The following is a 55,680-nucleotide window of genomic DNA, read 5'->3' as shown; positions in this document are numbered from 1 at the left end:
ATAAGCGCCGAGAGGCCGACGAGTTTGATGTCGCGCTCCTTGACGGTCTTGAGTACTTCCTGCGGATCGACGTCGCGACCCAGGTCAAAGACGGTGTAGCCGTAGTTGTCGAGCAGCATTTTGACGATGTTCTTGCCAATATCGTGGATGTCGCCCTTGACGGTGGCCACGCAGATTTTGCCCTTGTCGGCAATCTCGCCGGCGGGCATCAGGCGCTTGATGGTGTCGAAGCCCACGCGCGCGGCCTCGGCCGAGGCCATGAGCTGCGGCAAGAAGAACTTGCCCTGGTCAAAGAGGACGCCAACTTCGTCGAGGGCGGGGATAAAGTGATTGTTGATGAGGTCCATGGCGTCGTGGTCGGCCAGCAGGCGCTCGGTCTCGGCAGCGATCTCGCCTTTGCGGCCCGAGACGACCATGCGACGAATCGGGTCGTCGTTGCCGTCGGTGCCGGCGGTGCCAGCAGCGGGCACAGCATCGGTCGATACGGCCTGAGCTGCTGCCGGGTTTGCGGCGATCTTATACGGATCGGTCCAGCCGGCGTAGCGCTCGATGTATCCGGTCGAGCCCTCGTCCTCAACGCTCAGGACGCGATAGCTGTAGACGGTGTCCATAAAGCGCTTGGAACCCGGGTTCATGATGGGGGCGTCCAGGCCCGCGCCAAAGGCGGCGGCCAAAAAGACCGAACCCAGCAGCGGGCGAGCGGGCAGGCCAAAGCTGATGTTCGACACGCCGAGCGCGCATTTGACGCCCAGACGCTCCTTGCACAGGGACATGGCGCGCAGGATCTGCTCGGCCTGGCGTTGATTGGTCGAGGCGGTCATGACCAGGCAGTCGATGAGGATACGGTCTGGGCCGATGCCGTAACGGGCGGCTTCGGCCACGATGCGCTCGGCGATGGCGAAGCGAGCCTCGGCGGTATCGGGGATGCCGCCTTCGTCGAGCGTGAGGCCGACGACGTTGGCGCCGTAGTGGGCGACCAGCGGGAAGATCTCGTCCATGATCTGCTGCTTGCCGTTGACCGAGTTGATGATGGGCTTGCCGGCGTAGCGGCGCACGGCGGCCTCGACGGCGGCGGGGTCGGTGGAGTCGATCTGCAGCGGCAGCAGCGTGGAGCCCTGGAGCTGTTCGGTCGCCTGTTGGATGATCTTGACCTCGTCGATCTCGGGCAGGCCCACGTTAACGTCCAGGATGTCGGCGCCCTGTTCCTGCTGGCTGATGCCCTGGCTCACGACGTAGTCCAGGTCGCCGTCGCGCAGGGCCTGCTGCAGGCGCTTTTTGCCGGTGGGGTTGATGCGCTCGCCGACGACGGCGATTTTGTGGCCATCGCAGGGAAGGTCCACCACGGTCTGGGCGCTCGTGACCGACATGCTGGGCTTGCGGCGGCGCGGGCTGGGCGTGTGGTTGTCGATAAGCGTGCGCAAGGCCGCCATGTGCGCCGGCGTGGTGCCGCAGCAACCGCCCACGACGCTCACGCCGTCCTCGATCATGCCGGCGACGGCCTCGGCGTATTCGGGGGCTTGGATATCAAAGACGGTGTTACCGTTGTCGTCCACATGGGGCAGTCCCGCATTGGCCTGCACCATAACGGGCTTATCGGAAACGGTGAGCATACGTGCGGCGAGTCCTCGGAGCTCGGCCGGTCCCTGGCTGCAGTTGATGCCCAAAACGTCGGCGCCGATGGCGTCGAGCGTGATGGCGGCGACCTCGGGGCTCGTTCCCAGGAAGGTGCGACCGTCCTCCTCAAAGGTCATGGTGGCAAAGACGGGCAGGTCGGAGTTTTCGCGGCAGGCGAGGACGGCCGCCTTGATCTCGGCAAGGTCGGTCATGGTTTCGATAATAAAGAGGTCCACACCCGCATCGACGCCGGCGCGCACTTCCTCGGCAAAGAGGTCATAGGCTTCGTCAAAGCTGAGGGTGCCTAAGGGACGAAGCAGCGCGCCGATGGGGCCGATGTCGCCGGCGACGTAGCGGGCGCCGGCCTCGCGGGCGCAGGTGACGGCCGCGGCAAAGACGTCTGCCACGGTGGCGGCGCCGTCGAGCTTGTGGGCGTTGGCGCCAAAGGTGTTGGCGGTAATCACGTCGCAGCCGGCCTCGACATATTGACGTTGGATATCAGTGATAACCTGGGGTTCCTCAAAGTTGAGCAGCTCGGGCAGGGCGCCGGCCTTCATACCGGCGGCCTGCAGCATGGTGCCCATGCCGCCGTCGAACAGCAGGTGTCCTGTGCCCTCGATGGCGGCGCGCAGGCGATCGTCCTTAATGCGCAGATCGTCGATCGTGCGCGTCTTGTACGTGGTACCGTTGCGACGTGCGGCATCAACGGGTGCCGCCAATGCAGTGCCGTCAGAATCATGAGTGATAAGCGGAGTAAACATCGAGGGCTCCTAATGGCTGGAATAGCAGGTGGTGTGGGCGGCGCGGAAGCGGCAGTGCTCGCGCATGCGGCAGATATTGCAGGTGGGGCGGCTCTGGGCGTCGTGGACCTCGCCGTCGAATAGGCCGATCAGCGCGGTCACGCTTTTGGTGGGCATGAGCAGGCTGGTGGGTGTGACGGTAAGCCCGATGAGCCGCGTGGCGTTGAGCGCATTGACGATCGAGCGCTGGGCCGAGAGCGGGCAGTCGCCGTAGCCGGGACTAAAGCGCCAGTTGCCGGCGAGTCCGTGTGCGGCGGCCGCAGCCTTGACCTGCTGGTCCATTTGCTCAACGGCGGCTTCCACGTAAGCGGAGCACGCGGCGTCGAGCACGGCGCCCTCCAGGGGATGTTGGGCTCCCGTGGTGCGCAGGCGACGCTCGGCGTCCATGCCGAGGGTACATGCCATGAGCGCAGCAAAGCGGGCATCTTTGAGATGTCGATAGATATCGCGACCTCGCAGCTCAACGTTGGTGCCGACCAAGCGAATGCAAGGCTCACTTTGTTCGTCCACGCCCGTGGCATCGACGGCAAACACGCGGCGCACGCCACGAGGCTCAATGTCCAGTTCCAGACGCTCGACCACAAGCTCAATACGTCGTGACAGCTCGGGCTCAATCTGCTGGCCGCCGTAACCCAGATACCGCAGCATCTCGGCACGGTCGACACGGGGATGGTGCGCAGCATCGACACGGTAAAGCGCCGGCGACGCAAGGTCGGCCGGCACTTCGACAGCGGTTGTATCGATGTGCGGTTTTTCCATTACCCCAGGCGCTCCATAATGGTCGCGGCGATCGCAGGACGGTTCATAGTGTACAGGTGCAGGCCGTCGGCGCCGTGCTCCTTGAGGTCGCAAAGCTGGCGGGCGGCATAATCTACACCGGCTGCCTGCAGGCTCTCGGGGTCATTCTCGTACTTGGCGAGAATCTTGATGACGGGGGAGGGCAGCGACGCGCCGCACATAAAGACCATGCGGCTGATCTGCGACTTGCCCATAAACGGCATGATGCCCGCGGTAATGGGCACGGTGATACCGGCCTTGTCGGCAAGTTCGCGGAAGCGATAGAAGCACTCGTTATCAAAGAAGAGCTGCGTCACAAAGAAGCTCGCGCCGGCGTCCTGTTTTTGCTTGAGGTGTTCGACCGAGAGGTTGAGATCCTCACAGGCAATGTGGCCCTCGGGGTAGGCTGCGGCGCCCACGCAAAAGCCGGCGTCGACGAGCTCGGGGATGAGGTCGCGGGCGTAGGCGTAGTCGGAGGCGGGCTTGTCGTCCTCGGTTGCGCCGGCAGGGAGATCGCCACGCAGGGCCAGAATGTTTTCAACGCCGGCGGTGCGATACTCGTCGATCTTGGCGGCGATGTCGGCGTGGGTGCGGTCCACGCAGGTGAGGTGTGCCACCGAGGGCGTGTCGAATTCGCTCGAAATCATATGCGCGATGGGGGCGGTGGTGGCACCGTTGCCCGAGCCGCCGGCCGAGCAGGTGACCGAGACAAAGCTCGGCGAAAGCTTGCACAGATTGCCTGCCACTTCGCGAGCCGAGTCGAGGGTGAGCTCGCCCTTGGGCGGGAACATCTCAAACGAAACAGGCGCGGTGCCCTGGGATGCTGCCTGCTTAAAAACCTCGTCGACGCGCATATCGTGCTCCTCTAGATACGTAATAGTGTGATGTGTTGTAAGGATTCTACAGCACCACTGTGTCACGGTGGAGTTTCACTCGTTATTCGGGGATACCAATCAAAGATGCCTTGCTATCGGCATTCCCTATAACAGGGCGGTCAATCTAGGATGGGGCTATAAAGACTGGTATCCGATGTGAAATACCAGTTAATAGAGCCCCATCTCAAATTGACTACCCTTAAACCATGGGGAAAGGTCTGCAATTTATACAGTTGATTGGCTGTTGAGGGTGGCAACGCCGCCGCGATGCGGTAACCTCATTGATTGGTTTCGCGACAGCAACATAACGGTAATGTTGCGGAAACACGGCGAGTCTAAGCTATGACTCGTTCGTTAGTAATCAACACCGCTTCTCACGCGGTGCCGATACGAAGGGAGTTCCGTATGGCCGAACTTACTGACCGCTTCGGGACCATGGTGTTCTCTGAGGAAGTCATGAAGGACTACCTCCCCAAGGACATTTGGAAGCGCCTTGCTGCAACCCTCGAGGGCGGTGAGCCGCTCGACCTGGATGTGGCCAACGCCGTTGCCCATGCCATGAAGGTCTGGGCCATCTCCAAGGGCGCGACGCACTACGCGCACTGGTTCCAGCCTCTTTCGGGCATTACTTCCGAGAAGCACGACAGCTTCTTGGAGCCCAACCACGACGGCACCGCCATTACCAAGTTTACGGGCAAGAACCTCATCCAGGGCGAGCCGGACGCCTCCAGCTTCCCCAACGGCGGCCTGCGTGCCACCTTCGAGGCCCGTGGCTACACCGCTTGGGATCCCACCAGCCCCGCCTTTATCAAGGACGATGTCCTGTGCATCCCCACGGCTTTCTGCTCCTACACGGGCGAGGCCCTGGACAAGAAGACCCCGCTGCTGCGCTCCATGACCGCGCTCTCGCGTGAGTCTAAGCGCGTTTTGGCGCTGTTTGGCAAGACCCCCAAGAAGGTCGTTCCTTCCGTGGGCGACGAGCAGGAGTACTTCCTGATCAAGAAGGACGCCTATCGCAAGCGCAAGGACCTGGTCATCACCGGTCGCACCCTCTTTGGTGCTGCTCCCTGCAAGGGCCAGGAGCTCGAGGAGCACTACTTTGGCGCTATCCGTCCCACCGTCTCGGCCTATATGAAGGACCTGGACGATGAACTGTGGGCGCTTGGCATTCCCGCCAAGACCAAGCACAACGAGGTTGCTCCCTGCCAGCATGAGCTCGCCCCCGTCTATGGCGAGGTCAACGAGGCCATCGACCAGAATCTGGTCATGATGGAGAAGATGAAGCTCATCGCCTCCCGCCACGACTTGGTCTGCCTGCTGCACGAGAAGCCCTTCGAGGGCATCAACGGTTCGGGCAAGCACAACAACTGGTCGCTTGGCACCGAGTCCGAGAACCTGCTCGACCCGGGCGACACCCCGCTCGACAACCTGCAGTTCATCGTCTTCCTCACCGCGGTGATCGAGGCCGTTGATAACTATCAGGAGCTCCTGCGTGCCTCCGTTGCCTCGGCCGGCAACGATCATCGTCTGGGCGCCAACGAGGCTCCTCCAGCGATTATGTCCATCTTCCTGGGCGACCAGCTTACCGAGGTCGTTGAGAAGATCATCGATGGCAAGGCTTCCGTCCATGCCACGCGCGGCGTGCTTGACCTGGGTGCCGATACCCTGCCCAAGCTGATGCAGGACAACACCGACCGCAACCGCACCTCCCCGTTTGCCTTCACCGGCAACAAGTTCGAGTTCCGTGCCTGCGGCTCCGAGCAGAACGTCTCCGACTCCAACCTGGTGCTCGATGCTGCCGTGGCCAAGTCGCTCAAGTCCTTCGCCGACGCGCTTGAGGGTGCGCCCGAGGATGAGTTCCAGGACGCCGCGCTCGAGTACTGCAAGAAGGTGCTGACCGATCACCAGCGCATCCTGTTCTCCGGCGATGGCTACTCCGATGAGTGGCCCATCGAGGCCGAGAAGCGCGGCCTTGCCAACAATAAGACCACGGCTGACGCCCTGCCCGCCTTTGTTTCCGATAAGGCTATCGCGCTCTTTGAGGAGACGGGCGTCCTGACCAAGGCCGAGGCTCAGTGCCGTTACGACTGCAAGCTCGAGAAGTACAACAAGCTCATGAACATCGAGGCTACCACGATGGTTCGCGAGGCGCGTCGTACCTATCGCCCGGTCATTACCGCCTACGCCACCAAGGTCGCTAAAGGCCTTGAGACTATTCGTGCCGCCGGCGCCGAGGCCGCCATGCAGTGCGAGCAGAACACGCTCAACAAGCTCTGCAACGGCATCACCGCCATCAACGACTCTATCAAGGCGCTCGACGCCGTGCATCAGAAGGCCGAGGCCCTCGATGGTCAGGAGCAGGCCAATGTGTATGCACACGAGGTCGTTCCCGCTATGGATACACTGCGCGCCGCCGTGGATGCCATGGAAGAGATCGTGGCCGCCGACTACTGGCCGGTTCCGACCTACGACGACATCCTGTTCTACGTGTAGGACTGGGATAACATACCGTCACGGTTGAAAGCCGGGGTCCGCATTACGCGGGCCCCGGCTTTTTGTTTGCGAAGGACGCTTTGAAGCCCGTTTTGCCGCCGATTTGCCTAGGTATAAAGGGCTATGGGCAAAAAACGTCAAATATGAGTACTGTCACAAGTCCTGTAACATTATTTATTTGCAAAATATGTAGTGTTACGCAACATATGTCCAAGTACTTAGCCGATAAACGTCTGCAATTTTTCCGCCGTAGGACGCCTGACGGCTAAATCGCCTTCTGAAGGCATGAAATCGCTGTAACTAAAATGGTAACAGTACTCATATTTGCCATTTTTTGACCACAGGCCTTGCGATGGTGTCGGGATCCGCACCCTGCCGGGTTCGAATCCCGGCACATGGGTAGCAAAAAGCCCGTCACCGAATTAGTAACGGGCTTCTCAGTTTAAATGGTGCCCCCAGCGGGATGTCCGCATGCGGCTGGCGCCGCCCGCTTTCGCTGCGTCGCTCCGCTCCTTGCGTGCTGCGCTGGAAAACGCTTCGCGTTTCCTCAGCTCCGCACCCTGTCGGGTTCGAATCCCGGCATATCGGTAGCAAAAAGCCCGCTACCGAATTGGTAACGGGCTTCTCAGATTCTGTGGTGCCCCCAGCGGGATTCGAACCCGCGATATCCACCTTGAAAGGGTGGCGTCCTTGGCCGCTAGACGATGGGGACAGCGGGAAAGAGTATAGCAGACTTTTTTAGCCGTTCACATATCGTTGGCAAACTGAAAAACCACCACAAAGGTGCCTGTCCCCTTTGTGGTGGTTGGGGCGTTAGGGGAGGAGCTTCATGGCGGCGTCGTGGGCGGCGTGCTCGTAGGTGTCGTCGAGGGTTTTGAGCGGCAGCAGGGCCGTGGCCTGCGCATCGCCGCGGCGCTCGAGGGCATGGGCGATCAGCCAGTCGGCGAGTTCGGGGTTTTTGGGCAGCGCCGGCCCGTGCAGGTACGTGCCGATGACGCCCTTGTAGATGAGGCCCTCAAGGCCATCATCGCCGTTGTTGCCGGTACCCGTGACGACGGACGTTCCGAGCGGCGTGGCCTTTGCATCGAGCAGGGTGCGGCCGCCGTGGTTCTCGAATCCCACAAAGGGCTCGGGTGCCAGGTCGGTCCTGACGGCGACGTTGCCGATCAGGCGATCGGAGCCACGTACGGTTTCGGCGGCAATGACGCCCAGGCCCTCGATGCGATCCTCACCCATATAGTACGAACGGCCGAGCAGCTGATAGCTGCCACAGATGGCAAGCAGCGAGCCGCCATCCTCAACATAGGCCGCGACCTTGTCTTTTTGGGCGAGCAGCTCGTGTGCCACGGCTAGCTGGTCGCGGTCGGAGCCACCGCCCATCATGACGATGTCGGCGTCGGTGAGATCGAGCGACTCGCCCATACGGACCTCGTCCACGCGCACGGGGATGCCACGCCAGGCGCAGCGGCGCTCGAGGGCAATGACGTTGCCGCCGTCGCCATAGAGGTTGAGGGCATCGGGGTACAGGTAGACGATGCGCAGCGGGCGCGATAGCTCGACTGGTGCGATGCCGACAGGAAGAGCGCTGCCGTCGGCACGGGCTACGGCGCGCCCGGCAACAGCGTCGGAAGTGGTGCCTTTCAGTCCGTCGAGCTCCTTGACCAGCGGCGGGAAGGCCGTGTAGTTGGCGACGGTGTAGAAGGTGTCATTGGCGGCCTCGTCTGCCACGGCGCCAATTGCCTGCGTGACGTCCGAGATAATCGCGGCATCGATGCCGGCGTACTTGAGGCGTACTTGCATGTCGTGTGCACGCGTGCCTCCGGCAAAGGCGACAAGACCCGGCGTGTCGGCGATGCGCTCAAAGTCGACGTCGTAGATCCACGATACATCGTGGCCGTCGGCATCGTTGTCGTTGAGGAAGAAAGCGCAGAGCCTGCCGCCTGCCGTCTTGATGGACTGGATTTGTCGATCGAAGCCTACGGGATTCTTAGCCAGGTTGGCCTCGACGGTGCGGCCGGCGATATCCCAGCGCCCCATACGACCACCGGCGGGCACATAGGCATCGAGCGTAGGCTGTAGAAGCGCCGTGTCCACGCCCAACTCGTGCGCGGCAAAGAAGGCGGCGGCAACGTTGTAGACCATATATAAGCCGTTGTAGCGCGTGGCGATGTGCGCGGCTAGCGCGCTGGAATCAGATCCAAACACAAGGTCAAAGCCGTAGCCGTCGCAGCCGAGCTCCACGCCCGTCACGCGGCGGACCAGTGCGGGGCGTGCCCAACCGCACGAGGGGCAATGGTAGGCGCCGAGTTGACCATACTGTACGTAGTCGTACTCCAACGGCGCGTTGCACTGCGAGCAAAAGCGCGAGTCGCTAATGCGGTCAGACTCGGTGTTGGTGGCGCCATCGATGCCAAAGGCAATACTCGCGTTGGGAACGCGCGCGGCAATCGAGGCGCACAGCGGGTCGTCGGCGTTGTAGATGAGCGTTGTCATCGGAGAGAGCTCCAACGCATGGGCGATGACGTCTTGGGTGTGATCGATCTCGCCATAGCGATCCAGCTGGTCGCGGAACAGGTTGAGCAGCACAAAGTACGTCGGCTTGAGCTTGGGCAGAACGCGTACGGTGTAGAGCTCATCGCATTCAAAAACGCCCACGCGCTTGCCGCTGTCAGTGTGCTTAAGGCCACTGCGGGCCTCGAGCAGAGCACCCACCACACCGGGCTCCATATTGTTGCCGGCACGGTTGCACACCACGGTAGCGCCGCTGGCGGCAACGGCGTCGGCGATGAGGTTGGAGGTGGTGGTCTTGCCATTAGTACCGGTGATCACCACGCTGCGGTCGACAAGGCCGGCGAGGTCGCTCAGCAGCTCGGGGTCGATCTTCATGGCGATGCGGCCGGGGAGTACGCCGCCCTGGCGCTTAAGGACGGAGCGCAGCCCCCAGCGGGCGATATCGCTCGAGGTGCAGGCAAGAGATGAGCGGAGGTTCATGAAACCGTTCCTAACGTAAACGACATGGTCGGGTCGAGTGCGTCACTAAAAACCGTAGCGGCGCGCAAATTCCTGGGCAAGCTGCGGCACGTCTTCGCAGGCATTGGCCCAGGGGGCAAAGTCGGGGGTGTCCGAGATGATGCCGTCGGCTTCCCAAACCGCTTGGTGCGAGAGGTCCCAGGGATCGCGCGGCTCGGGCCGGCAGGGAAGGTACGGCGTCTGGTACATGGGGTTCAGCAAGAAGAACGCGCCGCCCTCGCAACGGTTGGCAAACTCACGCAGCGCGCGTGTCGCCGGGCGCATCTTGTTCGTTTTGAACAATAGGATTGTGCGGGCGAGCAGATACCAAGGAGAGTTCTCGAGCGCGTCAGCCCCGATCTCTTCCTCGAGTTGGTGGGCTAGGGCAAAAAAGCCGTCCTCGTCTTCCAGACGAGCGAGGGCGAGCAACACGGTGCCTGCGGCCCGGGTGGGATAGCCTTCTGCCTTAAGGACGCGGCGGGCGTAGTTGGCAGCAGCGCGGTAGCGGGCGCTCGCCATGCACAGCTGCGAGATGGCCTCGAGCGTGTGGAGCCACCCGATAAGAGCCGGCTCGCTCACGGTAAGGTCTGCCGCGGTGACACCGTCGGCCAAAACATTATTGGCCCAGTAGTGCGGGGCTTCCATGTCGAACCCGGGCACGCTTTGCTGCAGGTAATCGGCCGTGGTCGCCTCGAGCTTCATCAGGTCGCCAAGGCAGGCGTCAACGGGCGTGTCCGCCAAAATGATGGCGAGCAGCTGGGCATCGAGGACATGTGCATCGATGCGGACGATCTTGAGCAGCTCATCACGCATATCGTCGAACAGGCGGTTGCGCGTCTGCTCAAACTCCTCGTCGCTGCCCATATCCTCGATGCGATGGAGCTCGTCGAGCAGGTGGCGGTGGACACCGGCATAGGACAGCAGTGCCTGGGCATGCTCGGTCTGCGCATACTTATGAGGGTTGACGCTCACGTCGTTATGGACAAGATCGCGTGCTGCATCGGTGAGTTCGGGGTGCGACGCAACGTAGGCGCGCTCCAGGTAGGCGGGGATGTAGACGCTCGGATCCATTAGAGGTCTCCTCCCTTAAACGGCAGGCCCTGTTCGGCCGCCCGCAGGATGCGCTCGTCGATCTGGGAACGCACAATGTCGTTGGTGGCGACCCAGGCGGCAAAACTGGCGTTGTCGGGGGCGCCCAGACCCTCCTGCAGTACCGGCGTCGCCTCGGACAGCGCAAGGACAAGCTCGTCGGTGGAGCCCACACCCACGTTGACACGGGCATAGACGCCATCGGGAAACTCGGTTTGGAAGTAGAGCGCCTCGGCTGCGTGTGGACACGAGCGCGCAAGGATGCGCAAGTAGTGCTCGGCGCCCTCGTAGTTCAGCTCGCGCCAGGCAGCGCTCATCAGCGCGATGAGCGTCCATGGGTCCAAGTCGCGCTCCGCGTCCTTGGGACGACGGCGCAGCGGCGTGTTGGCGAGATAGGAGACGGAGTGGGCAGAGCGAAAGCGCTTGAGCTCCTCAGCGGGGTATTCGAGCTTTGCCATGGCGAGCATCGCGGTGTGGCGGACGCCGGCCGGATCGTTGGGGGCAAAGTCGAGGCTGCGGTTTGCGGCTTCGAGTGACATGCGATAGCGGCCGCTAATGAGGGCGCGTGACGCAAGGGCGGCAAGCCAGCGCAGGCAGGGACGGCGCATAAGGTCGCCTGCGGCCTCGCGCTCGTAGGGGTCCTGCGCCGAGGCGATCTTGAGTGCCAGGTCGTGCTCGACTTCATCGCACTTGGATGCCAAATACTGTACGTACTCCTCGTTGGAGCTGGCGGTAAGGGCGGTCAGCATGCGCTGAGCGTCCCAGTTGGCCGGATCGAGCGCGGCTGCCTCGCGGAGCATGTTCTCGGCAGCTGCCTCTTCCTGCTCTGCCTGGGCATCGTCAGGGATAAAGGGAATGCGGTAGTCGACAGCCTCGACCACCTTGGCAATGAGGTGCCCGGCGCGGTCGCGGTCGTGCACGATGAGCGGTGCGGGGTTGCGGGTGAATTGTTCCATCAGACGCTCTACGGCGGCAGCGTCAGTGAGCGGGATATTATCGCGGCGCAAGGCCTCAAGAACGAGGCGATGGCAATCCTCTTGAATGGGATCGAATGCCATGGGGCCTCCTTTGCTGCGGTTAGGGTTCAAATGTCTCTATATAAGGTTCTAGTTTACCCGCATGTGGCACACCGGGGGGGTGCCGCACTTGGACTTGCACCTTTGCACCACGAAGACGGATGTCGCACAAATGTCGGCACCTTGGACGAGCGAGTGGTATCACGGTGCCGCAAACGGTCGATTTTTGGCGGCGAACGGTGCATATTTTGGAGGGGCACCGTCCTGTCCGGGATATGTGGTCAACCTTGATAAAACGTTTGCCCAGCTTGGGAGTATGAATGCCGCACAAGGGTCTTCAGGGATAGAAAAAACGTTTCATCATTGGCGGCTTTAGGTGAATAACTGACCAACCAGAACGGTAAAATAGTGTTTGTCTGAGCGTTGAGACGTTTAGACATCGCGCATTGTCATCGCCGGCAACGCGCAAACCGGTCCTAACGGAGCCAATTGGGTGCTCCGTTATATACGCAAGTCTAAGAGGGGCTTGTTTAGGAGGCACAGTATGGGACGTTTTACCAATCCTCGCGATCTGTACTTTGGTGAGGGCGCTCGCCACGAGGTGAAGAACCTCAAGGGCAAGAAGGCCATCATCGTTTCTGGCGGCAGCTCTATGCGCCGCGGCGGGTTCCTGCAGGACGTCGAGAACGACCTTAAGGAAGGCGGTTTCGAGGTCAAGCTGTTCGAGGGCGTCGAGTCCGACCCGTCCATCGAGACGGTCATGAAGGGCGCCGAGGCCATGCGCGAGTTCGAGCCCGACTGGATTATCGCCATCGGTGGCGGCTCGCCCATCGATGCCGCTAAGGCCATGTGGGTCTTCTACGAGTATCCCGAGGAGTCCTTCGATAACATCATCCAGCCGTTCAGCTTCCCCGAGCTGCGTCAGAAGGCTCATTTCTGCGCCATCTCCTCTACCTCCGGCACCGCTACCGAGGTCACCGCGTTCTCCGTCATTACCGACTACGCCAAGGGCATCAAGTACCCGCTGGCCGACTTCAACATCACCCCTGATGTCGCCATCGTCGACCCCGAGCTCACCTACACCATGCCCGCCAAGCTGTGCGCTCACACCGGCATGGATGCTCTGACCCACTGCATGGAGGCCTACGTTTCCACCTGCGCCTCTATGTTCACCGACGCCAACGCTCTGCACGGCATCCGCGAGATCGTCGAGTGGCTGCCCAAGTCCTATGCTGGCGACCATGAGGCCCGTCAGCACATGCACGAGGCTCAGTGCATCGCCGGTATCGCCTTCTCCTCGGGCCTGCTCGGCATCGTTCACTCCATGGCTCACAAGACCGGTGCTGCCTTCGAGAACGGCCACATCATCCACGGTGCCGCTAACGCCATGTACCTGGGCAAGGTCATCCAGTGGAACTCCAAGGACCCGCGTGCTGCTGAGCGTTACGCTTACGTGGCCAAGGAGATCCTGCACCTTCCCGGCGAGACCAACGAGGAGCTCATCGCTGCGCTCGTCCAGAAGATTCGCGACCTCAACGACCAGCTCAACATTCCGCAGTCCATCAAGGATTACGCGAATGGTGGCGTGAAGGTCGACGCCGAGAACCCGCAGATGGTTTCCGAGGAGGAGTTCCTCGCCAAGCTGCCCGAGATCGCCGCGAACGCCGAGCAGGACGCCTGCACGCCCGAGAACCCGCGTGAGACCAAGGCTGCCGACTTCGAGAAGATCCTCAAGGCCTGCTACTACGACACCGACATCGATTTCTAATCGACTCTTGTTATCGTAATGAGGGGCTCCGCACGTATCCGTACGGAGCCCCTTTCTTTTTACTTATTAGAGAATGGGATAAAAATGGCTGCAATCTTCAATAGCCCCAGCAAGTACATCCAGGGTCCGGACGAGCTCGCCAAGCTCGGCTCCTATGTCGAGCCGCTCGGCGCTAAGGCCCTCGTCATCGTGACGCCTTCGGGCAAGAAGCGCGTCGGTGCCAAGATCGAGGGCGGCTTTGCCGAGGCTAAGGCCGAGCTGCTGTTTGAGGACTTTAACGGTGAGTGCTCCAAGGGCGAGGTCGATCGCCTGGTTGCGCTCGCTCGCGACAACGGTTGCGACATCATCGTCGGCGTCGGTGGCGGCAAGATCCTCGACACCGCCAAGGCCGTCGCCTATTACCTGGAGTCCCCGGTTATCATTTGCCCCACCATCGCCTCGACCGATGCTCCGTGTTCTGCGCTTTCGGTGCTTTATACCGATGACGGCCAGTTCGATAAGTACCTGTTCCTTAAGGCAAACCCCAACATTGTCCTGATGGATACGACGGTTATCGCGGCGAGCCCGGTGCGCCTGACGGTTTCCGGTATGGGCGATGCGCTCGCAACCTACTTTGAGGCCCAGGCGACGCACGATGCCGACGGCGGCACCTGCGCTGGCGGCAAGGGCGGCATGGCCGGCCTGGCGCTCGCCAAGCTCTGCTACGAGACGCTCATGGCCGATGGCGTCAAGGCCAAGGTCGCGCTGGAGAAGGGTGCGCTCACGCCTGCCGTCGAGCACATCATCGAGGCCAATACGCTGCTTTCGGGTATTGGCTTTGAGAGCTCGGGCCTTGCTGCTGCTCATGCCATCCACAATGGTCTGACGATGCTGCCCGAGTGCCACGGCATGTATCACGGCGAGAAGGTCGCCTTCGGCACCATCGTCCAGCTGGTACTCGAGGATGCCCCGACCGAGAAACTCGAGGAAGTCTTGGGCTTCTGCATTGAGCTGGGCCTGCCGGTCACGATGAAGGAACTTGGCGTTGCCGAGCTTACGCGCGAGAAGGCCATGATTGTTGCCGAGGCCGCGTGCGCGCCCGAGGACACCATGTGCAACATGCCGTTTGAGGTGACGCCCGAGATGGTCGCAAACGCCATCCTGGGTGCCGACGCACTGGGCCACTACTACCTTATGGATGAGTAAATCAAGCTAAGGAGGGGGCAAAGCCGACAGATGGCTTTGCCCCTTTTTGCTATGGTGCAAAGGGGTCAGGTTAGTTGAACTAAAGAAGGCGGGGTAGGCCTGCGATGAGGTTTTGCCTCGCCCTCGTTTGACTATAGCTCGCAAACGTTTTGCGCGCGACCCTCGACGTAGGCGACGACGTTGTCGAACTCAATCTTGGCGCGGCGCTGCATGGCCTCGTGCGTAAGGAAGCCTACATGTGGCGTGAAGGTGCAGTTCTTGGCGTTGACGAGCGCGTAGTCGGCGGGGATGGGCGGCTCCATATCAAAGACGTCGATGCCGGCACCGGCGAGCTTATCGTCGTTGAGTGCCTGGGCAAGGGCATCGTTATCCACGATGGCACCGCGGGCGCAGTTGATAAAGACGGCACCGTCCTTCATCTGGGCGAACTGCTCGGTGCCAAAGCTCTTGCGCGTGGTGTCATTGTTAGGCAGGTGCAGGCTTACGATATCGGACTCGCCGAGCAACTGCTCGAGCGAAACCTGCTCAATGCCGGCCTCGGCTGCCTCGGGATGCTCGTGGCGGGCATATCCCAGCACGCGGGCGCCAAAGGCCTTAAAGAGACGACCCGTGGCGCAGCCGATCTTACCGCAGCCCACGATACCCACGGTCTTGTCGCGGATTTCGGTGCCCATTAGGCCGGCGCTCGTCTTGCCGCTGCGGACGGCGGCATCGGCGGCGCCCACCTTGCGCAACACGTCGATGGTCAGGCCAAGGGTGAGCTCGGCGACCGAAACGTCGGAGTAACCGGCGCAGTTGCGAACCTCAACACCGCGCTCACGGCAGGCGGAAAGCCCCACGTGGTCGATGCCCGTAAAGGCAACGGCGATCATCTTGAGCGCATCGGCGCCGGCGACGACTTCGGCAGGGTAGGGGTTGTTGGCGATCATGACGACCTCGGCGCCCTCGCTGCGTCGAGCGAGCTCGGCCGGATCGGTTGTTTTGGTATCGAAATAGACAAACTCGTGTCCGGCGTCCTTAAGGGGTGCGGAGAGCCTGTCGATGGTCTGCTCGGGTACTCCCAACGGTTCGATCAGGGCAATCTTCATCTTGTGACTCCTCAATAAACCTAGGCGATTAGGCTGGCAATAGATTGTAGGTCTATTTGCCCCAAAGGTGCTCCGCGTGTAATTTGCCCGAGGCGTGGGCCGATAGCGTATCATTATCTCTTGCTTGTTTGCACTGCTCAGGGAGGGGCCGCGCATGGCGCAGGAACACGATCTGTTTGATGACATTATCGAGATCAGCAAGGGTTTCGACTTTCTTAAAAACCCGCTTGGCGGCGTGACCGATGCACTCGATCCGTCGGCGCCGCAGTGGAACCCTGCCGATTATAAGGAGCGTCCGCGCGGCAACACCATTCCGTGCCTGACCTGCAAAAACGAAAAGAGCGGCTGCACCGCGTGCATGGACGTGTGCCCGGTCAACGCTATCGAGGTCGAGGAAGACGCCATCGAGATCCTCGACTCCTGCCGCAAGTGCGGCCTGTGTGCCGCTGCCTGTCCGACCGAGGCAATCATCTCTCCGCGCCTTGCACCCAAAAACGTCTACGACGACATTGTCTCTGCTGCTACGAGCCACGAGACCGCCTACGTCACCTGCACACGCGCCCTTAAGCGCATGCCGCGCGAAAACGAGGTCGTCGTTGCCTGCGTGGGCGATATTACGGCAGAGACTTGGTTTTCGGTGCTGGCCGACTATCCCAACGTGAGTGTGTACTTGCCGCTGGGTGTGTGCGATAAATGCCGCAACACCGGCGGTGAGGACATTCTGGGCGAGGCAATCGCTACTGCCGAGGAGTGGGCCGGCACGGGCATGGGCTTGGAGGTCGACCCTAAGAGCCTCAAATGCCATAAGCGCCGCGAGTACGAGCGCAAGGAGTACATGGAAAAGATCGCCCGCACCACGGGCCTGACGGTGACCAAGCTCAATCCGGCGACGGCGGCGCTGGCCTCGGTGACGCAAAAGCTCAAGGCCCATCGCCATCAGATTACCCAGCTGGAGCGCACGCTCAACACCATGTGCGGCACCACGACGACCAAGCGTCGCCGTTCGCTCACGCACGGGCGTCAACTGGTGCTCTCGACGTTGCAAAACCACCCCGAGCTTGCCCAGAACATGCAGGTGAGCACGCCGGAATGCGATTTTGACAAGTGCACGTCGTGTGGCGAGTGCGTCAACGTGTGCCCCACGTTTGCCTGCGATCTGGTGGGAAGCGGCCGCTTTGCGTTGGAGTCCACGTATTGTTTAGGCTGCGGCGCCTGTGTCAAGGTGTGCCCCGAGCATGCGCTCAAGTTGGTTGAGCATGACGCGTCCAATCTGGTCGTCGTCGACCCCGAGGCCGAGGAGAAGGCCGCGCAGAAGGCGAAGGCTCACGAAGAGGCTGAGAAGGTCAAGGCTGAGGCAAAGGCCAAGCTTGACAAGATGCTCGACCAAGTGGAGAAGCTCGCGGACTAGCTAAACGAGCGTAAATGATGGCCGGTGGAACAGGTATTGCCCCGCCAGCCAAAAAGTTGCGGTGGAATAGTTCCTGTTTTGCCCTTAAGCGGGCCATTCTAGGAACTATCCCACCGCAACTAATAAATGGTTAGTTCATGCTGCTTTGGTGGCCGGTTCGACCGGTACCGTTGCGCGTCACGGTTTCATGGAGCAAAAAGAACCCGGGAACCTGTTTGGTCTCGGTGTATTCCATAAGGATGCCGTCGGCGTTGTAGGTCTGCCCGCGTATAACGGCGAGTGCGTTAAAGTCGTCGAGATCGAGCACGCGCGCATCTTCGGGCGTGGGATGCTCAATCGTTACATCGCGTTTGCCCGTGGCAATCTTAATGCCAAGATCTTCTTCGAGGTAACGATAAATCGAATCGTTGACAATCTCGGGTGTCAGTCCCGGTACCTGTGAGCTTAGGTAATAGGAGTCGTCGGAGCACACGGCATGTCCGTCTGCATAACGGATGCGTTTGGCGCGCGTAAGCTCGCAGCCTTCGGGAAACCCGGTAATCCTGGAGAGCGCCTTGCTACAGACGAGGAGCTCAAAGACGGTGGTGACAGTCTTAAGCTCAAAGCCTCGGCTGGTCGCGATTTCCTTAAAGGTCTCGAGTCCGCCGCCGCCACGACTCTTCTCGTCACTAATGTTGCGAATAACGCGCATGCCTTTGCCTTGCTGGGGGAGCACGTAACCATCTGCCGCAAGCATCGAGATGGCGCGACGGACCGTCATGCGCGAACAGTCAAACAGCTGCGTGAGCTCAGTCTCCGAAGGCAGATAACTCTGATAGGCGTATGTGCCGTCGTCAATCGACTGCTTGACGTTGTCATAAATAGTTTGGAAGATGGCTCGCGCCATGACGGTCTCCTAGAGCTGGGTGCGTGAACGACGGATGAGGGCCGCCCGCGCAGGTGTCAATCGATTTACTTGCCGGGGTCGATTATATATTTGCCCATGGCACGCAGGGCCGGGTCTGACAGGATGGCGCCGAGTTCGTCGAGGGAGGCTACCTTTGCGACCATCGAGGATACGTCGAGCCTGCCAGAGTCGATGAGCTCGAGCGCACGACGCTGCGTATAAGGGTTAATGTAGGACGAGGTAAGCACAAGCTCCTTCTGGAAGACCTCGAAGGGCTTGACGGTGATTGTCTCATCGGGCTTGGTGAGGCCGAACATCATGACCGTAGCCTTGTGGCCGGCGATCTGGATGGCCTGCTCGATGGTGACGGGCTTGCCGACGCATTCGATTACAACGTCGACGTTGCCGACGCCCTCCTGCTTCAGGCGGGCCGGGACGTCCTCGTGGATGGAATCAATTGCCAGGTCGGCGCCGAGTTTGAGTGCAACCTCGCGCTTGCCTTCGACAGGCTCGAGCAAGACAACCTTGGTGGCGCCGGCGTTTTTGGCGAGCTGCATCATGAGCAGACCGATCATGCCACCGCCGATAACGACAACTGTGCTGCCGGGCTTGATGTTGCACATATCGATGCCGTGCAGACAGCAGGCGACGGGCTCGGTCATAGCACCCTGCTCAAAGCTGGTGTGATCGCCCAACTTGTAGACTTGCTGCATATCCACGGAGCAGTACTCGGCAAAGCCGCCGTTAACGGTGGTGCCGTAACCGGTCATATGCTCGCAGTAGTGGTTGATTCCGTCGCGGCAGGGTTCACAGCAGCCGCAGGGATGGTTTGGGTCGATGCACACGCGATCGCCCGGTTTAAAGCCGGCGACGTCGCTGCCCACGGCCTCGACAACGCCCGCAAACTCATGACCAAGGATCGTGGGCGGGGTAACGTCGGCTGCACCCTTGTCGCCCTCATAGATATGAACGTCGGTACCGCAGACGCCGCAAGCTTTGACGTTGATCAGAACGTCGCGCCTGCCCACGGCCGGCTTTGCCGATTCCTCGACTCTGAGGTCGTGCTTTCCATAGAAGACCGCGCTTTTCATGGTGACTCCTTAACGTGGCGGTGAATGTTGTAATGAAGTATAGGCATGTATATAGATATAGACAAGCACATCTAGACAAGTAGAAAAGAAATTTAAAATGCAGCCATCAGCTATGTCAGATTTAGCAGGCGAAATACTGGACATATACCGTTTACGGCCAATAATCAACCGTTTACCGACCGTAGTCTTTATGCTAACTTGTCTAGATAAGTGATGTGATAAAACGTAAGTGCAAGAAGTCAGGGACACGGGCCCACCCGTCCTATTGCACGAGGTACACGCAAACGGCGCGTCTGCGGTCTCGAGTGAAGCCAAAACCGCAGCGCTCCGAATGAAGAGAGGGGGATTCCCCGTCATGATGCAAAAGATACAACGTTTCGGCGGTGCAATGTACACGCCTGCAATTCTTTTCGCATTTTCCGGAATCGTCGTCGGCCTGGGTACGTTGTTTACCACCGAGGCGATCTTTGGCGAGATGGCCACAGCGGGTCATCTTTGGTTTGATTGCTGGAATGTGCTGCTCCAGGGTGGTTGGACGCTCTTTAACCAGATGCCGTTGCTGTTTTGCGTAGCGTTGCCAATCTCGCTCGCGAACAAGCAGAACGCTCGCTGCTGCATGGAGGCTTTGGCCATCTACCTTACCTTCAACTACTTTGTAAGCACAATCTTGGGGCAGTGGGGCCCTGTCTTTGGGGTCGACTACTCTGTCGAGGCGGGCAGCGGTACTGGTCTTGCCACTATCGCAAGCATCAAAACGCTTGATATGGGCATCATGGGCGCGCTTATCATTTCGGGTATTGCCACGATGCTTCACAACAAGTACTTCGACACCGAACTTCCTGAGTGGTTGGGCGTGTTCTCGGGCTCCGTGTTCATCTATATGATCGGTTTCTTCGTTATGGTTCCGGTCGCTCTTATTGCCTGCCTGGTATGGCCGCATGTTCAGGCTGCTATCGCCGCCTTCCAGGGATTCATCCTTTCCGCCGGTACGTTTGGCGTGGGCGTCTTTGCTTTCTTCGAGCGCGTGCTGATTCCTACAGGCCTGCACCACTTTATCTATACGCCGTTCTATTACGACAACGCGGCGGTCAACGGCGGCATCTTTGCCGCTTGGGCTAACATTCTGCCCCAACTGGCTGCCGATCCGAGCATTGCTCTTAAGGATGCCGCACCCTGGGCCGCCTATACCTGCCCTGGTTGGACTAAAGTCTTCGGCTCGCTTGGCGTCGCCATTGCGTTTTACATGACCGCCAAACCCGAGCGCAAGCAGCGCGTCAAGGCTCTGCTCATTCCCGTCACCCTTACCGCTATGCTTTGCGGTATTACCGAGCCGCTTGACTTCACCTTCCTGTTCATTGCGCCCGGCCTGTTCGTCGTCCACTGCGTGCTCGGAGCGCTTGGCTGCATGGCTCAAAACCTCCTTGGCGTCGTGGGTATCTTTGACGGCGGCATCATCTCGATGCTCTCGTGGGACTGGCTGCCCCTTTGGGCCGCGCACGGTCTGCAGTACGCCATCTCCATCCTTGTCGGTCTGTGCTTTACCGCCCTTTGGGTCGTGGTCTTCCGTTTCCTGATCGTCAAGTTCGACTTTAAGACCCCCGGTCGCGAGGATGACGATGTTGAGGTCGAGCTCAAGTCCAAGGCCGACTACAAGCAAAAGCAGAGCGGTGCTGCTGGCAAATCGGTCGCCCAGAGTAAAGATGATGAGCGCTTGGTGCTTGCCGAGAACATCCTCGATCTGCTCGGTGGCACGGATAACATCATCGATGTAACTAACTGCGCTACCCGTCTGCGCGTTAACGTCAAGGACAAGAGCGTCGTTGCACCCGAGGCTTCCTTCAAGGCGATCGGTACGCATGGTTTGGTGGTCCAAGGTCAGTCAATCCAGGTCATCATCGGCCTTACCGTCCCGCAGGTTCGCGAGAAGTTCGAGAGTCTTCTGAAGTTCGAGAGTCTTCTGTAAACCATCGTCCATCGAAACAATCGGCCTTGCAGAGCCGGTATGCACCGCAAGGCCGATTCTAGAGATAAAAAACTCCACTTCTAGGTAACAATTCCAAACCGCGCAAGGCCGCGTGCGGGGACGGATTGAGCAAGCGGCCAGAATGAGGAGGACATCATGTCCAAGAAGAACTATGCCGTGACCATTGCCGGCGGTGGCTCCACCTTCACCCCGGGCATTGCCCTGATGCTGCTCGAGGAGCGCGACCGCTTCCCGGTCAACAAGGTGACCTTCTATGACAACAACGCCGAGCGCCAGGAGATCGTTGCCAAGGCGTGCGAGATCTACTTCCACGAGAACGCTCCCGAGGTTGAGTTCAACTACACCACCGACCCCGAAACCGCTTTTACCGGCACTGACTTCGTCCTTGCTCACATCCGCGTGGGTCTGTACGCCATGCGCGAGCTCGACGAGAAGATCCCCCTCAAGTACGGCTGCGTTGGTCAGGAGACCTGCGGCGCCGGCGGCATCGCCTACGGTATGCGCTCCATCGGCGGTGTCATCGAGATCCTGGACTACATGGAGAAGTACAGCCCCAACGCCTGGATGCTCAACTACTCCAACCCCGCGGCTATCGTCGCAGAGGCTTGCCGCGTGCTGCGTCCCAACAGCCGCATCATCAACATCTGTGACATGCCGATCGACCTCATGGATAAGATGAGCCGTATGTGCGGCATCAAGGATCGTCGCGAGCTGCAGTACAGCTACTACGGCCTCAACCACTTTGGTTGGTGGAGCAAGATCTACGACAAGGAGGGTAACGACCTCATGCCGCAGATCAAGGAGCACATGGCAAAGAACGGCTACTTGGACGGCATTGAGCACGAGGCCGGTAAGGAGCAGCACGTCGAGGAGAGCTGGATTCACACCTTCGGCAAGGCCAGGGATGTCTATGCTGTCGATCCCGAGACGATTCCCAATACCTACCTCAAGTATTACCTGTACCCGGACTATGTCGTCGAGACGTCTGATCCCAACTACACTCGCGCCAATGAGGTTATGGACGGCCGCGAGAAGAAGGTCTTTGGCGCTTGCCGCGACATCATCGCCAAGGGTACTGCCAAGGACGGCGGCTTTGAGCCCGACGTACACGCCAACTACATCGTCGACCTTGCCTGCGCGCTGGCCGAGAATACGCTCGAGCGCTTCCTGCTGATCGTCCCCAACGATGGCGCTGTGCCCAACTTCGACCCGACGGCCATGGTCGAGGTGCCTTGCATCGTCGGTTCCAACGGCTTTGAGAAGATCTGCCAGGGCCCGATTCCGCAGTTCCAGAAGGGCCTGATGGAGCAGCAGGTTTCCGTCGAGAAGCTCGTTGTCCAGGCTTGGGTCGAGGGCAGCTACCAGAAGCTCTGGCAGGCGCTCACGCTCTCCAAGACCATTCCTTCGGCAAGCGTTGCTAAGCAGATCCTGGACGAGCTCATCGAGGCCAACAAGGATTTCTGGCCTGAGCTTAAGTAAGGACTGCTGTCTCGAACTCTCACGCATCTCTGCTTCATTTGCGCCGTCGCGGTGTCCGGATTCGCCCGGATGCTGCGGCGGCGCTATACTTATGCAGTTTGAAGTACCTGTACCAAAAGGAGCTGTCGTGTCCCTTTCCATCGGTATCGTGGGCCTGCCCAACGTGGGCAAGTCGACGCTGTTCACCGCGCTTACCAAAAAGACCGGCCTTGCCGCCAACTACCCGTTTGCCACGATCGACCCCAACGTGGGTATCGTCGATGTGCCCGATAGCCGCTTGCAAAAGCTCGCTGACATCGTTAACCCGGGTCGCATTGTGCCGGCTACGGTCGAGTTCGTCGACATCGCAGGTCTGGTGAAGGGTGCTAACGAGGGCGAGGGTCTGGGCAACCAGTTCCTGGCAAACATCCGCGAGACCGACGCCATCTGCGAGGTCGTGCGCTACTTTAAGGACCCCAACGTCATGCGTGAGGTGGGCCGCACGGGCGAGTTCGTCGATCCTGCCGGCGATGCCGACACCATCATGACCGAGCTCATCCTGGCCGACATGGGCACGCTTGAGAAGCAGCTGCCTAAGCTCGAGAAGGAGGCCAAGCGCGACAAGGAGCTCATGCCCAAGTTCGAGGTGGCCAAGCGCCTGCTTGCCTGGCTCAACGAGGGCAAGCGCGCCGCATCCATGGAGATGACCGACGAGGAGCGTGCCGCTGCCAAGGGCCTGTTCCTGCTCACCATGAAGCCCATCCTGTATGTGGCCAACGTAGACGAGGATATGCTCAACGAGGACCTGGCGCCCATCGATGGCGTCAAGCCGTTGCCCATCTGCGCCAAGATCGAGGCCGAGCTTTCCGAGCTCGATCCCGAGGACGCCGCCGACTACCTGGAGAGCCTGGGCCTGGAGCAGCCCGGTCTGGACGTGCTCGCGCAGGCGGCCTATAAGCTGCTCGGTCTGCAGTCGTTCTTTACGGCCGGCGAGATGGAGGTCAAGGCCTGGACGGTTCGTCAGGGCGCGACCGCCCCGCAGGCCGCCGGCGTCATCCACACCGATTTTGAGCGCGGCTTTATTAAGGCCGAGGTCATTGGCTATGACGACTACATCGAGCTCGGCGGTGAGCAGGGCGCCAAGGCCGCCGGCAAGCTGCGTATTGAGGGCAAGGACTATGTCATGGCCGATGGCGACGTCGTGCACTTCCGCTTTAACGTGTAAGGGCGACGCGCATGTTCAAATACGGCAAAAAAGCTGGCTACATGGGTATCGCGCTGCTCGTGCTTGCGGTGATTCCGCTGGTGGTCGCAGCGTGTGTTATCCCCAACATTGGCCCCGAGGTGGCAACGAAGTTTAACGCAGCCGGCGAGGTGACGCGCTGGGGCAAGAGCTACGAGCTGCTGGCGCTTCCGGTGCTCAATTTGCTGCTGAGCGTGGCAACGTACTTTACGGCGGGACGCCAAGCCAAGAACAATGATGACTCCGCCGCCATGGCGCGCATCGTGTGCGAGCGCTACCTGCGTAACGGTTGCATCACGGGTGTGTTCCTCAACGTGATCAACGTTTACTTTATGTACTCGGCGATTACCGGAACGGGCTTTGGCCTTGGTTTCTAGCTTGTCCTTTTAGGCAACGAGCCTGCACGCATATTCAATGGCTGCTGCGAGGCCGCCGCTCGACCGTGGTTGAAAGACTACATCGGCGGCGGCCTCGTTTTCGTATCCGGCGCCGCGAAGGGCGAGTGCTATGCCGGCTTCTAAAAGGAGCGGCAGGCCGCGTTGGCTGGTTGCGATTACGGCAACCTGATTGAGCGAGCAGCCGTGCGTTTGGCATTGAATGGCAAGTTCACCTTGCGCCGGGCAAGGGACCAGAACGGCGACGACGCGACTTGATAGCAATGCAAATGCTGTGCGCTCATCGGGCGAAAGGCATTCTGCTTCAACGATGACGAGCTTGGGCGGTGCGCTGTTTGTGCGAAGCGTGGCTCGGTACATGCGGACCGAAGATCCCGGCATAGAAAACTCCTGTGTATTCGGCAAAACGTAAACTATAGTTTACGTTTATGTTCGGCTCCATTTCAAACTCGGCTGCATGGACGAACGTGCGAAACAGATTCTTGGCAGGCGGGTCGAAGAGACACGCAGGGACCTTGGTATCTCCAAGGTTGATTTTTGTGTGGCGACAGGAATCAGCCGACCCTACCTCGACCGAATCGAAGATGGGACGGCAAATTTCACGCTCAAGGTTCTATTTAAGATCGCACCCGCACTCGGCATGACGGTGTCAGAGCTTCTCGAGGGTATCGAATAGGGCGTTCCCCCGCTGTATTTGACGCTCTTTGGGCGGGTCCCCCTGGTTGCGATGTGCAAAATCGCGAGTATTCAGCACCAGTTTGGCCGTAGATGGTAGCTCGAGCGGCTGGCTTTGCCTTTTTGGCAGTAGTTAATCCACATACTAAATAAAAATGAGGAATAAATATTTACTAGACGGAACCCTCGTCCTAAAAGTTCGTCTAACAATCGGCCGATTCTATGCCTCCGGCGGAGAAATTGCAGAATACTCCGATTTTTGCACGGCCCGAGGGGGACTACCTGTCGTTTAAGGCTGCGATAAGTGGGGCTGCCTTAGGGATTACGCCATCGGGATGCGGTCGTGGTTGACTTGGCTGTAGAACAGGCGCTGGATTTCGGCGGCATCGCGTGACTGGCCGAGCGCCCACATGGTTTTGGCCACGAGCGTCTCGGTGGTCATGTCATCGCCACGCAGAATGCCCGGATGATCGGCGTAAGCGCGGCCGACCTCATAAACGCCCAGATCGAGGCCCTCTTCGGGGACCTGCGTGGTCATAACGACGGTGCGGCCCGAATCGACCCAGCGGAAAATTGCCTCTTGGAACGACTCGCCGGACTCGCCAAACTCGGGAATACCGCCAATGCCAAAGGTCTCAAGGATTACAGCATCGTAGCTATCGGCAAGGGCGTCGAGGATGCCCGGGTTTACGCCGGGCGTAAGCTTGAGTACAAATACGCGCGGGTCGATGCTGTCGTAGAAACGCACCGGGTTTTCGCCCTGATGGGTGCCGTGGAGCCCGTTGCGCACGATGCGGTCGTTGCGGATGTAGGCAATGGGCGGATAGTTGACGCTAATGAACGCGTTAAAGCTCATGGTGCGCTGCTTGCGGGCGCGCGTGCCGGCAATGGCTACGCCGCCAAACACAATCGACACATCGTGCGAATGCTCGTCGAGCGCATAGAGCAGGCTCTGGTACAGGTTGAGTTTGGCATCAGTAAAAGGGTTGCCCATGGGCTTTTGCGAGCCGGTGAGTACGATGGGCTTGGGGCTGTCCTGAATCAGATAGGAAAGCGCCGCCGCGGTGTAGCTCATGGTGTCGGTGCCGTGCAGAATCACGAAGCCGTCGTGGTCGGCATAACCCTCGACGATGACATCGCGGATACGCATCCAATCACTTGGGCGCATATTGGTACTGTCGATGTTCATGGGCTGCACGACGTCGAGCTCGCAGAGGCCCGAGATCTCGGGGACGCTCTGGGCGAGCTCCTCACCGGTCAGGGCGGGGGAGAGGCCGTTGCCGTCCTCGGTCGATGCGATGGTGCCGCCCGTGGCGATGAGAAGGATGCGCTTCATGCTGGTATTCCTATCGTATTTGCCGCCGCAGAGGCGGAGTCGTTCGGCAGTATTGTGGCACAGGGCGTCCAATGTTCAAACGTATTACATCATCTGTAACGTTTGGTAACACTTCAATTGCCGTCAAATAGGGCCCAGGTCGTGCGTTTGCCGTGCGCTGATGGCTGCGAGGGACGAGAAACCCCATATAACGTGTACACTATGAACGCTATTTTCGTTCATTCACGCGGGCGGGCACCGGCTCCCCGCCAACAAGAGGGGGATACCATGGATCAAAATGCTTCCGCAAAGGTCCTCGTACTCGACTTTGGTGCGCAGTACGGTCAGCTCATTGCCCGTCGCGTCCGCGACCTCAACGTGTATTCCGAGATTGTCCCCTGCGACATCTCGGCCGACGAGATTCGCGAGATGAACGCCTCTGCGCTCATCCTTTCCGGCGGTCCGGCTTCCGTGTACGCCGAGGACGCTCCGTCCATCGATCCTGCCATCTTTGACTTGGGCCTTCCCGTCCTGGGCTTTTGCTACGGCCATCAGATCACGGCCGTGACGCTCGGCGGCAAGGTCGGCCACTCCGAGGTGGGCGAGTACGGCCGCGCCACTATCACGCGCACGGCCGGCGCCAAGCTCTTTAACTCCACGCCCATGGAGCAGACCGTGTGGATGAGTCACCGCGACGCCGTGTCCGAGGTGCCCGAGGGCTTTACCGTTACCGCCAGCACCGACGTGTGCCCGGTTGCTGCCATGGAGTGCGTCGAGCGCAAGATCTTCACCACGCAGTTCCACCCCGAGGTCAAGCACTCCGAGTATGGTCAGCAGCTGCTGAGCAACTTCCTGTTTGAGATCTGCGGCCTGGAGCCCAACTGGAGCATGGACAACCTGGTCGAGACCATGACGGCTGAGTTCCGCGAGAAGGTCGGCAACGACCGCGTGATTCTGGCCCTGTCCGGCGGCGTCGACTCCTCCGTCGTCGCTGCGCTGGGCGCCCGCGCCGTGGGCAAGCAGATGACCTGCGTGTTCATCAACCACGGTCTGCTGCGCAAGGGCGAGCCCGAGCAGGTGGAGGAGGTCTTCACCAAGCAGTTTGACGTCGACTTTATTCACGTCCACGCCGAGGACCGTTATGCCGAGCTTCTGGCCGGTGTGACCGAGCCCGAGGAGAAGCGCCGCATCATCGGTACGCAGTTCTGGAAAGAGTTCTTCGCGGTTGCTCAGCAGCTCGAGACCGATGGCAAGCCGGTCAAGTACCTGGCTCAGGGCACCATCTACCCCGACATCATCGAGTCCGGCGCTCGCAAGACGGGCGGCAAGACGGCCACTATCAAGAGCCATCACAACCTGATCCCGTTCCCCGAGGGCGTGCACTTCGACCTCATTGAGCCGCTCGACCACTTCTTTAAGGACGAGGTCCGCGCGCTTGGTCTGGCGCTGGGCCTGCCGGGTCACATCGTGTTCCGTCAGCCCTTCCCGGGCCCGGGCCTGGCCATCCGCATCATCGGCGCGGTCGACAAGGAGAAGCTCGAGATCCTCAAGAACGCCGATGCCATCGTGCGCGAGGAGCTCGACGCCTACAACCAGCGTCTGTTTGAGCAGACCGGCGAGCGCAACTCCGAGCACAGCTGCTGGCAGTATTTCGCGGTCCTGCCTGACATCAAGTCCGTTGGCGTTATGGGCGACGAGCGCACCTACCAGCGCCCGATCATCTTGCGTGCCGTCGAGTCCAGCGATGCCATGACCGCCGACTGGGCCAAGCTGCCCTATGACGTACTGGCCCGCATCTCTGGCCGCATCGTTGCCGAGGTTCCTGGCGCCAACCGCGTGTGCTACGACATCACGTCCAAGCCGCCCGCGACGATTGAGTGGGAATAACGGGAACTGGCTTCTGAACTCGCACTTTGGTGCTGCCGAGTACCGCCTGATGCTATTTCGGCGTCGCCATAGCGCAAAGCCACCAGCGAAATAACGGGAACAACGGCCTCCGAACCCTTTGGTTCGGAGGCTTTCTTTTTGCATGCCTACCTGCGGAAACGGACCAATTATTCCCGCATACCCCTACTTGGCGGCACGGCGGAGTACTCGGCGGTACGGGAATAATAGGGCCCTGCGGAATATAATTCACAATTCGGGTCCCCGGGCCGATTTCGAGCGGGTGAAACTAAGTTGAAACTGCAGGCTCAATTCAAGCCCTCATCGATTGCATTTGCCAAGCTCAACAAACGGGAATAATAAAACGCGAAAATCGGTTTCGCCAGCGGTGCCTACGCCGGTGGCCTTAACGTGGTCACGATAATTGAGCAGTTCGACCACGAGGGTCGTGTCCCTGGACACGGCGAGATGATATTCGGTCAATGAAGGCCGCCGAGCGCCCGGCTGCCTCGGTCGCCTTGCGGCTCTGCTCCTCCGTGCAACTCGGACTTCGCGGACAGCCTCCAGGCTTCAGACGGCAGCTACTTCAGGTGCTGCGTCTGACTTAAACCCATTCACCGGTCATTTGCGACCGTTCGCGGCGCTGCAAACAGAAATGTCCTCTTTGTCTTGCGATTGTTATATCAAGTCATATAATAGCTAATGACATTATTACAGCGGATAACAAAGTTAGGAGTCCCGATATGCAGGTAGTTCTGGCATCGCACGGTCGTCTTGCTGAGGGAATGAAAGATACCCTTGGCATCATTTTTGGGGAGTTGCCGGACCTGACGACGCTCTGCGCATACGTTGACCCGGACGTCACCTTGGCCCAGCAGGTCAAAGACGTGCTGGCGCGTAAAGTTCCCGGCGAGGAGATGCTCGTCGTTACCGATCTCTTTGGCGGCAGCGTGAACAACGAGTTCATGGCCGCCCTTGCCGAGAATGACTTTACGCTCATCTGCGGCATGAACATGCCCCTGCTCGTCGAGATTCTCTCTGACGCAAATCCCGACCCCGCGGCCGTAAGGTCGGCGGTCGACTCTTGCAAGGACACCATCATGATCTGCAACGACCTGCTCGATGCCGGCCAGGACTGTGGCGAGGATTTCTGACATGGATATCCAGTCCCTTTACCCGATGAACATCTCGTTCAGGTATTTCAGCCTCGAGAAGTTCTTTGAGTCTTGCGCCAAAACAGGTCTGCATAATGCAGAGATCTGGCTTTGTCCCCAGCACTTTCTTATCAACGGGCAGTTCTCGGAGGACCCTTCAAAGCTCAAAGCTCTCATGCGTGAGTACGGGGTTCAGATCAAGTGCCTCTGTGGCGAGCAGAACAATCCAAAGCCCAACAACATGGCGGCTCGCGGCGAGCTCCTCGTTGGCAATACGCGCTCCTACTTCCGTAGGGTGATTGATCTTGCTGAGGCCATTGGCTGCCCGAAGGTTCTTGTGACCCCCGGCTGGAATTACTTTGACGAGAAGGTCGATGAAGCGCGCGTACGAAGCATCGACATGCTGAGAGAGCTCTCGGTCTACGCACATGCTCGGGGGGTCACTCTTGTGCTTGAGAGCATCTGGAGTAAATCCTCCCAGATCGCGCCAACGATAGCGCAGATTGCCAACATCAAGGATGCGGTGAATAGCGACAGCCTGAAGCTCACGCTTGACCTTGGCGCCATGAGCGACGCGGGCGAGACTGTCGACGATTGGTTCAGCGCGTTCGGCAGCGACATCGTGCACTGCCATTTCGTGGACGGTACTCCTACGGGACATATGCCTTGGGGCCACGGCAACCTGGCCATGCGGGGCATTCTGGCTTCGTTCAAGAAAGCCGGTTACAAAGGGGGCTTCTCGCTTGAGTACGTGCACCCAATGAGCTTCCAAGATCCGGCAGGGTATCTAGCCGAGACAAAAGCCCTGTTCGAGAAGTGCCTTCAAACGATTTAGTCATGCGTGCATCAACCAAGGAAAGGAAAAAAGATGATCAAGCTATGCAGGGTGGACCACAGGTTGCTCCACGGCCAGGTCGCATGCTCCTGGAGCCATGCCCTGGGAGCCGATGCCATTCTTATCGTCTCTGACGAAGTGGCATCCAACGAGGTCCGCATGAAGACGATGCGACTGGCAAAGCCGGTGGGCATAAAGCTGGTTATCAAGGGCGTCGACGACTCCATCAAGGCAATCAAAAGCGGCGTGACCGACAAATATCGCCTGCTCATCGTTACCGGCAGCATTGCGGATGCCGAGAGGCTGGTTCGCGAGTGTGGCATTTCCTCGCTGAATCTGGGCGGCACCGTAAAAAGCTCCGAGACGACCCGCAGCTTCGGCAGTGCGGTCCATCTAACCGATGAAGAGGTGGAGGTCGTCCGCGGCCTCGTCCGCGATGGCGTGGAAGTCGAGGTGAGGCAGGTAGCAAAGGACAAGAAGGTCGTTCTTTCCGAGAAGGACCTCTGATTGTGACGGACAGTAAGTTGAAGGAGGAGCAATGGCTTTTCAAGCGTTTCTTATCGCTCTGATTATCTTTGTGGGAAAGGCCGACTACTTCGTCGGCACGGCAATGTTGGGCAGGCCCTTGGTCCTTGGCATGCTCGTCGGCATTGCGCTGGGCGACGTGTCTCAGGGGGTGATCATCGGCTTCCAGCTGGAGCTCGTCTTTATGGGCATGCAGGCTATCGGCGCATCCATTCCGCCCGACATGATCGTCGGCTCGGTGCTGGGCGCCGCCTTTGCCATCAGCACGGGCAACGGCATCGACACGGCGGTCACCATCGCGATGCCTGCGGCGATTCTCTCTGCCTTTGTGGTGAACCTCTTCTATGGCGTGATTACCCCGCTTATGGCTCGAACGGCAGACAAGTTTGCCGCCGAGGACAATGATAAGGGCATCTCCGCGGTGTTTCTTGCCAACGGTTTTCTCTTTGACGTGACTTTTGGCGTCATTGGTTTTGTGGCGTTCATGTTCGGCGGCGACGCGGTATCCGCCTTTGTCGCTTCGATTCCGGCGTGGCTCACCGCTGGCATCACCATCGCGACCGGCATTCTCCCTGCGCTCGGCTTTGCCCAGCTTGTGACCATGATTGCCTCTAAGGAGACCGCGGTCTTCCTCCTGCTGGGCTTTGTCCTCGCGGCGTATCTTGGCGTTCCGGTCCTGGGCATTGTTTGTATCGCGGTTGTGATAGTCGGGATTCTCTTTATGGCACACATCTTTATGCCCAGCCAGGGCTCGGCTTTGATGACGGAAGGCGAGGACGACAATGAGTTCTAGCGATGCAACGAAGAAGCTTGGCAAGAAGGAACTCCGGAGCCTCTTCCTCAGGTCCTTCTCGACGTCTCACGCATGGCACTTCGAGCGCCAGCAGCACATGGCCTTCTGCTGGTCGATGATTCCTGCGATCAAGAAGCTCTATGACCGGCCCGAGGACAGGATAGCCGCCTACCAGCGTCACCTCGAGTTCTACAACTGCCACACGACCATGCAACCCCTCATCGGCGGTATCGTCTGCGCCATGGAGGAGGAGAACGCCAACAACGAGGAGTTCGACACCTCCTCGATCAGCTCCATGAAGGTCGCCCTCATGGGACCGCTTGCGGGCATCGGCGACTCCCTCATCGGCGGCACCCTGCGCATCATCGCCACCGGCATTGCGGGCGGTCTGTGCATGGCGGGTTCTCCCTTCGGCCCGCTTCTGTTCCTGCTTATCTTCAACGCGGTCAACATTGCTCTGCGCTGCCTTGGCGTGAAGTATGGCTACGGCCTGGGCGAGAATATCATCTCCAAGGTTTCCGATCCCAGCACCATGCAGAAGCTTACCTGCGCGCTCTCCATCGTCGGTCTCATGGTCATAGGCGGCATGATTGCGACGAACGTCGCCATCACGACTCCCGTCGCCTTCGATATCAGCGGCACCGCGTTCTCGCTTCAGGACACGCTCGACTCCATCTTCCCGAAGCTCCTTCCGGTGGCGGCGTTCGGCATCCTGTATGCCCTCAACAAGAAGGGCGTGAACGTCCTCGCACAAATCATTGCAATCATGGTCCTTGGCGTCGTGCTTGGGGCCGTCGGAATCCTCGGTTAGGAGAATCTAGTGCTTGAATTCTGTCTCGACACCGGCGACTTTGAAATGGTGAAAATCGCCAGCAGCATCTATCCCGTTAACTGCTTTAGCATGAACCCGTCCATTGCCGTCAACTGCCTCAAGGGCACCGGCAAGTCCTTCGTGCAGAATGCGCTGGACATCCGTGGCGTCATCGGTGAGGAAACTCCTTTCTTCCTTGAGGCCATGGGAGACACCGCAGAGGAGCTCGTGGAGGACGCCAAGGCAATGGTCAAGGCTGTTCCGGGCAACACCTTTGTGAAGATTCCGGCATGTCCGGAGGGCTTCAAGGCAATTCGCGAGCTCAAGAATGCTGGCATTGCCACCTCTTGCACTGCCGTCTACACCTTCAACCAGGCGATGCTCGCGGCCATGGCGGGCGCCTCATACGTTGCCGTCTACGTGAGCAGGCTCGACAAGAACGGCGGCGACGGCATCGAGGTCGTGCGCCGCATCAAGCAGGCCTTCGTTGCCCACAACATCGACTGCGTGGTCAGCGCGGCCTCCCTCAAGACTCCGCTCTCGCTCCAAGAGGCCATCGAGGCCGGTGCCGATAACGTCACCGTCGACCTTGAGATGCTTGAGGCCCTGGCGGTCCACCCCATGACCGAGGGCACGCTTAAGACCTTCAAGTCCGATTGGGAGGGCCTGTTCGGCGAGGGCGTCCGCATCGTCGATATGGTCGCTTAGGATTTCCGTCGTCAAGTAAGGGATATGAACGGCCCCGCCGGAGACGGTGGGGCCGTTTGACTGGGGGCAAGCCGCGGGCCTGGTAACCGGGCCAGAAGAAAGGGGCGCGAAATGAGAGCTTGGTGTTCTGTTGGCCACTATCTGCAGGGCGTTGATGTTATTGGGCGAGTAGGCTGGTATGCGTCGATGTTTGGCAAAAACCACCTGTTCCTTGTGGACAGCTTCGTGTGCCAGATGCTAGGGGAGGGGCTCTATGGCGCCTACCCCTCTTTGGAAGGATGCACGTATCGGACCCTGACATTTGAGGGCGAGATAAGCCGCAAGAGCATATCGAGGCTTAGCAATGAAGCTGGGGGAGAGTTTGACGTCATCGTTGCCGTGGGCGGTGGGAAGGTCATCGACGTGGCCAAAATGGTTGCCGCTCAAAGTGGCGCGGCGCTCGTCGTGTGCCCGACGATTGCGGCGACGGACGCTCCCACGAGCGCCATGTCCATCCTCTATAGCGATGAAGGGGAGATGAACGAGATTGTCCTCCATGTGAAGAATCCCGATCTCGTTCTTGTGGACTCCAAGGTCATCGCAGGCGCCCCAACGAGATTTCTCTCGGCGGGGATAGGGGACGCTCTTTCGACCTACTATGAGGGCGAGTCCAACTGGAAGACTGGCCATGCCAACTACGTCTGGTGCCAAAGCGAGCAGGCGGTTGGCACTGCGGCAGGTCGCGCGATTGCCCGCGCGTGCATGGAAACGCTCGAGAGGGATGGCCACGCTGCCGTCAAGGCATGCGAGCAGAGCACTGTTACGCCGGCGCTTGAGAACGTGATTGAGGCAAACATTCTCATGAGCGGCATTGGTTTCGAGAACGTCGGATGCTCTCTTGCCCACGGACTGGGCAACGCGATGACGGTGCTTCCCGATGGCGAGAAATCCATGCATGGCGAGAGGGTGGGTTTCTCAACGCTGAGCCTTATGATTGCCGAGGACTACCCGAGTGAGGAAGTCGAGCGAGTGGCGCGCTTCTGCAGGGACTGCGGCGTTCCGACGACCTTCTCGGAGCTCTCGCTTGCGCCCAGCGACGACGACCTTCGCAAGGTTGCGCAGGCGGCAATGCAGGCCGAGTCTTGGGGTGCGAGCCCTGTGAGGCTCTGCGACGCGGAAGTCGTGGACATTCTCAAGGCAACTGACGCCCTTGGGCGGAGGATCGCGCAAGAGTGAGTAACGTCTCTCCTCGAGAAACGAAAGCTGAGGGCCGCAAGCGGAGCTCGAACTCTGCTTGCGGCCTCTTTTGCGTGTTTATGCTTCGGTAAGGATTTTTCCCTCCGGCGAAATCACGAAGCGGAATGACGCTCTGTCTCCCCTGAGTAGGGATTTTGAATAGTGAAGGGGATTGCCCTCGCTGTCCTTGGTTATCTTGGATAGCACGTAGATGGGCGAACCGACGATGCAAGAGAGGAGCTTGGCCTCATCCTCGCGCGCGGTTGAAACGTCTATGATAAGCTCCTCGACCCCCAGCTGTATGCCGTAGTCTTCCGACAAGAGGCCATAGAGGCTCATATCCTCGCTTAGGTCGTCAAGAAAGCTCGGGAAAGACCTCTCCGAGACATAGACGGAGTCGAGCGCGATAGGGATGGAGTCTTCGAACACGAGCCTCTTTGCCATCAGAACGGTATCGCCGACCTTTATGTCCAGCGCGTTTGCGAGGGCAGGGGTGGCTTCGAGGGAGGACCGCTCCAGGACCCGTCTATGGTTCTTGCCGCCAATATCGGAAAAGGCGTGGTAGCCGAAGTTGTTAGGCGATCCTTTTCGGATGACTCGCTTGGGGACGGAGACAAAGGAGCCCTTTCCGCGCAGCCGGTAAATAAGACCCTCATCCACGAGATTCTGGACAGCTCTTCGGACGGTAATGCGGCTCACCGAATAGCGTTCGCAGAGCTCGAGCTCGGTCGGAATCTTCTCTCCCACGCCGAGCTCTCCGGAGATGATTTGCTGACGGAGATTGTTTTCTACCTGTGAGTAGAGCAGGTCGGGTCTTGCGTCGTTGTTAGATGCCATGATGCCTCCGATGACGCGAGTGGTGATAGTAGGGCGTTCTAGGTAGCCCACTGTTTTCGTAAGTATATGATGACATAAGACTTTATATCGCCATAAAGATTACAGGAGATGGTCGTTGAATCGTAAGCCTTGATTATCGGCTTTATCCGAACACCTCCCACATTCATCCGCACATGTGCGGATGAATGTGGGAACCCGATACCCTGAGGGCCGGGCCGGCCGGCCCCGGGAGATCGGAGGACGGCATGTCCGGAAAGAAGATGAAGGGCCCCGCGAGGGCGGTCCCGAGGGCCTACGGAAGGCTCACGAGGCACGAGCGGGACACGGTCCCTCTTTCCCTTTCGTTTTCGACGCGTCACCCTCTCGGCGGGCTCAAGGCCCGCGCTCGCGGCTGCAGGGGCTACGCCCAAACCCCAAAAACGCAACGCCGTGCTCGAAGCGTTTCCGGACGTCAGCGTAATCTCAGATCCCGTTCGTCAACTCATGGGCAAGCCACCTGAGACTACTCATTTCTCCTACTGGCAATGAAGGCCTGCGACCTACAGTTTTGCAAACTGCTTGAAAGCCACCTGCGTTGATTCACTTCCTATTGCAGCTGGCGGCTTGCACGCGAAAAGGCATTTGAGTTTCAAAACGGGCGCATTCGGCGCTATCGAGCCTCCAAAGGCATCCAGCCGCGCCCTTTGGGACAAAAACAAAAACTCAAAGCCCTGAGCTCGAAAATAGTTTTTGGAGTTGTCCCAACTTTTGTCCCCGAAGCCGACGAAACGCGACAGGGTGTCACCTGGTGGCACTCGGCTCGAGACGGCACCGAAAACTGGGCGCAACTGGAATGACGAGACGGCAGAACCGCTGCCATCGAATGGGAGTAGGCTGATAGGGTTCTGACCTGCACTTTTGAGTGCCGCACTGTGCCGCTGAGTTTCGTTTCGTACGAGAGTCATGGCAAAGCCGCCAGCGACGGCGGTGAGTAAATACGGTAACCGAGCCTCCGTTCCCAGGTTGGGACGGAGGCTTTTTCTTTGCCTTTTTACTCCCCCCCCCCTTTACCTGCGATTTCGCGATTTACTCCCCGTGTTTCAAGATGGAAGCGTTTGGTTGCGAGCCACGCCGGTGTGCGGGGCCTGAGTCGTCAGGCCCCGCACAGGGGGACCGCGATGGTGGCCACCGCGCCGCCCGAGGGGCTGTTGGCGAGCGAGACGGAGCCCCCGTGGGCGCTCGCGGCCTCGGAGGCGGCGTGGAGGCCGAGCCCGTAGTGGCGGCCTCCGTCGCGCGAGGAGCGGGAGGAGTCGTCTGTGAAGAGGCGCTCGCAGCCGCGTTCGAGGGCGGCGGGAGAGAAGCCCGGTCCGTCGTCGGACACCTCGATGACGAGGTGTCCGCCCGCGACGTCGCAGGAGACCGCCACGCGCGAGCGCGCGTGCTCGGCGGCGTTGACCACAAGGTTCGCGGCGGCTCGCGCCAGGGCGGTTCGGTCGAGCGGGGCCTCGGGCGCGCCCGCGACAGCGGGGCCCGTGGCCACGTCGAGCGTCACGCCTCGCGCCCGGGCGATCTGGGCGGCCTCGGCGAGGACCTGTTCGCAGAGCTCGGCCGGCCGCATGGGGACCCTCTCCGCCCCGCCGGACCCGCGCGAGGCCTCGATGAGCAGGCGCACGTAGCCGTCGAGCCTTTCGACACTGCCGGCTATGTCGCGCGCGGCGGCCGCGAGGTCGGCGTCTTTCTCGTCTTCCAGCTCCTCCGCCACGAAGTCGGCGTTGGCGCGCAGCACGGTGAGCGGCGTCTTGAGGTCGTGGGCGAGCGACGCCACCTGCTCGCGCTGCCCCCGCTCCGCGGCCCAGCGGGCCTCGAGCGACTCGGCGAGGGAGGCCCGCATGGCGTCCATCGCGGCGAGGACGTCGTTCACCTCGCGCACGTTGGTGCTGCCGACCGCGAAGTCGAGCTCCCCCGCGCCGACGCGCCCCGCCGCCTCCGCGAGCGGCGCCATCTTGCGCGAGATCACGCGGCTCGCGCGGCGCGCCACGAGCGCGAGCGCGAGCGCGCTTCCCGCCGCGGCGCCGACGAGCATGAGGTTCTGCGGGTTGGGAAGCAGGCCGGCGAGATCGCGCGAGACCCACTGCGGCAGGTACTCGCTGACGAGTGCGCAGGCCCCGCCGTCCTTGAGCGGGAACGCGGCGTAGGTGAGGCCCGAGCCCCCGCCCTCGATCTCCACTGTGCCCGGATCAGCGGCGAGTGCCGCACGGGCCATTTCCGTCGCGTCCTCGAGCCGCGTGCCCTCGAGGTCTGTCATCAGCACGTATCCGTCCTTGTTCAGGATAAGGTAGCGGTACGCCGTCGGCACGTCCTGCTGCCCGCAGACGCCGTCGCGTGCCAGGCCCTCCGCGACCTCGCGCGCATTGGCCGGCCCCCAGCTTGCCTCGTAGACGAAGCCCGCGTCGATCGCCGCGGAGAGCGCCATGAACGAGGCGAGCCACGCCGTAGCGACCGCAGCGAACGCGTAGGCGAAGTAGCGCGCGATGACGAAGGAGAGCGGCATGCCCCCGCGACCTCGCGCCCCGGTCCTCAGAGCTGCCACTTGTACCCCATCCCCCAGACGGTCGCGATCGGATCGGCGCCGGCCTCGGAGAGTTTCCTCCGGGCGCGGCTGACCTGCATGGATATGGCCGCGTCGTCGGCGTCGCTCTCCCAGCCGAGCACCGCCTCGCGTATCTGCGCGCGGCTCATGACCTGCCCGGGGTGGCGGGCGAGGTACTCGCAGATGGCATACTCGGTGGGCGTGAGCGGCACGGCCTCGCCGCCCACGGCGAGACCGCGCGCCCCGAGGTCGATCCGCACCTCCCCGAAGGAGAGGGCGTGCGAGCGCGGTCGGCGCTCACGGCGTAGATGGGCCGCGACCTTGGCGCGCAGCTCCGCGGCCCCGAAGGGCTTGCGGACGTAGTCGTCGGCGCCCAGGCCGTAGCCGGCCACGGCGTCCTCCTCGGCCACGCGCGCGGTCAGGAAGACGATGGGCCCGTCGAAGTCCGGGCGGATCTGCCGCACGAGCTCGAAGCCGTCGAGCCCCGGCATCATGACGTCGCAGAGCACGAGGTCGAAGCGCGAGAGGTCCGTCCCCGGGACCGCCGTCGGGTCCGCTGCCTTGACGACCTCATGGCCGTCGCGGCCGAGGACGCGCGCGAGCGCGTCAAGGATCGCCCGTTCATCATCCACTGCCAGTATCCTCGCCATGTTCGACCTCCTGAAACTTCCGTCGGAATTGTACTAGCGCCGCGCTCAGCGGTCCAGAGCCCCGCGCGCAGCCGCAGGCGCGGGCGCCCACATGGCGATCTCGGGGTTGGGCAGCACGCGGTCGGCGATCGAGCGCAGCGCCGACCCCCAGCCGGCGTCGAGCAGGGCATTCCCGCCCAGGACGAGCGCTGCGGAGAGGAGGACGAGCACGGCGGCGAGCGGCTTCCTACGCATCTGCCCTCCCGTCCTCGAAGCGGCAGAACCAGGCGAGAAGGACGGCGGCGGCTGCCAGGGTGAGCACGAGGCTGGCGAGCGCAGTCGTGAGGAGAGGGCCCGCCGCGCGTGCGGCGTCGATGAAGGCCTCCACCCCGAGCGACCCCAGGCGCGCGGGCCAGGCGAGCGGTACCCAGCTCAGGGGCGTCGCCAGGGCACCGGTGAGCTCGCCGGTCATGAGGCCGTGCGCAAGTCCGCCCACTGAGAAGAACGCGAGGAGCATCCCCGCCGCGCCGGCGCCGATGGCGGCGTTGCGGCCGAGGCGCAGGGCCACGCCGAGCTCCAGCGCGTAGAGGGGCAGGCTGCCCAGCACGATGCCCGCCCAGGCGGCCGCAAGCGGAGCGGGCCCGAGCGGCAGGTGCCCGGCGACGGCGAGCACGGCCCCGAACACGCCGAGCGCCACGGCCAGCGCGCCCGCGCCGAGCGCCGCAAGGGCGAGCAGCTTCGCCGCGACGGCGCGCCCGCGCGAGGGGACCGCCGTGAGGTTGGCGAGGCACCCGGCAGCGCGCTCCTCGTCCACGGCGAGTCCGCAGACGATGGCGGACATGAGCGGCATGAGGGCTCCGAGGAACTGGGCGTAGGCGTCCGCGCCCAGCGCCGGGTCCCATCGGGTTACGGAGAAGTACTCGCCGCAGGCAAGACCGGCTGCCAGGCCGCAGACGAGGTGCACCGCCGTGAGCGGGGAGCGCGCCAGGCGCAGGGCCTCGGAGAGCAGGGCCCGCGGGAGAGTCATGCGCGGCGTCGGGTCGGAGAGTCGTGTCATGGCCATCATCTCTCCTCGGAGCGCGCGAACCAGGCCGCGCCCGCCGCCGTGAGCGCGGCGAACGCGAGCGCGCAGACCGCAAGGCCCGCCAGTGTGAGCATGCCGTCCGCCGCGAGCGCCCCGCCGAGCGGCATGTCCGCCGCGAGTGGCTCGCCGCTCGGCAGCACGGGGATGAAGCTCGTAGGGATGACCATGCTCGCCGACGGCGGAAAGAGCTGCGGCAGCGGTATCAGCGACCAGGCGAAACCACCCACGAGCTGCGCGGCGAGCGGGCAGAAGATGCCCGCGAGCATGCCGAGCCGCGCCGTGAGGAAGAGCCCTGCGGGGATCATCCACGCCGCGGTCACCGTGTTGACGAGCGCGCAGAGGAGCATCGTGAGCGTGCCCGCGACCGTGAGGCCCTGCGAGGAGAACGCCGATCCCGCGAGGTAGATGCCGAAGACCACGAGGTTCGAGAGCGTGCAGAGCGCGAGGCACCAGAGCGCCTTGGCCCACCAGGCGCGCCCGAGCGGGAAGCCCAGGCCCAGAAGCCCCCGCATCCGCGTGCGCGCGTCCGCCCGCGCGACGCACGCCACCACGAGCGAGAGAGTCACGGGCAAGAAGAGCGCGTACCAGTAGTTCCACGCGCTGAAGATCTGCGCGCCCCGGTAGGGCATCGCGCCGAGCAGCGGCATCGGCAGCGCCATGAGCACGGCCAGGCGAACCGGTGCCGCGTGGCGCGACTTCAGGGCCTCGGCGCGCAGGCCCGCGAGCAGGCCGCCTTTCTCGCCCGTCATGCCGCCACCTCCCCGCGCGCTCGACGCCCCTCCCGGCAGACGCTCATGAAGAGTTCCTCGAGGTTCTGCCCGGGCCGAAGCGCATCCTCGTAGGCGAGGCGCCCCCCGTAGATGATGCCGATGGTGTCCGCCATCTGCTGCACCTCGGAGAGGATGTGGCTCGAGACGATCACTGTCGTACCCGCCGCCGCGAAGCCGCGGATCTGGTCGCGCAGCTCCTCGATGCCGATGGGGTCGAGGCCGTTGGTGGGCTCGTCGAGCACAAGCAGGCGTGGCCGAGCGATCAGCGCCAGCGCGAGCCCCAGGCGCTGCCGCATGCCCATCGAGAAGCGCCCAGCGCGCTTCTTCCCGGTGTCCGCGAGGTCCACGGCGGCGAGCACCTCATCTATGCGGCTCTCGGGAAGGCCCAGCAGCGTGGTGCGCACGCGCAGGTTCTCGCGCGCGGTGAGGTTGGGGTAGAGCGGCGCCTCCTCGATGAGGCTGCCGATTGCGTAGAGGTCCTCGCGGCGCCAGGCGTGCCCGGCAAAGAGGATCTCCCCGGCCGTCGGCCGCAGCATCCCGCAGATCATCTTGAGCGTTGTCGACTTGCCGGCGCCGTTGGGGCCGAGCAGCCCGTACACCTCGCCCTCGCGGATATGAAGGCTCACGTCGGCCACGGCGTCCTGCGCCTGGTCGCCGCGGCCGAAGCGCTTGGTGAGCCCGCGCGTCTCGAGCATGTAATCCATGGGCTTATCCTTTCTCTTCCGGGCGCGCGGGCCGAGCCACCGTGCCCGCGCGCCTTACCTTTCGGGTTCACCATCCATGATGGGGCGCGTTTCTAACGAAGCCGTAACGGCCGTTGGGCTCTTTTGGTGCCAGCCCTTCTCGACCCGTACACCACTCATGGTGTGTTTATCGCGATAACAAGGACGGAGGTGCCCGTGGCACGCAATAAGTACCCGGAGGAGACGGTCGAGAAGATCAGGGGTGACGGCCCAGCGAGTGTTATTTTGCGAGCTATGCGCATTGAAAGCGACCTTTCGTGGTATAAACTACTTGCCGGAAGCCGCGGCTTTCAGAGTACGGCTTACGTGTACGTTTAACCTCCGTGGGCGACGGGGTGCCGCAAGGCGTAGAATATCGCCCACCTGTAGGGGCCTGCAGCGATGCGGGCCCCGCTTCGTATGAAGGGGGCGTAACCGATGAAGATCGTATCCATCTCTCAGGATTTCTTCGACCTCGTCGAGGGCGACCGCGAGCTCATGCTTAAGCACAATCGCCCCTGCATCGTGGTGGTGAGGCTGCGTTTCCGCGGGAAGCGCAGGGACTTCGCCGTGCCGCTGCGTTCCAACATCGCCCCTAACGTGCCCAAAGACCAGTACTTTGCGTTGCCACCCCGCCCCACGACGCGCCCCGGCTGCCGCCACGGCATCCACTACATCAAGATGTTCCCCATAACCAAGGCCTACCAGCGCCGCTTTAGGACCGAGGGCTCGGCCTACTACGAGACGCTCCAGCGCATCATCGACGGCAACACCAAGCGCATTGTCTCCGAGTGCCAGGCATACCTCGACCGCTACGAGCGCGAGGGAAGGCCTCGCTTTGCCGTCGACATCGACCGCATCGTGGGGCTGCTGGAGGGCGAGAAGTAGGGCACCTCGGCTCAGTCTCGAGCCATGCGGAGTCGCTCCGCATTTTTGAACGCCGCGTGTGCGTCCCAAATACTTGAGAAACAAGCTGTGAAGTGCGGTGGCGCGACCGTGCCCGTGCATAGCCGTCACCATTAGCGTCTACGCGGCGTCGGCTTCAAGTGGAACTGGCGCCGCTGCTGTATATGGTTTGCCTTGCTGCAAATGGCGATCAGTGCCCACGATGCTTCTGCTTGCGCTTCAGCTTTCGCTGCTCGAAGCGCGCCTCCGCCTCATCCGCGCGACGCTGGCTTCTTGCTTGAGCCGACTCCCGCTTCATCGCTTCCCGCTGTGCCGCGAGAGCCTGCTGCGCCTTGGTGCTCATCGCTGGCTGCTTGAGGGCTTTCGCCGCCTCGCGAGCGCGCCGCTTGGGGTTCTTCGCGGGCTTGCTTGCCTCAGCCGGTTCGCCACCGAAGAACGAGAGCTTCTCCCATTCACTTGTAACGAATCGCAGAATCTCCTCATCGGACGGCTCCGCGCCGAAGACGATGCGGGTGACGCCATACCTTCCGCCCTCGACGTGCTCCGCCAGCCCGACCCAGAATTGGCCGTCGTGATATACGGTCAGGGTGGACGACACGCTGATCTGCATGGCTGGTTCCTCCTTTATGTAGATGACCATGCAGAGAAGGGACAACCAAGGAGGCAGGTTACTGATGCGGACTCCCGCACGCCCACGACTACCCGACGGGGACTGTGTTTTCATCTCTGATGTCCGCATTGTAGCACGCGTGAATGCGCCCGGCATCGCTGCCGACATGGCGCGACTGGGATTCGCTCCCCGACGCGCCCTTGTGTATATTGTCTACTCGGTTTCGAAACTTTAGAAATATTCGAGTTTCGAAACCGAGAGGGAGCGGATGATGGCATGGGTGGACCGCACTACGTACATGGAGCGGCTTTGGGCGCTCGAGGGCGCCTGGGACATCAAGGTGATCACGGGGATGCGCCGCTCCGGCAAGTCCGAGCTCATGAAGGCGTTCTCCGCCTCCGTTGCTCGGAGGGACCCATCCTCCAACAACGTCTACATCGATCTGCTGGACCTCGACAACGAGCTACTGCTCGAGTACCAGCGCTGCATCGCGAAATCATAGAGCGGCACAAAGAGGGCGCCCGCAACCGTCTCTTCATCGACGAGGTGCAGCTGTGCGAGGGTTTCGAGAAAGCAATTAACAGCATTCACGCGCGTGGCGGATGGGATATCTACCTCACGGGATCGAACGCGTTCCTCCTGAGTTCGGACCTGGCGACCCTGTTCACAGGGCGCCACGGGGAGGTACACATCCTCCCCTTCAGCTTCGGCGAATACCGCTTCTACTTTGACGAGCAGGGGGCCGTCGACGACGACTTCGACGGATTCATCAGGCGCGGCGGGCTCGCCGGCTCCTACGATTACGATGACATCTCGGAGTCGTACGGTTTCCTTCGACGCGGGCGGATCACCTACCGCCGATCTAGAGGCACTCGGTCAGAATCTGGAACACCTCGCTGCGCTCCAGTTTCTTGGCGCAGCCGCCGGTGAGCACGCAGGTGTCCGCAACCTTGCGCAGCGTCTCGTCGGACGCGTCGGAGCCCATCTCGGCGAAGCTCGTGGGAAGCCCCATCTCGCCGATGAACGTTTGCAGGCGGTCGATGCCTTCGAGCGCCACCGTAAGGTCGTCTTTGCCCTCGCCGTCGACGCCCCATACCTCGCGCGCCCAGCGGGCGAACTGCGCGGGCGCCTCGGGGGCCAGGTGGCGGTAGAGCGCAGGGTTGATGACCGCGAGGCCCATTCCGTGGTTGGTGTGGGTGTACGCGCCGTACTGGTGCTGGATCATGTGCGCCTGGAAGTCCGTTGACTTGCCGATCTTGAGCACGCCGTTCTCGGCCATGGCGGAGTCGTATACGAGCTCGCTTCTGGCATCGAGGTTCTGGTCGTCGTCCGCGATGATCCGCATGTTGCGGATGACGTTACGCTGGATGGCGAGGTTGATGTCGTCGGTGACGTTGCGCCCGCGCGGGCTTCCGAAATAGCTCTCCATGCAGTGCGAGAGCGTGTCGAACGCGCGGCTCATGAACTGCGCGTGCGGTACGGTGAGCGTGAGCGCCGGGTCGAGCGCCGCCCACATGGGCATCGCCCCCAGATAGGCGCCCTTCACGTGCGTCTCCTCGTTGGTGATGACGGCGCCGTTGTTCTGCTCGGCGCCCGTGCCGGAGAGCGTCACGATGCAGCCCATGGGGATGAACGAGCTCAGCATCTTGCCGTCGACGTGCTCGAACGTCTCGATGTCCTCGTCAAGCATCGCCTGCGCGGAGACCACCTTGCAGCAGTCGAAGACCGATCCGCCGCCGACGGCGAGAATGAAGTCGACCTGCTCCTCGCGTGCGAGCGCGGCGCCTTCTTGGCACTTCTCGTAGGTCGGATTGGGCATGATGCCGCCGAAGTCCACCACGCGCTTGCCCGCGCTCGTGAGCTTATCGACCACGTGGCCGTAGACGCCGGTTCGCTTGACCGAACCTCCGCCGTAGGCGAGCATCACTGTCCTGCCCATGGCGCCCATCTCGGCGTCGAGTGCCTGGTCCATAGCCCCCTCGCCGAAGTAGTTCCTGACCGGGTAGTCGTACGTAAATGAGTTCATGGCAATTCCTCCTAGTAAGTTATCAGTGCGGTCTGACCGCTCGTCTACACGTTGCGCACGAGCCCGGACATCCATTCGATGGTGGCGGGGTCGTGGTGGTCGAAGAACGCGCTGCGCCCGGTGTCGAGCGCGGCGATGGCGACCATCTCGTCGTCGCCCAGCGCGAAGTCGAAGACGTCGAAGTTTTGCTCCATGCGATCGCGGTGCGTGCTCTTAGGGATACAGACCACACCGCGCTGCAGCAGCCAGCGCAACACGACCTGGGCGACCGTCTTGCCGTGCGCTTCGCCGATGCGAGCGAGGACCTCGTTGCGGAAGAGGTCATTTCTGCCCTCCGCAAAGGGCGCCCAGCCCTCCATGGCTACCTCCTTGCCGGCCATATACTCCTGTGCCTCGCGCTGCTGGAAGAACACGTTGCACTCGACTTGGTTCACGGCGGGGGCGATGCGGTTGAACGAGATAAGGTTTGCGAGGTGATCGGGGTAGAAGTTAGCTGTGCCTATGGCGCGGATAACGCCCTGCTCGTAGAGCTCCTCCATGGCGCGCCACGCGCCGAAGACGTCGCCGAACGGCTGATGGATGAGGTAGAGGTCGACGTAGTCGAGCCCCAGCCGCTTGAGCGACGCGTCGAAGCCGCGCTTGGCCCCCTCGTAGCTCACATCCGACATCCACAGCTTGGTCGTCACGAACACCTCGTCGCGCGGCAGGCCGCTCGCACGAATGGCGGCCCCGACCGCCTCTTCGTTGCCGTAGCTCGCGGCCGTGTCGAGCAGCCGGTAACCGACCGAGAGCGCATCCTCCACGGCGCGCTGACATTCCGCGGCGTCCGGGATCTGGTACACGCCGAAGCCGAGCTGCGGCATCCTGACGCCGTTGTTCAAGGTGATGTAGTCCATGGTGCCTTCCTTTCTCGCAACTTGACATATCCACCATACGAGGGGCGCCGCGCCGGCGGAAGTTTCCGTTGGTGAGGGTTCTATAACGCTGGGGTGCGCACGGGGTTATAACCCGCGGGTTCAGGGCACCGCACCAAAGGGGGATTCCGCCGAGCGCTCCGCGGTCGTACGCTTGGCGATGAGGGAGCACAAGCCACCGACAGGGGATGTGCCTAACGGAGCTCGATGAACGGGCGGACGTGGGCTTTGCAGACAAATGACGGATATCATAGACAGGGAGAACAGGAATGGACAAGCGCGTTTTGGGAAAGAGCGGCATCGAAGTCAGCCCGCTCGGCATGGGTTGCATGGGAATCACGCACGCGAGCGGAGACCCGATGCCCGACGACGAGGCCGTGAGCGTCGTCCGTCAGGCCTACGAGATGGGCTACACCTTCTTTGACACAGCAGAGTGCTACGTGGGCACGTGCGCCGACGGGACCGAGGCGCACAACGAGGACGTGGTGGGCAAGGCGCTCGCGCCCGTGCGCGACGAGGTTGTCATTGCCACCAAGTTCGGCGTCACGCACGCCCCGGACAAGACCATCCTCGTGGACTCGCGCCCCGAGGTTATCCGTATCTCGGTGGAGAAGAGCCTGCGCCGGCTGCGCACCGACCACATCGACCTCTACTACCAGCACCGAATCGACCCAAAGGTCGAGCCCGAGGTCGTTGCGGGCACCATGGCAGACCTCATCAAGGAAGGTAAGATCCGCGCCTGGGGAATCTCCGAGGCGACGGAGGAGTACCTGCGTCGCGCCGATGCGGTGTGCCCCGTCTCCGCCGTCCAGAACCGCTACTCCATGATGGCACGCTGGAACGAATCCCTGTTCCCCGTGCTCGAGGAGCTGAACGTTGCCTTCGTGGCCTTTTCTCCCATGGCGAACGGCTTTCTGACGGGCGCGTACAGCCACAACACCAGATTCGAGGGCGCCCAAGACTACCGCGATGGCATGCCGCAGTACACAGAGGAAGGCGAAAGGCGCGCCGAGCCCCTCATGCGGTTCGTTCGCGAGCTGGCTGAGCTGCACGCGGCGACGCCCGCCCAGGTCTCCCTTTCCTGGATGCTTGAGAAGAAGCCCTATATCATCCCCATCCCGGGCAGTCGCAAGCCCGAACGACTGCTCGAGAACCTCGGCGCCGCCGAGGTCGGGCTCACCGACGATGAGGTTGCCAAGATCGACGGGCTGCTCAACGGACTCGACCTCATGGTCTTCGGCGGGCACACGGTAAGGTAGGGAGCCATGAACATGAGACCCTATGTCGTCTGTCACGTCTTTGCCGGGCTCAACGGGCATATCGACGGCGCGTACATGCTCGATCCCGCCGCCTCGCCCGCACGTGCCGCGTACTCTCGCATGCAGGTCGAGTTCGGGGCGGACGCCGTGGCGTACGGGGCCGTGACCACGAAGGGCTTCGTCGGGTCGCGCCCCCTTGCGCTCGATACCCACGGGAGCGCGCCCAAGGGGGACTTCGTGGCGCCTCATGACGAACGATCGTTCTACGTCTCCATCGACCCCGCCGGGGAGATTGCATGGGAGTCTGCGACCTATCGTCGCGCCGGCCGTGCGGACGCGCACGTCATCGAGATCCTCACCGAGGCGGCATCGCCGGCGTATCGCGACTATCTGCGAGAGCGCGGCGTCTCATACGTGCTTGCCGGCTCGCGCGGGCTAGACCTCCCGCTCGCCCTGCGCAAGCTGCGCGAGCTTTTTGGCATCGAGCGCCTGCTCGTGTGCGGCGGCGGAAAGACGGACATGTCGTTTCTTGCCGCGGGCGTGCTTGACGAGCTGAGCCTCGTTCTCTCCCCGACGGTCTCGGGGGAGCCCGAAACGGCTTCCGTCTTCGACGAGATGCCTCGCTCAGCCGGCGGTTCGCACGTATTCTCGCTTGAGCGCGTCGAGCGCCTTGCCGGCGACGGCCTCCACCTCGTCTATCGAGTGCGGCGATGATGCCGCGCCGTTCGTTTCTGGAGGCTGCCGTGTGGTTGGCCGCTGCGGGCAGCCTTGCCGGCTGCTCGTCGGACGGGACCGCCGGGTTCGCGCGCGGCTCCGCTCCGGGCCCGGTCACGGCGGACACGCCCATCTACGACGTCATCAACAGCCCTTTGCTCGATGGCTACGGACGGCTGCTCTTCCCCACAACACTCCATCCGCCGACGGAGGATATGACGCTCGATGACCTTTCCGCTTGCCTGCCGTGGTACTCGGAAATCCATACGAGCACCACGGTCGACGTCGTCAGTTATCTGCTGTCAGAGCGCGCAGCGGAACGGACGTTCTTCTACGACACCTACACGGATGCCGAGAAGGCCGCCGACCCCTCGCTCGCCAACACGGGGCTCTTCCGCTTCGCTGCCGAGGGAGCGGGCGGCGCGTCTGCACCGTTTGCCGTGGTAAGCGCGGGCGGCGGATTCGCCTACGTCGCTGCCATGCACGACTCCTTCCCGCACTGTCTGCACCTGGCCCGTTCCGGCGTCAACGGGTTCGCGGTCATCTATCGGCCGGACGCGCAGCTCGCCTGCGAGGACTTGGCCCGCGCCGTCTCCTTCATCTTCGAGCACGCCGACGAGCTCAGCGTGGACACGTCGGGCTATTCGCTGTGGGGCGGCTCGGCCGGTGCGCGCATGGCGGCATGGGTCGGCGGCTACGGCCCGGCCGCCTTTGGCGCGCCAGTAGGAACGCCCCAGCCCGCGGCGGCCATCATGCAGTACACCGGCATGAGCGAACTGACGGGTGCCGACCCCGCGACCTACGCCTGCGTGGGTGATCGCGACGGCATCGCGAGCTGGCGCACCATGCAGGCGCGTCTCGAAGCGCTCTCAGCAACGGGCGTGCCCACGGAGTTTCATGTTTACGAAGGCCTGAGCCACGGCTTTGGCCTGGGTGTCGACACCGTGGCAGAGGGCTGGATCGACGATGCCCTCGCGTTTTGGAAGGCGCAGCGATGAGGATGGCAAGACGTACACACCCCACGGTTATAAGCTGCCTACGAGCAGGAACTTCTCGCCGGATCTTCTCACGCCTATGGTAAAGGCGGTATCAGACAATACGTAAGGAGTGAGACGTATGATTCTTTTCATCAACGGAAGCCCCAACAAGGATGGCAACACGGCGCGCCTGGCGCGCGAGCTCATCGGCGATCGCCCGTACGAGCAGCTGAATCTTGCCGAGCACAAGGTCTACGGCTACGGCCAGAACTACGGCGACGATGACTTCGAGGACGTGCTCGCGCGCATCGAGGCGGCGGACACCCTGGTCGTGGGGTCGCCCGTCTACTGGCACAACCTCTCCGGCATGCTGCGCAACCTGCTCGACCGCTTCTACGGTCCGGTGCGCGAGGGCAGTATGAGCGGCAAGACGCTCTATTTCGTGTTCCAAGGTGGCGCGCCCACGCGCGAGATGCTCGATTGGGGCGAGTACACCATGAAGCGCTTCGCCGCGCTCTACGGCATGACCTACGGCGGCATGGTCGACAACACGCACGAGGCAAGGGCGCTCTCGAAGAAGCTCGCGTAGTCCCGACTTACATAACCCAGTTCGGCGGCGGTGGGCCCGTGAAGACGGAGGCCCACCGCCCCTTTTCGTTCGCCTAACGTATGATCGGACGGGCGCTGCGGACGACTACCCGTATGAGCAGGGCACCCAGAAGCGCATGGAAATCCTCTGGTAGCAGCTGGTAGCACATCTGAACCAGAAGCAGGATCGCAAGTGCCACGTCGACCGCGCGGCGCAGCGTTCTTTGCGCTGCGCCCTTTGCTTGCCGCGTCATGAGAACAGCCATCCCATGATGTCCTCGTCGCGGGCAAAGAGGTAGCCGCCCGCCCCGTGCTGGCCCGCGTCCGCAGCAAAGCCCCGCTCGGTGAAGTAGCTCGTGGGCTTGACATCGAGCACGACCAGCTCGCTGATGCGCTCCTCGGAAAGCCTGCGAGCTCGATAGGCGGCGCGAATCTCCTCGTACGCCTCGCGCGCGGGCCCGGAGCCGTAATAGTCGTCGTTCTCGCCGATAGCCATATACACGGGAACCTCGGCTGCGGCGAGCGTCTCGATGTCGCCGTCCCAGCGCGAGATGGTGTGAAGCGCACGGCGGTAGAGCTCGGGGCGCGTTCCCAAGACGATGGAGATGGTCTCGCCGCCGCCCGAGCATCCGCTCAGATACACGCGGCCTGCATCGATGCTGTAGGCGCCGAGCAGCCATTTGGTGAGCTCCACCACGTCTGACGCCGATTGCTCGTCCCAGCCGTCGAGCTGGGGCGAGGCCACGATCATGTCGGCGATGTAGTCGTTCGCCACGAAGGGGTAGTCCTCCTGAAGATTCGCCCCCACGCCCTGGAAGTAGAGCCCCTCCCAGCCGGGGCAGGCCACGTAGAGCGCATAGGGCACGGACCCGTCGTAGGAGTCCGGCACATGGAGCGAGAAGTGCAGCGTCCTGCCCGATGGCGTCTGCAGGGCGTCGTCAACGACGAAGCCGCGGTCTGTCTGCGACCCCTCCGTGAGGACGTAGCCGCCAAGCTCACGGACATCCGCGCAGCCGACCAGGCCTTCCCCGAGTACCAGCCCGCCCGCAGCGAGCGCGGCAGCCTCGATAAAGGACCTGCGTGAAAGATGGCTCACGTGCATAGTTCCTCTTTCTGAATGAACCAAGCCGAAGCCGCAGGCTTTCGGCTTGGCGAGAAGCGCATCAGCGGCCGCTGTTGGCCTCTTGCAGTTCGGCAAGGGTCACGTGTTCGTTGCGGAAGCGCGCCGCGGGGTTCTTGTCGCCCGCCGCGCAGGTGATGGCGTGCGCGGGGCAGGCGTGCATGCAGGCGAGGCAGGCGTTGCAGCCAAAGCCCGCCTGCGCGTTACGGGCGGCCTTACCGCCCTCGAGCGCGATGCAGCCAGCCGGGCACACCTTTGCGCACGCCCCGCATCCCATGCATTTCTCGGAATCAACGGTCAGGAATCCGCCCAGCGCCGCCGGCTCGAAGCGCAAGCCCCGGCTCATGAACTGCTCGTGCGCCGCGCGGCCCTCGTCGGTCACCGGCTCGATCCAGCGGCACCGCGTGGACACGGCCGCGCGGATGCGCTCGAGATTCTCGCCTATCTTCTTCTCGGGGATGCGGGCGCGCTGCTCGTCCATGTCGAAGTTGGGCAGCCAGTTGTCCACCATGAGGAGCGTGGTCACGTAGGCGGGGTTGAGCCCCGCCGCCCGCGCATCCTCCAGGCACAGCTCGACTGCGTTGGCGTGCCGGTTGCCGTAGGTGCAAACGAAGTAGAGGTAGGGCGTGTCGAGCGTCGCACGCTCGAGGAACGTCTTTACCATGTCGGGCATCATGTGCCCATAGATGGGGTACACGATGCCAATCGCATCGTCCGCGTAGGCGAGCTCGCCCTCGCGGCGCAGCTCCTGCGGGATGCTCAGGACCCTCTCGCCCTCCGCGGCCAGCTCGCGCGCCACGTAGAGGCAGTTGCCCGTCCCGGTGAAGTATAGGATCATTCGAAACTCCCAGATTGTCAGCGGTCTGCCATCTCTAATTGCTTATGCCAGGCCGAGACTGGCGACCCAATCACGAACCCTGAACTCGTCCACACTGGACGAGAAGCGCTGGCCCTCCTGCCACTCCCCGCTACCCGCGGCCTCGGCGAGTAGCTCGCCGCTCCGGCCAAGACCCGAGGAGGAAGAGGTGCAGAACGGGATCACCGTCTTGCCGTCCCAGTCGTTGCCTGAGATGAAGCTGTCGATGGGCCAGGCCGCGATGCCCCACCAGATGGGATACCCCACGAGCACGGTGTCGTAGTTCTCCCAGCCGTTCGGCGTGACCTGCGTAAGCTCGACGTCGCGCAGGCTCTCGTCCTCGTGCTCGCGGGTCACGCGGCTACTGTCGTCGGTCCAGTCGAGGTCATCGTCGGAGTAGGGCTCCGTAGGCGTCACCTCAAAGAGGTCGGCACCGAGCGCGTCGGCGATGGTATGAGCTACGGCAGCGGTGTGGCCCTGTGCCGAGTAGTAGGCCACGAGGACGTTGCCGCCTGCAGCGGGCGCGGCGGCGGGCTGGTCCGCGGCGGCGGCTTGGTCGCCGTCACCCTGGCTGCAACCGGAGAGCATCGTTGCGCACAGCGCGGCTCCGAGCAGGAAGTTTCTTCTGGTCACGGTCGGGTTTGCGGTCATGGGGCATCTCCTTCGTTGGCTTGGTTGGTCCGTTATCGTCTGAGCGCTACTCCTGAGTGTCGAAATCGGGGCGTATGGCCAGGTAGCCCGCGAGTGCTTCCTCAGTGGCGGTGTAGTAGGTCATGGTCCCGTCGAGCTTGGCAATCTCGGCCATCTCATCTTCGGTGAGGGAGAAGTCGAAGATGTTCGCGTTGTCGGCGATGTGGGCGGGGTTCTTGGAGCCGGGGATGATGGAGGTACCCATTTGCACGTGCCAGCGCAGGATCACCTGGGCCGGGGTCTTGCCGTACTTCTCGGCGAGAGCGACGAAGACGGGCTCCTCCAGAAGACCTTTGTCGCCGTGGCCGAGCGGGTACCACGCCTCGATCACCGTGCCGTACGGCGCGAGGTAGGCGCGCAGGTCGCGCTGGGCGTGGTAGGGGTGGCACTCAACGGTCACGAGCTGCGGCTTGATGTCGGCGACCTCGATGACCTCGGCGATCTTGTCTTGCGGGAAGTTGGAGAGGCCGAGGGCGCGCACCTTGCCCGCGCGGTACGCCTCCTCCATCGTGCGCCACGCGGCCAGATAGTCGCCTACCGGCTGGTGCAGGATGAGCATGTCGACGTAGTCGAGCCCCAGGCGCTGGAGCGTGGCGTCCACCGCCGGCATGCCCGCGTCGTAGACGCTCGGCCAAAGCTTGGTGGAGACGAAGATCTTGTCGCGCGCGATGCCGCTCTTGGCGATGGCACGGCCTACGGCGCGCTCGTTCATGTAGGCGTTGGCGGTGTCGATGTGCTCGTAGCCAGCCGTGAGCGCGGCGGTTGCGGCCGCCTCGGCCTCGGCCGGGGTCATGAGGAAGGTGCCCAAACCCTCGATGGGCATCTCTACGTCGTTGTTGAGCTTCAGATACTCCATGGTCTCCTCCTTAATGGTGACTTTTCGAATACAAGGCTACGGCGTTTACTGACGTGCGAGAAGTTCACGTTGGAATGATGGATATAACCATGGGGTATATACGGCACATAATGCGTGACAGGAGGATCGATGTACAACCCACAGCTTGACACTTTCATCCGCGTGGCGGAGGCGGGCAGCTTCTCCAAGGCGGCACAAGAGTCCTTCATCACGCCCACGGCCGTCATCAAGCAGATGAACTTGCTGGAGTCGCGGCTAGGCCTTACGCTGTTCCACCGATCTCATCAGGGGCTTTCGCTTACGCGAGCAGGTAGGTCGTTGCTCGCCGACGCCCGCCATATCGTGCAGTACTCTCAAGAATCAATCGCACGCGCCCGCGTCGCCGAGCGCGGAGAGAAGCGCATCATCCGCGTAGGAGTGTCGCTCATGACGCCCAGCACGCCGCTCACGAAGCTGTGGCCGAAGGTGAAGGAACGTTGCCCCGGCATGAGCCTTCAGGTGGTCACGTTTGAAAACACACCCTCGGCGGCGCGCGGTTTGGCGAACCTCGGGCAAGACATGGATATCGTGGTGGGGATTTTCGACGATGCCTTTCTTAAAGAGCGCGGGTGCTTGGGCCTCGAGCTTTCGCGCGAGCCGCTCTGGTGCGCCGTTCCCGTCGACAGCGAACTCGCCAAACGCGACATCGTCACATTCGACGACCTCCACAATCACAGTCTTATGCTTATACGCCGGGGCTGGAACGCCGAAATCGACCGCGTGCGCGACGAGATACTCTTGCATCATCCTCAAATCGCGCTCGTAGACTTCCCGCAATATCGGGCGGAGGTGTTCAATCGCGGCGCGAACGAAGACCTCGCGCTTGCGACGCTGCCGTTGTGGGCCAACGTCCACCCCATGCTCAAAACCGTCCCTACCGATTGGGACTGTCTCGTGTCTTACGGGCTGCTTCATTCGCTGCAGCCCGCAGACCATGTGCGGGAGTTTCTCGATGCGGTGTCTGCCGCGCTCGAGGCAAAGCATCGATAGGCAATCGCGAGCAGATGCGCTTATGCCTATGGGGACAACGGGAATAACAGCCTCCGAACCTTCTGGTTCGGAGGCTTTCTTTTTCGTTCTGCTCGGAAAGAGCCCCTTGCCAAAGCCCCTTGAGCATCGGGTGGCATTATTGAGTGTGGGCGTTATCGTAGGTATCTTTGATTTCTTCTGGCAAATTGTCGGGAATCAGCGCCTTCAGTCTATCCTCGTTGCCATCTTGGATCGCCTGCTCGTAGTACCAGCATTTGAACTTCAACATATCCAGCGCACGGTTCATGTTTGCGATCTCCAACTCCATGTGGGTCTTCCGCTCCTCGAACATTGCCTTGCGCTTGGGGTAGGTCGATGGCCCCTCCGCGCACCATTCCATGAACAGTCGGATGTCCTTGATCTCCATCCCCGCCTTTTTTAGGCATTCGATAACCCGGAGTGCTTCGAGTTCCGTATCGCCGAATCGGCGAATGCCGGACGTCCGCTCCAATCCCGGGAACAATCCCTGCTTGTCGTAATAGCGCAGCGTGGAAACGGGCAGACCGAACATCTCCGCCACCTGTCCGATTGTGTACATGGTCCCTCCGGACGAATCTCGAATTTACTCCTTGACCTAAAGTTAGGTTTAGGTATTACCTTCATTCTCGTCAATACAAATCGGGAGCGCAAGGGATTTTCGCCAAAGGCGCACGCTTGCCGGAACGGTATTCGCCGGCGGCGTGAACGGCGTGGGCGAAATCGTCGGGCATTCTGCTCTGGAGCAGGCGTATCGAATGGGTATGGAAATCTAGGCGCGGCTTAGCTGCGCGAAAGCAGTTTGTACTCAAAGCCATCGACAGGAGGAATCAAACATGACGATTAAGCAGACAGCGGGTAGAGATGCCCTGGGGGACTTTGCCCCCAAATTTGCACAGCTCAATGACGATGTGCTGTTCGGCGAGGTGTGGAGCCGAGAAGACGGGCTTTCCCTTCGAGACCGCAGCGTGGTGACGGTGGTGGCCCTAATGGCGCAGGGGCTGACGGACTCTTCGTTCCAATATCATCTGATGTCCGCAAAGAGCAACGGGGTGACTAGGGCTGAGATAGCGGAAATCCTTACGCATGCGGCGTTTTACGCGGGATGGCCCAAGGCGTGGGCGGCCTTTCGCATGGCGAAGGAGGTCTGGGCGGACGAAGACGACGGCGCCGACGCAAAGGCCCGACACCAAAACGAGATGGCCTTTCCCATCGGTGCCCCCAACGACGCATTTGCGAAGTACTTTATCGGGCAAAGCTACCTCGTGCCCCTTTCCACCGAGCAGGTCGGCATTTACAACGTGACGTTCGAGCCCGGCTGCCGCAACAACTGGCACATCCATCACGCCAAAAGCGGTGGCGGACAGATCCTCGTCTGCGTGGCTGGTCGAGGGTTTTATCAGGAATGGGGCAAACCGGCACAGGAGCTGCGCCCTGGCGATGTAGTAAATATTCCCGCGGGCGTAAAGCATTGGCACGGAGCCGCGCCCGACAGCTGGTTCTCCCATCTCGCGGTGGAGGTTCCGGGTGAGGAGACCTCCAACGAGTGGTTGGAGCCCGTGGACGACGAGGAATACCTTACAGCGACTGACAAGGAGGCTTAGGCATGGAGCAGTTGAAACTGACGCAGGAATGGGACAAGGTGTTTCCCAAAAACGATAAGGTTGAGCACAACAAGGCGACCTTCCACAACCGATACGGCATCACGCTGGCTGCCGACGTGTACGTGCCTAAGAACGCGGAAGGCAAGCTGCCCGCCATCGCCGTCAGCGGCCCGTTTGGCGCGGTGAAAGAGCAGTCCTCCGGTCTGTACGCGCAGAAAATGGCGGAGCTGGGATTTTTCGCAATTGCCTTTGACCCGTCCTATACCGGCGAGAGCGGCGGTACGCCCCGCTATGTAGCGTCGCCGGACATCAACACCGAGGACTTCTGCGCAGCGGTTGATTTCCTCTCTGTGCAGGAAAGCGTTGACCCGGAGCGTATCGGCATCATCGGTATCTGCGGTTGGGGCGGCATGGCAATCAATGCGGCGGCCATCGACACCCGTATCAAAGCTACCGCGGCTATGACCATGTACGATATGACCCGCGTGACCGCAAACGGCTATTTTGACGCCGAGGATTCCGAGCGGGCGCGCTTTGAAAAGCGGAAAGCACTGAATGCGCAGCGCACCGAGGACTATAAAAACGGCAGCTATGCGCTGGCGGGCGGCGTGGTCGATCCGTTGCCGGAGGATGCACCGCAGTTCGTGAAGTACTATTACGCCTACTACAAGACTCCGCGAGGCTATCATCCCCGCAGCCTGAATTCCAACGGCGGCTGGAACGTGACGTCCTCGCTGTCGTTTATGAATATGCCGATTCTGCAGTACGCCGGCGAGATCCGCTCCGCCGTGCTGCTGGTGCACGGCGAAAA

General features: G+C 61.6%; 52 protein-coding genes and 1 tRNA gene (2 of these 53 running past the window's edge). 26 read left to right on the top strand and 27 right to left on the bottom strand.

Translation table 11 applies throughout. The features are described 5' to 3' along the window. The 3 genes in view from AAAX34_RS00745 to AAAX34_RS00735 are tightly spaced (at most 9 nt apart) and all read right to left on the bottom strand, a layout consistent with a single transcriptional unit that may run on beyond the window. On the bottom strand, window positions 1-2,375 hold the 5' portion of the coding sequence (locus AAAX34_RS00745; RefSeq protein ID WP_349109683.1) for a homocysteine S-methyltransferase family protein. It extends 184 nt beyond the left edge of the window; 2,375 of the gene's 2,559 nt are visible here — the first part of the coding sequence; its start codon is at window positions 2,373-2,375; the stop codon falls past the left edge of the window. 9 nt (window positions 2,376-2,384) lie between these two features. Next, window positions 2,385-3,173, bottom strand: a complete 789-nt coding sequence (locus AAAX34_RS00740; RefSeq protein ID WP_349109682.1) for a hypothetical protein — start codon at window positions 3,171-3,173, stop codon at window positions 2,385-2,387. Beyond that, complete coding sequence (locus tag AAAX34_RS00735) at window positions 3,173-4,045, bottom strand: methylenetetrahydrofolate reductase (protein ID WP_349109681.1); 873 nt, start codon at window positions 4,043-4,045, stop codon at window positions 3,173-3,175. Before AAAX34_RS00735 ends, AAAX34_RS00740 begins: the two co-directional genes overlap by 1 nt. A gap of 426 nt (window positions 4,046-4,471) precedes the next feature. Here AAAX34_RS00735 and AAAX34_RS00730 point away from each other — a divergent pair, with 426 nt between their 5' ends. Then, window positions 4,472-6,559, top strand: a complete 2,088-nt coding sequence (locus tag AAAX34_RS00730) for a glutamine synthetase III (RefSeq protein WP_349109680.1) — start codon at window positions 4,472-4,474, stop codon at window positions 6,557-6,559. Window positions 6,560-7,194: 635 nt separating this feature from the next. Here the strand turns inward: AAAX34_RS00730 and AAAX34_RS00725 are convergent. The 4 genes from AAAX34_RS00725 to AAAX34_RS00710 all read right to left on the bottom strand — a co-directional run bounded on the left by AAAX34_RS00725 (window position 7,195) and on the right by AAAX34_RS00710 (window position 11,715). Beyond that, a tRNA-Glu gene (locus tag AAAX34_RS00725) sits at window positions 7,195-7,271 on the bottom strand. A gap of 101 nt (window positions 7,272-7,372) precedes the next feature. Continuing rightward, window positions 7,373-9,550, bottom strand: a complete 2,178-nt coding sequence (locus tag AAAX34_RS00720) for a MurT ligase domain-containing protein (RefSeq protein WP_349109679.1) — start codon at window positions 9,548-9,550, stop codon at window positions 7,373-7,375. A gap of 45 nt (window positions 9,551-9,595) precedes the next feature. Further along, window positions 9,596-10,639, bottom strand: a complete 1,044-nt coding sequence (locus AAAX34_RS00715; protein ID WP_349109678.1) for a hypothetical protein — start codon at window positions 10,637-10,639, stop codon at window positions 9,596-9,598. After that, complete coding sequence (locus AAAX34_RS00710) at window positions 10,639-11,715, bottom strand: hypothetical protein (protein ID WP_349109677.1); 1,077 nt, start codon at window positions 11,713-11,715, stop codon at window positions 10,639-10,641. Before AAAX34_RS00710 ends, AAAX34_RS00715 begins: the two co-directional genes overlap by 1 nt. A 502-nt stretch (window positions 11,716-12,217) precedes the next feature. On the opposite strand from AAAX34_RS00710, the gene AAAX34_RS00705 reads away from it, so the two are divergent. Beyond that, on the top strand, window positions 12,218-13,441 hold the full coding sequence (locus AAAX34_RS00705; protein WP_006234677.1) for an iron-containing alcohol dehydrogenase: 1,224 nt from the start codon (window positions 12,218-12,220) through the stop codon (window positions 13,439-13,441). Window positions 13,442-13,525: 84 nt separating this feature from the next. Further along, window positions 13,526-14,626, top strand: coding sequence for a glycerol dehydrogenase (locus AAAX34_RS00700; protein WP_349109676.1), 1,101 nt, complete (start codon window positions 13,526-13,528; stop codon window positions 14,624-14,626). A gap of 131 nt (window positions 14,627-14,757) precedes the next feature. Here AAAX34_RS00700 and AAAX34_RS00695 read toward each other — a convergent pair whose 3' ends face one another. Next, window positions 14,758-15,714, bottom strand: a complete 957-nt coding sequence (locus AAAX34_RS00695) for a 2-hydroxyacid dehydrogenase (RefSeq protein WP_349109675.1) — start codon at window positions 15,712-15,714, stop codon at window positions 14,758-14,760. A 154-nt stretch (window positions 15,715-15,868) separates the two neighbouring features. Between AAAX34_RS00695 and AAAX34_RS00690 the strand changes: the two genes are divergently transcribed. Further along, the gene (locus AAAX34_RS00690) at window positions 15,869-17,122 is read left to right on the top strand and encodes a 4Fe-4S binding protein (RefSeq protein ID WP_349109674.1); all 1,254 of its coding nucleotides are present in this window, start codon (window positions 15,869-15,871) and stop codon (window positions 17,120-17,122) included. 130 nt (window positions 17,123-17,252) lie between these two features. Here AAAX34_RS00690 and AAAX34_RS00685 read toward each other — a convergent pair whose 3' ends face one another. Beyond that, entirely contained in the window at window positions 17,253-18,008 is a 756-nt protein-coding gene (locus tag AAAX34_RS00685; RefSeq protein ID WP_349109673.1) for a GntR family transcriptional regulator, read from the bottom strand. Window positions 18,009-18,073: 65 nt separating this feature from the next. Beyond that, window positions 18,074-19,099 carry a zinc-dependent alcohol dehydrogenase family protein gene (locus AAAX34_RS00680; protein WP_117848089.1) on the bottom strand — a complete coding sequence of 342 codons (1,026 nt, stop codon included), beginning with the start codon at window positions 19,097-19,099 and terminating at the stop codon, window positions 18,074-18,076. A 331-nt stretch (window positions 19,100-19,430) separates the two neighbouring features. Between AAAX34_RS00680 and AAAX34_RS00675 the strand changes: the two genes are divergently transcribed. The 4 genes from AAAX34_RS00675 (at window position 19,431) to AAAX34_RS00660 (ending at window position 24,161) form a co-directional block, all read left to right on the top strand. Then, window positions 19,431-21,062, top strand: coding sequence for an alpha-glucoside-specific PTS transporter subunit IIBC (locus AAAX34_RS00675; protein WP_349109672.1), 1,632 nt, complete (start codon window positions 19,431-19,433; stop codon window positions 21,060-21,062). A gap of 156 nt (window positions 21,063-21,218) precedes the next feature. Beyond that, window positions 21,219-22,562 (top strand): 6-phospho-alpha-glucosidase, encoded by a 1,344-nt coding sequence (locus AAAX34_RS00670; protein WP_349109671.1) that lies wholly within the window; start codon window positions 21,219-21,221, stop codon window positions 22,560-22,562. Between the two features lie 127 nt (window positions 22,563-22,689). Next, window positions 22,690-23,766, top strand: coding sequence for a redox-regulated ATPase YchF (gene ychF / locus AAAX34_RS00665; RefSeq protein ID WP_055309950.1), 1,077 nt, complete (start codon window positions 22,690-22,692; stop codon window positions 23,764-23,766). A gap of 11 nt (window positions 23,767-23,777) precedes the next feature. Then, the gene (locus AAAX34_RS00660) at window positions 23,778-24,161 is read left to right on the top strand and encodes a DUF1648 domain-containing protein (protein WP_117757407.1); all 384 of its coding nucleotides are present in this window, start codon (window positions 23,778-23,780) and stop codon (window positions 24,159-24,161) included. 9 nt (window positions 24,162-24,170) lie between these two features. Here the strand turns inward: AAAX34_RS00660 and AAAX34_RS00655 are convergent, their stop codons facing one another. Next, complete coding sequence (locus tag AAAX34_RS00655) at window positions 24,171-24,560, bottom strand: hypothetical protein (protein WP_349109670.1); 390 nt, start codon at window positions 24,558-24,560, stop codon at window positions 24,171-24,173. A 76-nt stretch (window positions 24,561-24,636) separates the two neighbouring features. On the opposite strand from AAAX34_RS00655, the gene AAAX34_RS00650 reads away from it, so the two are divergent. After that, a complete protein-coding gene (locus AAAX34_RS00650; RefSeq protein WP_035136926.1) occupies window positions 24,637-24,855 on the top strand; it encodes a helix-turn-helix transcriptional regulator in 219 nt (72 codons plus the stop codon). Between the two features lie 321 nt (window positions 24,856-25,176). Here the strand turns inward: AAAX34_RS00650 and AAAX34_RS00645 are convergent, their stop codons facing one another. Further along, window positions 25,177-26,190, bottom strand: coding sequence for an asparaginase (locus tag AAAX34_RS00645; protein WP_055309953.1), 1,014 nt, complete (start codon window positions 26,188-26,190; stop codon window positions 25,177-25,179). A gap of 267 nt (window positions 26,191-26,457) precedes the next feature. Between AAAX34_RS00645 and guaA the strand changes: the two genes are divergently transcribed. From guaA to AAAX34_RS00605, 8 genes are all read left to right on the top strand, one after another. After that, window positions 26,458-28,056 carry a glutamine-hydrolyzing GMP synthase gene (guaA, locus tag AAAX34_RS00640; protein ID WP_349109669.1) on the top strand — a complete coding sequence of 533 codons (1,599 nt, stop codon included), beginning with the start codon at window positions 26,458-26,460 and terminating at the stop codon, window positions 28,054-28,056. A gap of 740 nt (window positions 28,057-28,796) precedes the next feature. Then, entirely contained in the window at window positions 28,797-29,207 is a 411-nt protein-coding gene (locus tag AAAX34_RS00635) for a hypothetical protein (RefSeq protein WP_349109668.1), read from the top strand. Between the two features lies 1 nt (window position 29,208). After that, a complete protein-coding gene (locus AAAX34_RS00630; protein WP_349109667.1) occupies window positions 29,209-30,042 on the top strand; it encodes a sugar phosphate isomerase/epimerase family protein in 834 nt (277 codons plus the stop codon). Window positions 30,043-30,075: 33 nt separating this feature from the next. Continuing rightward, window positions 30,076-30,549, top strand: coding sequence for a PTS sugar transporter subunit IIB (locus AAAX34_RS00625; RefSeq protein WP_349109666.1), 474 nt, complete (start codon window positions 30,076-30,078; stop codon window positions 30,547-30,549). A 31-nt stretch (window positions 30,550-30,580) separates the two neighbouring features. Beyond that, complete coding sequence (locus AAAX34_RS00620; RefSeq protein ID WP_349109665.1) at window positions 30,581-31,360, top strand: PTS sugar transporter subunit IIC; 780 nt, start codon at window positions 30,581-30,583, stop codon at window positions 31,358-31,360. Further along, the gene (locus AAAX34_RS00615) at window positions 31,350-32,171 is read left to right on the top strand and encodes a PTS system mannose/fructose/sorbose family transporter subunit IID (RefSeq protein WP_349109664.1); all 822 of its coding nucleotides are present in this window, start codon (window positions 31,350-31,352) and stop codon (window positions 32,169-32,171) included. The genes AAAX34_RS00620 and AAAX34_RS00615 overlap by 11 nt, the downstream gene beginning before the upstream one ends. Window positions 32,172-32,180: 9 nt before the next feature. Next, window positions 32,181-32,879 carry a transaldolase family protein gene (locus AAAX34_RS00610; protein WP_349109663.1) on the top strand — a complete coding sequence of 233 codons (699 nt, stop codon included), beginning with the start codon at window positions 32,181-32,183 and terminating at the stop codon, window positions 32,877-32,879. Window positions 32,880-32,990: 111 nt separating this feature from the next. After that, a complete protein-coding gene (locus tag AAAX34_RS00605; RefSeq protein ID WP_349109662.1) occupies window positions 32,991-34,094 on the top strand; it encodes a glycerol dehydrogenase in 1,104 nt (367 codons plus the stop codon). Window positions 34,095-34,172: 78 nt separating this feature from the next. Here the strand turns inward: AAAX34_RS00605 and AAAX34_RS00600 are convergent, their stop codons facing one another. The 7 genes from AAAX34_RS00600 to AAAX34_RS00570 form a co-directional block, all read right to left on the bottom strand. After that, window positions 34,173-34,931, bottom strand: coding sequence for a GntR family transcriptional regulator (locus tag AAAX34_RS00600; protein WP_349109661.1), 759 nt, complete (start codon window positions 34,929-34,931; stop codon window positions 34,173-34,175). Between the two features lie 1,132 nt (window positions 34,932-36,063). After that, window positions 36,064-37,461 carry a HAMP domain-containing sensor histidine kinase gene (locus AAAX34_RS00595; RefSeq protein WP_349109660.1) on the bottom strand — a complete coding sequence of 466 codons (1,398 nt, stop codon included), beginning with the start codon at window positions 37,459-37,461 and terminating at the stop codon, window positions 36,064-36,066. 26 nt (window positions 37,462-37,487) lie between these two features. Next, entirely contained in the window at window positions 37,488-38,150 is a 663-nt protein-coding gene (locus AAAX34_RS00590) for a response regulator transcription factor (RefSeq protein WP_158050490.1), read from the bottom strand. A 45-nt stretch (window positions 38,151-38,195) separates the two neighbouring features. Further along, window positions 38,196-38,384 carry a hypothetical protein gene (locus AAAX34_RS00585; protein WP_195521897.1) on the bottom strand — a complete coding sequence of 63 codons (189 nt, stop codon included), beginning with the start codon at window positions 38,382-38,384 and terminating at the stop codon, window positions 38,196-38,198. Beyond that, window positions 38,377-39,186 carry a lantibiotic ABC transporter permease gene (locus AAAX34_RS00580; RefSeq protein ID WP_349109659.1) on the bottom strand — a complete coding sequence of 270 codons (810 nt, stop codon included), beginning with the start codon at window positions 39,184-39,186 and terminating at the stop codon, window positions 38,377-38,379. The genes AAAX34_RS00585 and AAAX34_RS00580 overlap by 8 nt, the downstream gene beginning before the upstream one ends. Window positions 39,187-39,191: 5 nt before the next feature. Then, on the bottom strand, window positions 39,192-39,962 hold the full coding sequence (locus AAAX34_RS00575) for a hypothetical protein (protein ID WP_349109658.1): 771 nt from the start codon (window positions 39,960-39,962) through the stop codon (window positions 39,192-39,194). Further along, window positions 39,959-40,687: a lantibiotic protection ABC transporter ATP-binding protein gene (locus AAAX34_RS00570; RefSeq protein WP_349109657.1), complete on the bottom strand. Its 729-nt coding sequence runs from the start codon at window positions 40,685-40,687 to the stop codon at window positions 39,959-39,961. The genes AAAX34_RS00575 and AAAX34_RS00570 overlap by 4 nt, the downstream gene beginning before the upstream one ends. 456 nt (window positions 40,688-41,143) lie before the next feature. Here AAAX34_RS00570 and AAAX34_RS00565 point away from each other — a divergent pair, with 456 nt between their 5' ends. Next, the gene (locus tag AAAX34_RS00565) at window positions 41,144-41,593 is read left to right on the top strand and encodes a hypothetical protein (RefSeq protein WP_117848167.1); all 450 of its coding nucleotides are present in this window, start codon (window positions 41,144-41,146) and stop codon (window positions 41,591-41,593) included. Between the two features lie 208 nt (window positions 41,594-41,801). Here AAAX34_RS00565 and AAAX34_RS00560 read toward each other — a convergent pair whose 3' ends face one another. Then, complete coding sequence (locus tag AAAX34_RS00560) at window positions 41,802-42,221, bottom strand: YjdF family protein (protein WP_349109656.1); 420 nt, start codon at window positions 42,219-42,221, stop codon at window positions 41,802-41,804. A gap of 271 nt (window positions 42,222-42,492) precedes the next feature. Between AAAX34_RS00560 and AAAX34_RS00555 the strand changes: the two genes are divergently transcribed. Further along, the gene (locus AAAX34_RS00555) at window positions 42,493-42,723 is read left to right on the top strand and encodes an AAA family ATPase (protein WP_229077144.1); all 231 of its coding nucleotides are present in this window, start codon (window positions 42,493-42,495) and stop codon (window positions 42,721-42,723) included. A gap of 360 nt (window positions 42,724-43,083) precedes the next feature. On the opposite strand, the gene AAAX34_RS00550 is transcribed toward AAAX34_RS00555, so the two are convergent. Then, window positions 43,084-44,247: an iron-containing alcohol dehydrogenase gene (locus AAAX34_RS00550; protein WP_349109655.1), complete on the bottom strand. Its 1,164-nt coding sequence runs from the start codon at window positions 44,245-44,247 to the stop codon at window positions 43,084-43,086. Between the two features lie 44 nt (window positions 44,248-44,291). Next, the gene (locus AAAX34_RS00545; protein WP_161115259.1) at window positions 44,292-45,143 is read right to left on the bottom strand and encodes an aldo/keto reductase; all 852 of its coding nucleotides are present in this window, start codon (window positions 45,141-45,143) and stop codon (window positions 44,292-44,294) included. A gap of 287 nt (window positions 45,144-45,430) precedes the next feature. Between AAAX34_RS00545 and AAAX34_RS00540 the strand changes: the two genes are divergently transcribed. From AAAX34_RS00540 to AAAX34_RS00525, 4 genes are all read left to right on the top strand, one after another. Then, a complete protein-coding gene (locus AAAX34_RS00540) occupies window positions 45,431-46,420 on the top strand; it encodes an aldo/keto reductase (protein WP_349109654.1) in 990 nt (329 codons plus the stop codon). Window positions 46,421-46,432: 12 nt separating this feature from the next. Next, window positions 46,433-47,134, top strand: a complete 702-nt coding sequence (locus tag AAAX34_RS00535) for a dihydrofolate reductase family protein (protein ID WP_349109653.1) — start codon at window positions 46,433-46,435, stop codon at window positions 47,132-47,134. After that, on the top strand, window positions 47,134-48,132 hold the full coding sequence (locus AAAX34_RS00530) for an alpha/beta hydrolase (RefSeq protein WP_349109652.1): 999 nt from the start codon (window positions 47,134-47,136) through the stop codon (window positions 48,130-48,132). The genes AAAX34_RS00535 and AAAX34_RS00530 overlap by 1 nt, the downstream gene beginning before the upstream one ends. Before the next feature lie 118 nt (window positions 48,133-48,250). Continuing rightward, complete coding sequence (locus tag AAAX34_RS00525) at window positions 48,251-48,700, top strand: NAD(P)H-dependent oxidoreductase (protein ID WP_196031545.1); 450 nt, start codon at window positions 48,251-48,253, stop codon at window positions 48,698-48,700. Window positions 48,701-48,949: 249 nt separating this feature from the next. Here the strand turns inward: AAAX34_RS00525 and AAAX34_RS00520 are convergent, their stop codons facing one another. The 4 genes from AAAX34_RS00520 to AAAX34_RS00505 all read right to left on the bottom strand — a co-directional run bounded on the left by AAAX34_RS00520 (window position 48,950) and on the right by AAAX34_RS00505 (window position 52,221). Beyond that, complete coding sequence (locus tag AAAX34_RS00520) at window positions 48,950-49,795, bottom strand: prolyl oligopeptidase family serine peptidase (RefSeq protein WP_349109651.1); 846 nt, start codon at window positions 49,793-49,795, stop codon at window positions 48,950-48,952. Between the two features lie 67 nt (window positions 49,796-49,862). Then, the gene (locus AAAX34_RS00515; protein ID WP_349109650.1) at window positions 49,863-50,657 is read right to left on the bottom strand and encodes an EFR1 family ferrodoxin; all 795 of its coding nucleotides are present in this window, start codon (window positions 50,655-50,657) and stop codon (window positions 49,863-49,865) included. A gap of 42 nt (window positions 50,658-50,699) precedes the next feature. Continuing rightward, window positions 50,700-51,326 (bottom strand): flavodoxin, encoded by a 627-nt coding sequence (locus AAAX34_RS00510; RefSeq protein ID WP_349109649.1) that lies wholly within the window; start codon window positions 51,324-51,326, stop codon window positions 50,700-50,702. A gap of 46 nt (window positions 51,327-51,372) precedes the next feature. Next, complete coding sequence (locus AAAX34_RS00505; RefSeq protein ID WP_349109648.1) at window positions 51,373-52,221, bottom strand: aldo/keto reductase; 849 nt, start codon at window positions 52,219-52,221, stop codon at window positions 51,373-51,375. A gap of 129 nt (window positions 52,222-52,350) precedes the next feature. Between AAAX34_RS00505 and AAAX34_RS00500 the strand changes: the two genes are divergently transcribed. After that, window positions 52,351-53,250, top strand: coding sequence for a LysR family transcriptional regulator (locus tag AAAX34_RS00500; RefSeq protein ID WP_349109647.1), 900 nt, complete (start codon window positions 52,351-52,353; stop codon window positions 53,248-53,250). Window positions 53,251-53,386: 136 nt separating this feature from the next. Here AAAX34_RS00500 and AAAX34_RS00495 read toward each other — a convergent pair whose 3' ends face one another. Next, window positions 53,387-53,827 carry a MerR family transcriptional regulator gene (locus tag AAAX34_RS00495; protein WP_349109646.1) on the bottom strand — a complete coding sequence of 147 codons (441 nt, stop codon included), beginning with the start codon at window positions 53,825-53,827 and terminating at the stop codon, window positions 53,387-53,389. 274 nt (window positions 53,828-54,101) lie between these two features. Here AAAX34_RS00495 and AAAX34_RS00490 point away from each other — a divergent pair, with 274 nt between their 5' ends. Further along, a complete protein-coding gene (locus tag AAAX34_RS00490; RefSeq protein WP_349109645.1) occupies window positions 54,102-54,869 on the top strand; it encodes a carboxymuconolactone decarboxylase family protein in 768 nt (255 codons plus the stop codon). 2 nt (window positions 54,870-54,871) lie between these two features. Next, window positions 54,872-55,680 carry the 5' portion of an alpha/beta hydrolase gene (locus tag AAAX34_RS00485; RefSeq protein WP_349109644.1) on the top strand. It continues 163 nt past the right edge of the window, so only the first 809 of its 972 coding nucleotides appear in the window; it begins with the start codon at window positions 54,872-54,874; its stop codon lies beyond the right edge, outside the window.

The sequence above is a fragment of the Collinsella sp. CLA-ER-H4 genome (assembly GCF_040092395.1).
Taxonomy (GTDB): Bacteria; Actinomycetota; Coriobacteriia; order Coriobacteriales; family Coriobacteriaceae; genus Collinsella.
The sequence above is the reverse complement of the archived record's forward strand: the minus strand, read 5'-3'. Positions and strand labels throughout refer to the sequence as shown.

What these genes read in the sequence shown, in the direction of transcription:
- AAAX34_RS00740 (WP_349109682.1), bottom strand. Translation starts at nt 3,173, where the DNA reads ATGGAAAAACCGCACATCGATACAACCGCTGTCGAAGTGCCGGCCGAC.
- AAAX34_RS00735 (WP_349109681.1), bottom strand. Translation starts at nt 4,045, where the DNA reads ATGCGCGTCGACGAGGTTTTTAAGCAGGCAGCATCCCAGGGCACCGCG.
- AAAX34_RS00730 (WP_349109680.1), top strand. Translation starts at nt 4,472, where the DNA reads ATGGCCGAACTTACTGACCGCTTCGGGACCATGGTGTTCTCTGAGGAA.
- AAAX34_RS00720 (WP_349109679.1), bottom strand. Translation starts at nt 9,550, where the DNA reads ATGAACCTCCGCTCATCTCTTGCCTGCACCTCGAGCGATATCGCCCGC.
- AAAX34_RS00715 (WP_349109678.1), bottom strand. Translation starts at nt 10,639, where the DNA reads ATGGATCCGAGCGTCTACATCCCCGCCTACCTGGAGCGCGCCTACGTT.
- AAAX34_RS00710 (WP_349109677.1), bottom strand. Translation starts at nt 11,715, where the DNA reads ATGGCATTCGATCCCATTCAAGAGGATTGCCATCGCCTCGTTCTTGAG.
- AAAX34_RS00705 (WP_006234677.1), top strand. Translation starts at nt 12,218, where the DNA reads ATGGGACGTTTTACCAATCCTCGCGATCTGTACTTTGGTGAGGGCGCT.
- AAAX34_RS00700 (WP_349109676.1), top strand. Translation starts at nt 13,526, where the DNA reads ATGGCTGCAATCTTCAATAGCCCCAGCAAGTACATCCAGGGTCCGGAC.
- AAAX34_RS00695 (WP_349109675.1), bottom strand. Translation starts at nt 15,714, where the DNA reads ATGAAGATTGCCCTGATCGAACCGTTGGGAGTACCCGAGCAGACCATC.
- AAAX34_RS00690 (WP_349109674.1), top strand. Translation starts at nt 15,869, where the DNA reads ATGGCGCAGGAACACGATCTGTTTGATGACATTATCGAGATCAGCAAG.
- AAAX34_RS00685 (WP_349109673.1), bottom strand. Translation starts at nt 18,008, where the DNA reads ATGGCGCGAGCCATCTTCCAAACTATTTATGACAACGTCAAGCAGTCG.
- AAAX34_RS00680 (WP_117848089.1), bottom strand. Translation starts at nt 19,099, where the DNA reads ATGAAAAGCGCGGTCTTCTATGGAAAGCACGACCTCAGAGTCGAGGAA.
- AAAX34_RS00675 (WP_349109672.1), top strand. Translation starts at nt 19,431, where the DNA reads ATGAAGAGAGGGGGATTCCCCGTCATGATGCAAAAGATACAACGTTTC.
- AAAX34_RS00670 (WP_349109671.1), top strand. Translation starts at nt 21,219, where the DNA reads ATGTCCAAGAAGAACTATGCCGTGACCATTGCCGGCGGTGGCTCCACC.
- AAAX34_RS00660 (WP_117757407.1), top strand. Translation starts at nt 23,778, where the DNA reads ATGTTCAAATACGGCAAAAAAGCTGGCTACATGGGTATCGCGCTGCTC.
- AAAX34_RS00655 (WP_349109670.1), bottom strand. Translation starts at nt 24,560, where the DNA reads ATGCCGGGATCTTCGGTCCGCATGTACCGAGCCACGCTTCGCACAAAC.
- AAAX34_RS00650 (WP_035136926.1), top strand. Translation starts at nt 24,637, where the DNA reads ATGGACGAACGTGCGAAACAGATTCTTGGCAGGCGGGTCGAAGAGACA.
- AAAX34_RS00645 (WP_055309953.1), bottom strand. Translation starts at nt 26,190, where the DNA reads ATGAAGCGCATCCTTCTCATCGCCACGGGCGGCACCATCGCATCGACC.
- guaA (WP_349109669.1), top strand. Translation starts at nt 26,458, where the DNA reads ATGGATCAAAATGCTTCCGCAAAGGTCCTCGTACTCGACTTTGGTGCG.
- AAAX34_RS00635 (WP_349109668.1), top strand. Translation starts at nt 28,797, where the DNA reads ATGCAGGTAGTTCTGGCATCGCACGGTCGTCTTGCTGAGGGAATGAAA.
- AAAX34_RS00630 (WP_349109667.1), top strand. Translation starts at nt 29,209, where the DNA reads ATGGATATCCAGTCCCTTTACCCGATGAACATCTCGTTCAGGTATTTC.
- AAAX34_RS00625 (WP_349109666.1), top strand. Translation starts at nt 30,076, where the DNA reads ATGATCAAGCTATGCAGGGTGGACCACAGGTTGCTCCACGGCCAGGTC.
- AAAX34_RS00620 (WP_349109665.1), top strand. Translation starts at nt 30,581, where the DNA reads ATGGCTTTTCAAGCGTTTCTTATCGCTCTGATTATCTTTGTGGGAAAG.
- AAAX34_RS00615 (WP_349109664.1), top strand. Translation starts at nt 31,350, where the DNA reads ATGAGTTCTAGCGATGCAACGAAGAAGCTTGGCAAGAAGGAACTCCGG.
- AAAX34_RS00605 (WP_349109662.1), top strand. Translation starts at nt 32,991, where the DNA reads ATGAGAGCTTGGTGTTCTGTTGGCCACTATCTGCAGGGCGTTGATGTT.
- AAAX34_RS00600 (WP_349109661.1), bottom strand. Translation starts at nt 34,931, where the DNA reads ATGGCATCTAACAACGACGCAAGACCCGACCTGCTCTACTCACAGGTA.
- AAAX34_RS00595 (WP_349109660.1), bottom strand. Translation starts at nt 37,461, where the DNA reads ATGCCGCTCTCCTTCGTCATCGCGCGCTACTTCGCCTACGCGTTCGCT.
- AAAX34_RS00590 (WP_158050490.1), bottom strand. Translation starts at nt 38,150, where the DNA reads ATGGCGAGGATACTGGCAGTGGATGATGAACGGGCGATCCTTGACGCG.
- AAAX34_RS00585 (WP_195521897.1), bottom strand. Translation starts at nt 38,384, where the DNA reads ATGCGTAGGAAGCCGCTCGCCGCCGTGCTCGTCCTCCTCTCCGCAGCG.
- AAAX34_RS00580 (WP_349109659.1), bottom strand. Translation starts at nt 39,186, where the DNA reads ATGACACGACTCTCCGACCCGACGCCGCGCATGACTCTCCCGCGGGCC.
- AAAX34_RS00575 (WP_349109658.1), bottom strand. Translation starts at nt 39,962, where the DNA reads ATGACGGGCGAGAAAGGCGGCCTGCTCGCGGGCCTGCGCGCCGAGGCC.
- AAAX34_RS00570 (WP_349109657.1), bottom strand. Translation starts at nt 40,687, where the DNA reads ATGGATTACATGCTCGAGACGCGCGGGCTCACCAAGCGCTTCGGCCGC.
- AAAX34_RS00565 (WP_117848167.1), top strand. Translation starts at nt 41,144, where the DNA reads ATGAAGATCGTATCCATCTCTCAGGATTTCTTCGACCTCGTCGAGGGC.
- AAAX34_RS00560 (WP_349109656.1), bottom strand. Translation starts at nt 42,221, where the DNA reads ATGCAGATCAGCGTGTCGTCCACCCTGACCGTATATCACGACGGCCAA.
- AAAX34_RS00555 (WP_229077144.1), top strand. Translation starts at nt 42,493, where the DNA reads ATGGCATGGGTGGACCGCACTACGTACATGGAGCGGCTTTGGGCGCTC.
- AAAX34_RS00550 (WP_349109655.1), bottom strand. Translation starts at nt 44,247, where the DNA reads ATGAACTCATTTACGTACGACTACCCGGTCAGGAACTACTTCGGCGAG.
- AAAX34_RS00545 (WP_161115259.1), bottom strand. Translation starts at nt 45,143, where the DNA reads ATGGACTACATCACCTTGAACAACGGCGTCAGGATGCCGCAGCTCGGC.
- AAAX34_RS00540 (WP_349109654.1), top strand. Translation starts at nt 45,431, where the DNA reads ATGGACAAGCGCGTTTTGGGAAAGAGCGGCATCGAAGTCAGCCCGCTC.
- AAAX34_RS00535 (WP_349109653.1), top strand. Translation starts at nt 46,433, where the DNA reads ATGAGACCCTATGTCGTCTGTCACGTCTTTGCCGGGCTCAACGGGCAT.
- AAAX34_RS00530 (WP_349109652.1), top strand. Translation starts at nt 47,134, where the DNA reads ATGCCGCGCCGTTCGTTTCTGGAGGCTGCCGTGTGGTTGGCCGCTGCG.
- AAAX34_RS00525 (WP_196031545.1), top strand. Translation starts at nt 48,251, where the DNA reads ATGATTCTTTTCATCAACGGAAGCCCCAACAAGGATGGCAACACGGCG.
- AAAX34_RS00515 (WP_349109650.1), bottom strand. Translation starts at nt 50,657, where the DNA reads ATGATCCTATACTTCACCGGGACGGGCAACTGCCTCTACGTGGCGCGC.
- AAAX34_RS00510 (WP_349109649.1), bottom strand. Translation starts at nt 51,326, where the DNA reads ATGACCGCAAACCCGACCGTGACCAGAAGAAACTTCCTGCTCGGAGCC.
- AAAX34_RS00505 (WP_349109648.1), bottom strand. Translation starts at nt 52,221, where the DNA reads ATGGAGTATCTGAAGCTCAACAACGACGTAGAGATGCCCATCGAGGGT.
- AAAX34_RS00500 (WP_349109647.1), top strand. Translation starts at nt 52,351, where the DNA reads ATGTACAACCCACAGCTTGACACTTTCATCCGCGTGGCGGAGGCGGGC.
- AAAX34_RS00495 (WP_349109646.1), bottom strand. Translation starts at nt 53,827, where the DNA reads ATGTACACAATCGGACAGGTGGCGGAGATGTTCGGTCTGCCCGTTTCC.
- AAAX34_RS00490 (WP_349109645.1), top strand. Translation starts at nt 54,102, where the DNA reads ATGACGATTAAGCAGACAGCGGGTAGAGATGCCCTGGGGGACTTTGCC.